Genomic DNA, 57,233 nt, shown 5'->3' on the forward strand with positions numbered 1-57,233 from the left:
TCATCATTGGGCACTTTGACGAATATGCAGAAGTGGCCCCCGACGTGGCCCCGGAGTCAGTCGCGTGGAGAGTCCGACCGCGCCGCTATGGGTGGCAGATCGACACTCAGCCGAGTTCCGGTGAACTTCTGCTGGGGCCCGGACCCTTGATCGTTGATGGGCGCACCGGCGACTATTGGAGGACCTCGTCCAGCCCAGTAGATATATTCGGCGAGCCGGGCGTGCTCGGGTGGTCACAGCTCACAAGCCGGCGCCTCTTCGAGCAGTGGAGGCGCGAACGCGGGCTGCCGGATGGAAACATCCTTCGTGGCGCTACTCACATCGAGTAAAGGGCTTCAGCGCAGGAACCCATTCGGTGTTGTCGGACGGTGTCGCTAACGTCTAGATCATGACCGAAGAGAATGCCGCCGAGTCCGCCTCCCCGGAGCGCGCGAGCATGGCCGCGGCCGCCCGCGACCTAGCCAGCGGCGATCTCGTGTCGGTGCGGGGAGGAATCTTGACCAAGGTTCACCGCGCCAACCTTTGCGTGGGCACCAACTGTTGGGTGCACAACCCAAGCGCACACCACATGGTTACTTGGCAGATTGACTGGCGAGAACGAAAACGAACTGCGGAACGGCTCTGCCCACACGGCATCGGGCACCCCGACCCGGACGATGTGGCCTTCAACGCCCGCTTGGGGCGAGACGTTTCCGACCATAGCTGTGACGGTTGCTGCGTGACTCCTCTCTGAGCCTTACCCGCGCTTGGGCCTGACATGAGCCTTTGATTGCAGGGCGTTGACCGCTAACTTTCTTCGCATTGACGGGACTGCCCGTCGGGCCAGGAAGATCAGTGGCAGACATGACGAGCTGTACCGTCGGGCGGCGCTGTCGGTGCCGTAGTGAATACTCGGGGCATGACAATCGATCTCTCGTGGATTCTCGCAGTGTTGCCGCCAGCGCTGGCCGCTGCTGCTGGCGCGTATTTCAGTGCACGGCTGGGGGTGGCCCATGCTGAGCGGGCAGAAGCGAGTCGATTTCGGCGGGATTCGGCAGAAGAATTGGTTTCCGCTTTCATGACGCTGAGAGATCTCTTACGTGGCGTGCAGCAAAATCGCGACGTCGAGCCCTGGAAAGCTGCGGTGGTCGTCGCCTACGACGCGATCGAAGACGCGAGGTACCGAACCCCGACGAGTTTTCGGCACCTCAAACAGAGTCTCCGTTCCGCGCTGGGAGAGGCGGTTGGCGGAGTGTCGTGGGCCGACCTGCGATCTCCTCGGGAGCAGGAGGAGCTTTCTGAGTACAACCATCGCTGGAATGAGTACGCGATCGAGTACGTGGGGATGGCGCTGGACGTCATCCGGGAGTGGCGCGACGCTCCGGTGAAAAACGCTCCAAAGATGCGCCTTCTCGCGTTCGACCGGTGGTTGGCTAAGACGGAACGTTACGTTTCTGGCCAAGACAGCGCTCCGGTGACATAACGGCTTTTATCGGCCGGTTTCAGATTCAGGCCCTTCGGGCAATGGCCTGTTTTCGTTTTAGGCGGGCCTATTCAAGGCAGCGTGAGCTGACTTGAAGGCGGCTTTAGCGGGCGGCGGCTTTTGTGGTCCGCGTTTTTTGCGTCCTACCTGTGACTTTGCCGCATTTGCGCAAGCTGTGCCCATCGCCGCGATTGATGCAATGTCGCGGCTCGCTGTGGCGTTGGGTTCGTCCAAGATCCATCGTCGCAACGCTGAGTCGACGTGTGGAGCGAGTACACGATCGAATGCAGGAATTACGGCGATTGTCGCACCAGGGGCTAGCGTTGCACGCACGTCCGCGACCGATCCTTGCCACGCTTTGGAAATGACCTCCGCGACGGTTTCGAAGTGTTCGTCCGGCAAGCACGCGAGTACTTCTGCCCAGACGTTTGTCTCTTCTTTAAGCTCGTGGTTTGTCACTTGTGACTGCAGGTGGACTTGTATGGCCTTCAGGTAAGCGCTCGGATTCGCCGCTTGCATGAGAACGGCCACAGTTTGGCCGTTCCCGGAAGCAAGGTTTTCGATTTCGCGCATCAGGGCGTTGAGCATCGATTCGATGAGTTCATCGCTAGCGTCGGTGAGGAGACCAATGAATGCACTTGACGCTTCCTTGCCGACGTGCACGGCGATTGCCACATCAATGGCAGTGGAAAGGTGTCCCAGGGCGCTCAGCGCATGCAGGCGTTCGCGTGACTCCGGTGACGCCAATAGCTCGCGAACGACGTTCTCCAGCGACGCCAAAAAGACTGCGGGCAGATTTCCAGGCACGACAACTTTGAGCCGAGCCAAGAGAGCCAAGCGATCATCACGAGTCAGCTCCGTCTCATAGGGCTCAATTGCCGATAAGGCGGCGAGCATGATTTCGGTAGACCAAGGCGCTTCCGCGAGGAAGCTGAGCGCGCTGGCGCGGGACTCGCCGCCGTGCGGGATCAAGTTGGCGTTACAAGCCGCGATTATCTGGTTTTCGGTTTCATTGGGGAGCGAGGCATTCGACATTACGACCAAAATAGCGTCAAGGCGCGGCCGGATGAGCTGGCGGCCAGCTAGGGAGGCAGTCAGGGAAGCAGCAAGCGCGGTCCCGTGGACATCTCCGTTTTCCGCGCGGAGCGCGCCTGGAAGAAGGCTCATCGCCGAAGCGCGGGGATTTTCATCATCTGACACTAGGCCGGTACCTATTGCTTCGATCAAGGAGGATGTCTGGTCGTCTGGCAATTGACCGAGGTTGCTCAGCAAAACACCCATGAGATCAGCATGAAATTCGGGGTGACTTAGCCAGCTTTCAACTACCTGTGCGGTTGCAGGTGCCAGCGTGTTGGGCGCGTGTGCTGCAAGCTCCACCAAAAGTTCTTGCGTGAACTGGTTAATCGTGCTGAATTGATCGATGGTGCTTGCAAGGAGCGACGCGATTCGCGAAGGAACAGTGACTCTCTCTGCTCCCTCCCCACTGCTGTAGGTGGTCGCCTTACTCACGGCGGCAATCAAGAGGGGTGCAGCTCGCGAAAATAGCTCTTCATCGACCCCGTCGCTGAAAACTCCGTCGATAAGTACAGTCGAACAGAATTTGGATGAGAACGTGGCAAGTGACTGCGCATCATTTAGGGAAAGGCTTGCTGCTGCCGTCACAGACGCCCTACTGGCCATCGACGCGGGGTTCGCTGCGACTAGCTTCGTCAGCGGTTTTATGATTTCCGGTAGTTCAAGCTGTGGGACTGCAGACTTCATCATGGAGATAAGAAATTCGCTGCTTGCGGCGCTGATGTCTTCTTCAGAAGAGGCCAGACGTTGAAGAGAAGCCAGAGCGCCAGCCCGAGCAAGATCGGCGTTGAAAGGGAGGCTAAGCGGGCCAGCCAGTGATTCGAAGCTAGCGGTGTCGCCGGCCTGGCGAAGTCGGTCGATCTCTTCTTGGAGAGCTGTTGTCAGTTTCGAAGCCAGGGGTGCCGAGAGCGCAAGCATTCCACGTCGTTCGAGCACGGACGCGTACCATTCAGCGGAATTGACGTCAGGACTTGGATGAGTGAGACGTTGCAGCAAGTTTTCGCGGTACAGGTCGATTGGGGAGTAAGAAAGCAGATCGATGAGCCCGTTCACATCGGCCGCTGCGTTGGGGCTCCGACGGATGTTGACGGCCACCGTTTCAGATATAACTTCACGCAGGATCTCTGGCAGCACCGTGGTGGATGCGACCAGAGTCCCAATAGCGTTGTCTAGCTCTATGCCGTTAAGCCCGGCCGCGATTCCCCTGGCCAGCGCACCGACGCCGAGGACCTTTTCATTGTCAGTCTCGTCTAGCTCGCTGAGGAACGCTTGGAAATCTGCCTGTAGCCCATTGCTCAAAAGTCGACGAATTTCCATTGCTTGACGACTGCCAACGGTGCGGTCAATTTCATCTTGACCTAGGTAGATGAACGAGAGGAGGTCGTCGGCCATCGGTACGGCTCCGGCGGTCCGAGCGATGTACGCTCGCGCATCCTGATGTCGAGGATGCTCTAGTCCTTGTTCTCCATAGCTGCTAGCGAGAAAGGCCAGCTCATTCCCGATATCTCTACCGACTGCTTCGCCCTCAAGAGCGCTTAGAGACGCGGTGTTGCGGGACAGCTCGCGATACACCTCAGGAAAGTCCACTTTCAGGACAGTGAGACGAGCGAGGACGAGTGGTTGGCCCGTAACTTCTCCCGACCGCATTGAGCGTGGGCCTAGTCTGTTTTCTCGTTGATCAGCGAGGCGTAGGTCGCCGAAGAATGCGTTAATGAGTCTGATGACGTGGCGCGGGTCTTTCACCTGTCCGTGGATGAGTACCTGTAGCAGCCGATTCAATTCTGTTCCGAAACGCTTGATGCCAATATGGTTCTCTCTGACCATGAGGGCTTGAGCGAAATCCTTCAGGTCACCCTGCGCGTGCGGGGGCATGTACTGCCGCTGGGTGAATAGCCTATCTAGGTAAGCGTGAACCGCAGATTCGGGGTCGTCAGTCGCGCCAGCAAGCGCAGGGCGTGAACTCTTGATCGCTTCCGCGATCACTACTTCGTCGACGGCCACAATAAATACGGGTTGATTCCGCCGACACGTCAGTTGAAAGCTTCGGATCGCGTTCAACGCTTCCAGAACATCGCCAGACGCCATCCTGTCGATGTCATCGATCGCGATAATCAGCTTTTCGTCCACGAGTTCCACAAGTCGAGCGAAGACGCGTTCATGTTCGTCCGCAGCCTCTACTCGCGGTTTTGTCCGATTTGAACTTCCAGGAGTGAACGCCTTGGATGAGGGCCCAGCGAGAGACTCCTGCAAAAGGCTCCAAATGATTGAGAATAGTGCCGCGCCACCAATAGTTGCTCCTAGGCTGAGAATCCAGGAAAATACGTGCTGGATCGGATCAAGGCCGATCAGCGCGAGCACTGCGAACAACACGACGACAACGGATGCTGCGATTGCCGTCCATATCAGCGCGCGCCTCGCGGTGTTGCCTGCAAATGATGCGAGAACCGTTCTGGTGATCCTGGCCGCGGGCGACATTGAGAAGTCGAGGTACGTGGACGACGAGGAATAGTGGAGGCTTTCCAACTCTGCTTCGATCTCCTTTCTAAGGCTTGGTTTCGAATCCTGTAGTGCCTCAGCGAAGGAAAAAACAAAGGACCGGTGGAAGCCGGGCTTCTCATGGCGCTCTGCGGAAAGCCGAAGAGTGCGGTACCTGCCAGTGAGGTCATGCCTCAGCAGCTCGATGACAGTGCTCTTGCCGACGCCGAAAGGGCCAAATAGCCCCACTAGTAGCCGGCCGCGACGGTTCGTCGTAATCATCGCGGCTAGGTTGCTTGCAACGTCTGCGTGGCCGAATGAATCTCCATCCGGATTCTTAACGGGGACATCGTCTAAGTACCAAGTTGTACTAGTGGTTGATTCTGTTGGGTTCGATTCACTCACCCAGCCATTGTGGCGTGACCAGGTGGGGGACGAGTCAATCCACGCCGCCGAGATTCGAAAATAGCGAGATTTCCCCGCGTTCCCCTTCTATCGCGTGGTGACACCGTCGATTCTCCTTAGCTGTCACGATATTGCCCTCATCGTGGCCGAGACAAAATCGACAGCGGAACAACGTACGAAAGCGCACACGGCTTGGGCCAACGCTCGCAATGCGTTCAAACTAACAGCGGTCTCTTGCTAGTTCAGGATCATCACATCGCTCCACTTCGAGTTCGCCGATGTTCACCACAAGAAATGTAGGTCTTAGCGCGACGTCAACGTCAGACATGGCCGCCTCACCCAGCATTCGGTCGGGAGGGTATGCGGAGATTAGCCAATGGTTCCTGTGACCGATAGACGGAAGGAGTATCTGACGGTGAGCTGCTGGACCCGCAGCATGCGTCTCACGCCACGATCACCACAGTGGATGCTTCGCCCATGCTCTAGAGGAACGGCGGTTGCTGGAATATTTCGGCGCTTAGCCTGGAATCAGTCGGATCGCCGTGCGATTAGACGATGTCTGATCAGGGCTTTTCCAATAGAATGAAACCCCCACAACAAAGAACGAGGCGCAACAGCCTGCACGTTCAGGGCTTCGATACGGCGTTTTACGCAGTGCCATCGAAATTGGTGCTGTTAGGTTTAGCGACAATGCGAAATACATTGGGCCACGTGGTCTCGCGGCCGCTCAACAACAACCGGGGTCGATAACCATGTTCGGCATCACACGCCCACGACTGCTGCGTGGGCCTTCGCTTCCCGTTCCCGTTGAAGCCCCCACCATCCACACCGAACGACTGACGTTGCGCCCATTTTCTCTGGCCGACAGCGAGCGCTGGTTCGAGATCCAATCCGACCCCCAAGTGCGCGCATTCACGTCCTGGCCTGAGCGCACTCGCGAAGAGTCCCGACGCCACCTCAAAAACCGCACCCACCATGTGTTGCTGAAGCAAGCCGACGATTTCTTGGCGCTCGCGATCGAACACGACGGCATCCTCATTGGTGACGTTTCTTTGCACCTCAGGTCTGTCGAAACAGTCACCCGATCTGCCGAAATTAGTTGGATTCTGCATCAAGACTCCCAAGGCCACGGCTTCGCGTTCGAGGCCGCCCAGGCGATGCTCGAGCTGGCCTTTACCCGCCTCGAAGCCCGCGTAATATATGCACTCGTTCACCCCACCAATACGGCATCGATGGCGCTCGCCACGAAGCTGGGCTTCACTCCCTTTGATGGTCGTGACGGCGAAATAATTTTCGTTTCAACAGGGCTTGCCGCGAAGTAGCAGCGACAGCCCTTGTCACCGTATGCGGCCTGATCGCCTACTCTGAAGGTAATGGACCACACTCTGCTCAAACAGTTCGTTGCCGCAGGGCACCTACTGCATTTCGCGCACGCCGCACGCTCACTTGGTGTGCCGCGCTCAAGCCTGATCACCGCCATCAGGTCTCTTGAAGCGCAATTGGGCTACCCGCTGTTCGATTCTTCCGCCAGCACAACCCAACTCACCCCCGAAGGGGAAGCGTTTCTGGTGGATGCGGAACGCCAACTCGACAAGTCAGCGAAGTCGGCTGCGGCGTCGGCCGCAAAACCGGGCGGCAAAGCCAAAGCATCAAAGGGTAAAGGTCGCGCGCCAGCCGTCAAGGGGCAGTCAAAGCCCGGTAAGAGACGCCAATCGCGCTAGTGAACCAGATAGTGGGGCGCACTGTGTCAGAATTCAGTCAGCACCGCGTTTTTCTTCTCTAGTTCATTGCACTCCCCATTGATCCGGTAGGTTCATGCCCGAAAGTGATGCTCGGTTTCGACTCCTGCGGGGGCCCTCCATCGGTGTGGCTGTTGACGCGCCCGTAATGCACACCCCGCGGCTACTACTCCGCCCCCACCGCCTGGCGGATGCCGAGAGCTGGTACGAGATGCACTCGGCACCCGGAGTGAGCAAATACACGGCGTGGCCCCAACGCACTCGTCGTGCATCGCTGCGCCACCTCAAGCGCCGAACGCGCAATACGCGACTCCGAAACATTGACGACTATCTTGCGATCGCTATCGAGCACAACGGCGAACTGATCGGAGATGTCGGAATGCAGCTGCGGTCAGTCTCGGCAGCCGCACGCTGCCTCGAAATTAGTTGGATCATTCATCCCGAACATCAAGGCAAAGGGTTCGCCTACGAAGCGCTGCGTTCAGTGCTCGACTATGTGAGTGCCAATATTGAGGCGCTCCTGCTCGTAGCGGTCGTGCATCCGTCGAACGCTGCGTCAATTGCGCTCGCGCACAAGCTAGACCTGCATCCGCTGCCTGGTGCCGCAGACCGCACCATTTTCGTCGGTACGAATGGGCCGCGAACTGCAGCCCTGTAGGGAGCCACTGGCTTTCTGTGGAATCGGTCTGGCCCAAGGTCACACGCCGACCGGGCGTTGATTGTGCCGTATGAATCTGGACCGCCATGCATAATGGTGACTGCGCTCAGTGGTTGAGCGCGGATGGCGGTCATGGAATCACTCAGCGGGATGAAGTCGGAAAAGCTTCGCGCTCCGAACATCCGTGACGTCGCTCGCCTGGCCGGCGTTTCATACCAGACCGTCTCGCGAGTGCTGAACGACAGCCCGAGCATCCGCGATTCAACACGGCAGCGTGTGCAAGAAGCCATCGACGAGTTGGGTTATCGACCCAACCAGGCCGCCCGAACCTTGGTCACGAGCCGCACCCGCACCATCGGGGTGTTGGCACAGCAGTCGCACCACTTTGGGCCAGCGACGACAATTCAAGCGATCGAAGTTGCAGCACGTGAGGCCGGTTATCGGCTGAGCATCACAAACATTACGTCTAACGATCGCCACGCAATCAAGGCAGGGCTCGACTATCTGATGAGTCAGTCAGTGGAAGCGATCGTCTTCGTCACGCCACAGTCGCGAGCACTCGATGCCGTGCGAGAGCTGTCGCTGACGGTGCCCTTCGTTGCACTGCATGCCAACCAGGTTGACGAGCACCGGCACAGCATGTCCGTCGACCAGCAAGCCGGCGCACGCCTCGCAACGCGACACCTGATCGACCTTGGGCACACCGAAATCATGCACCTCTCTGGCCCCCAAGACTGGCTCGAAGCCGAAGCGCGCATGCAGGGTTTCTTGGATGAAATCAATGCAGCAGGACTCCGAACCCGGGCGCCGATCCTGGGCGACTGGAGCGCACACTTTGGATACTATGCAGGTCTTGAGCTGCTGCGATCCCGCGATTTCACCGCGGTCTTTGCAAGCAACGACCAGATGGCGTTGGGATTCATGCACGCGTGTCGAGATGTCGGGCTGAGTATTCCCCATGACATTAGTGTTGTCGGTTTCGATGACATTCCCGAAGCTGCCCACTTCTTTCCGCCGCTCACGACCGTGCGGCAGAATTTTCCCGAGATTGGCCGGCGAGCGATTTCTTTGCTTTTGGCGGGATTGCGAGGCGAGACAGCGGTCGATGATGGCATCGTTCTGCCAGAACTGATCGTGCGAGAGTCCACCGCGCGGGTCTAGTTATCAGATGGTGACATTCATTACTTGACAAATGTGACCGTTTCACATGTAGCATGGCGATCACAATGTGAACGGTCACATTAAGATGTGCCATCTAGACAACGGAGTCCGAAGTGAGTATTTCCCTCAGCGACCGCTATGTGGTCGGAGTCGACTTCGGAACGCTGTCAGGCCGTGCCGTAGTCGTGAGGGTCTCCGATGGAGCCGAACTGGGCACCGGAGTTCACGCCTACTCGCACTCAGTCATGGATTCCACCCTCGCCAGTTCTGGCGCGGTTCTCCCACCAGAGTGGGCGCTTCAGGTTCCCTCCGATTACGTCGATGTGCTCAAGAACGCGATTCCCGCAGCGATTGCGGCAGCCGGCATCGATTCCGCGCAGGTGATCGGAATCGCCACCGACTTCACCGCCTGCACGATGATTCCCACGCTGGCCGACGGAACCCCGCTCAACGAGGTTGCCCAATTTGCCGACCGCCCCCACGCCTACGTGAAGCTGTGGAAGCATCACGCAGCTCAACCCCACGCCGACCGCATCAATGAGTTGGCCGCTGAACGAGGCGAGACGTGGCTTCCTCGCTATGGCGGTCTGATTTCAAGCGAGTGGGAATTTGCCAAGGGCCTCCAACTGCTCGAAGAAGATCCCGAGCTCTACGAACTCATGGACCACTGGGTCGAAGCAGCCGACTGGATCGTCTGGCAGCTCTCTGGTCGCTACGTTCGCAACACCTGCACTGCCGGTTACAAAGGCATTCTGCAGGACGGCGAATACCCGAGTCGCGAGTTCCTCGCCGCGCTCAACCCTGCGTTCGAAAGCTTTGCGGATGACAAAGTCCGTCACGAGCTTGGCCAGCTTGGCAAGGCGGCAGGCACCCTCACGGCAGAAGCTGCTGCGTGGACAGGATTGCCAGCGGGCATCGCCGTCGCCGTCGGCAACGTCGACGCTCATGTCACGGCCCCAGCAGCGGGTGCAACCCGCCCCGGCCAGATGGTCGCCATCATGGGCACCTCAACCTGTCATGTCATGAACTCCGACGTGCTTACTGAGGTTCCCGGAATGTGTGGAGTCGTCGATGGCGGAATCGTCTCCGGACTCTACGGCTACGAAGCCGGCCAGTCCGGTGTCGGCGATATTTTCGCCTGGTACGTCGACAATCAGGTGCCAGCGCGCTACTTCGATGACGCCAAGAGCGCAGGCGTGAGCATCCACGAACATCTCACCAACCTGATCGCCGACCAACCCGTCGGAGGGCACGGCCTCGTTGCCCTCGACTGGCACGGTGGCAACCGCTCAGTGCTCGTCGACACCGAACTCAGCGGCGTCGTCTTCGGTGCCACCCTCGCTACCCGAGCCGAAGAGATCTACCGAGCACTATTCGAAGCAACCGCATTCGGCACCCGAACAATCGTCGAAACGTTCAACGCCCACGGCGTTCCCGTAACCGAGTTCATCGTGGCCGGCGGACTACTGCGCAACCCGGTGCTCATGCAGATCTACAGTGACGTGCTGCGGATGCCCATCTCCACGATCGCGAGCGAACAAGGCCCGGCACTCGGCTCCGCGATTCACGCGGCCGTAGCTGCCGGAGCCTACGAGAACGTCGTAGTCGCTGGCGAAGCCATGGGCAAAGTGGAAACAGCGAAGTACACACCGAATGCGGCATCCGCTGATGCTTACGACGCTCTCTATGCCGAATACCGCACGCTGCACGACTACTTCGGGCGCGGAGGCAACGATGTGATGCGGCGCCTCAAAAGCATCCGTCGGGAGGCACTCGCATGATCACCTTTAGCCCAGAAGTTCAGGTCGCGATCGCGCGTATTCGCGATGAAGTGGCGGCCTTGCACTCCGAGCTCACGCGCTACGGTCTCGTCGTCTGGACGGGCGGCAACGTTTCGGCACGAGTGCCCGGCGCCGACCTTCTCGTCATTAAGCCGAGCGGTGTCTCCTATGACGAACTCTCGCCAGAGAACATGATCCTGTGCGACCTCGATGGCAACATCATCCCTGACACTCCCGGTTCGGATCGTGCACCGTCGAGCGACACTGCCGCGCACGCCTACATCTACCGCGAAATGCCCGAGGTTGGGGGAGTCGTGCACACTCACTCCACCTACGCGACAGCCTGGGCGGCGCGAGGCGAAGCGATCCCCTGCGTGATCACCGCAATGGCGGATGAGTTTGGTGGCGAGATTCCGATCGGCCCCTTCGCGGTGATCGGTGACGATTCCATAGGCCGGGGCGTTGTGGAGACCCTCACCGGACATCGCTCACGTGCCGTGCTCATGCAGAACCATGGACCATTCACGATTGGCTTGAGCGCCCGCGACGCTGTCAAAGCAGCCGTGATGGTGGAGGATGTCGCCCGCACCGTGCACATTGCACGCCAAGGTGGCGAGCTTGTTTCGATCGCCCCGAACGCGATCGACTCGCTCTTCGACCGCTACCAAAACGTTTACGGACAGGCCCCGCAGGGCGCCCTCGCCGCTACCCCCACCGACGGAAAGGCCGCCTCACTGTGAGCAACCGCAGCATTACCCCCAACCTCGCCAGCTATGAAGTGTGGTTTCTCACCGGAAGCCAAGAGCTATACGGCGAAGAGACTCTGGCGCAGGTCGCCGAGCAGAGTCGTGCTGTCGCTGACGCGCTGAGTGCCGCCGCGAATGTACCCGTCACGATTGTGTGGAAGCCGGTATTGAAGGGCTCGGACGCCATCCGCCGTACCGCTCTTGAGGTCAATGCTGCCGACAATGTCATCGGCGTAATCGCGTGGATGCACACCTTCAGCCCAGCCAAGATGTGGATCGCGGGCCTCGATGCCTTGCGCAAGCCCCTCCTGCACCTGCACACCCAGGCGAACGTTGAACTGCCATGGGCCGACATCGATTTCGACTTCATGAACCTCAATCAGGCGGCCCACGGTGATCGGGAGTTTGGCTACATTCAGTCGCGACTCGGCGTTGCTCGCAAGACCGTTGTTGGTCACGTCTCCAACCCTGTGGTGCTGTCGAGCATCGCAACCTGGTCGCGCGCCGCTGCCGGATGGGCCGCGAGTCGTTCCCTCAAGCTCGCGCGCTTCGGCGACAACATGCGCTACGTCGCTGTTACCGAAGGCGATAAAACAGAGGCCGAGCTGCGGTTCGGTGTTCAAGTGAATACGTGGGGCGTAAACGAGTTGGCCGATGCGGTCGCCGCCGTTTCTGACACAGACGTCGACGACCTCGTTGCCGAGTACTACGCCAGCTATAACGTGGCGCCAGAGTTGCGTGTTTCAGGAGACCGCCATCAGTCACTGCGCGACGGTGCTGCAATCGAGCTCGGGTTGCGCTCATTCCTTGAGGAAGGCGGATTCTCGGCCTTCACGACAAGCTTCGAAGACTTAGGCCAGCTCAAGCAACTGCCCGGTCTCGCAGTGCAGCGTCTCATGGCCGATGGCTATGGGTTCGGTGCCGAGGGTGACTGGAAGACCGCCATTCTGGTGCGCGTCGCCAACGTCATGGGCGCTGGGCTTCCCGGCGGTGCAAGCCTCATGGAGGACTACACCTACCACCTCACTCCCGGCGAAGAGAAAATCCTTGGCGCTCACATGCTTGAGGTGAGCCCGAGCCTCACGACCTCAAAGCCCAGCCTCGAGATCCACCCCTTGGGTATCGGTGGCAAGGATGACCCCGTTCGTTTAGTCTTCACCGCCGACAGCGGCCCCGCCGTGGTTGTCGCTCTCAGTGACATGCGTGACCGCTTCCGCCTCGTAGCCAATGTCGTCGAAAACGTACCGCTGGATGCCCCGATGCCCAACCTGCCCGTCGGTCGCGCCGTCTGGAAGCCGGCCCCCGACTTCGCAACATCGGCTGCCGCGTGGCTCATCGCCGGCGCAGCCCACCACACGGTGATGTCGACCGCCGTTGACATCGAGGTCTTTCGAGACTGGGCCGAAATGGCCGGAACTGAACTTCTCGTCATTGACGAGAGCACAACCCTCCGCGAGTTCCAGAAAGAGGTCCGCTGGAATGCGGCCTACTACCGGCTGGCTCAGGGAATGTAACTCAACTTGCCGAGACCCGTCTCGGAAAGGGTCTGCGCTTCGTCGCTGAAGCCGGATCGCGCGCAATAGAACAGACAACGGTGTCCCATTGAAAGGAAACACAGTGAAGAAGAGAAAAATCGGTACGCTGCTCGCCGCAGCGACTGTGCTTGTGCTTGGACTCTCAGCGTGCTCGGCGGCAGGCGACGGATCGACGGGCGGCGGTGACGCCGGACTAATCGGTGTTGCAATGCCAACCAAGTCATCCGAACGCTGGATCGCTGACGGCAACGCACTCAAGGAGACCCTCGAGGCTGAGGGCTTCACCGTCGACCTGCAGTACGCAGAAGACGACATCCCCACTCAGGTTTCACAGGTCGAAAACATGATCACCAAGGGAGCAACAGCTCTGATCATTGCTGCGATCGACGGCACCACGTTGACGAACGTTCTTCAGCAGGCCGCGGATAGTGAGATCCCGGTTATCGCTTATGACCGTTTGATTCGTGATTCTGAAAATGTGAACTACTACGCCACGTTCGACAACTTCCTTGTTGGGCAGCAGCAGGCAAACACCCTGCTCAATGGTCTCGGCCTTGCTGAACTCGATGGAACGCCCATCGATGGTGCACCGACCGGACCGTTCAACATCGAACTGTTCGCTGGTTCGCCTGATGACAACAACGCAACCTTCTTCTTCAACGGTGCAATGGATGTTCTCCAGCCGCTGATCGACGATGGAACCCTCGTTGTCAAGAGTGGCCAGGTTGACTTCAACTCCGTCGCAACACTGCGCTGGGATGGCGAAGTCGCTCAGAGCCGTTTGGAAGACATCCTGACGGCAAACTACTCCGATGGCAGCAAGGTTAACGCCCTGCTTTCACCGTATGACGGACTCTCACGCGGAATGATCTCTGCACTCACCGACGCTGGCTACACGGTCGGCGACGAATGGCCCATCATTTCGGGTCAGGATGCTGAAGTTGACTCCGTCAAGGCCATCCTCTCGGGCGAGCAGTACTCGACCATCTTCAAGGACACCCGCGAACTCGCGAAGGTTGCCGCCAAGATGGCGATCGCTGTTCTTGGGGGAGATGAGCCAGAGATCAACGACACCACCACGTACGACAACGGCAAGAAGGTTGTTCCGTCGTACCTCCTCCAGCCTCTCGAGGTTGTCAAGGAGAACGTTGAATCCACGCTCGTTGACTCGGGCTACTGGACCGCAGAGGAGCTCGGCCTCTAACGAGAGCCGAATTCCACAGTGATTCTGCTGGTGGCGAGGGTCGTGTCCTTCGCCACCAGCATCACTCGTACAACGCTCAATCAGAACCCTCGACAAGGAAGCCGAAGCCAGTGAGCACCAACATCTTGGAAATGCGTTCCATTACGAAGTCCTTTCCCGGCGTCAAAGCGCTGCAAGACGTCACCCTCGAAGTGGCGCGCGGCGAAGTGCACGCGATCTGCGGTGAGAATGGCGCAGGCAAGTCCACTCTGATGAAGGTCCTCTCCGGCGTGTACGGGCATGGAACCTATACCGGCGACATCGCTTTCGAGGATGAGGTTGTCGAGTTCAGAGACATCCGTGACTCCGAAGCCAAAGGCATCGTCATCATCCACCAGGAGTTGGCGCTGAGTCCGTATCTCTCGATAGCCGAAAACATCTTCCTCAACAATGAGGTTCGTGGTTTTGGTGGTCTCATCGACTGGAACAAGACCAACAGCGAAGCCGCAAAACTGCTCGCGCGGGTCGGACTCAGTGAGAGCCCCACTACCCGCGTGCTCGACATTGGTGTTGGTAAACAGCAACTCGTCGAGATCGCGAAAGCACTCTCCAAACGGGTAAAGCTCCTCATTCTCGACGAGCCAACCGCAGCACTCAACGACGAAGACTCCGCCCACTTGCTCGATCTGATCGTGCACCTCAAAGGCCAAGGCATTACGTCGATCATCATCAGCCACAAGCTCAACGAGATTAAGCAGATCGCCGACACCGTCACGATCATCCGCGATGGCAAAGCGATCGAGACCATCCCCAAACAGGATGTCAGCGAAGAACGCATCATCAAAGACATGGTGGGGCGTGACCTCGAGCACCGTTACCCCGATCACACTCCGCACATCGGAGAAGAAGTGTTGCGGGTCGAAAACTGGACTGCTCATCATCCGCAAGATTCGACTCGCGTCATCGTCGACAACATCAACCTGAACGTCAAGAAAGGCGAAATCGTTGGTATCGCCGGACTCATGGGCGCGGGGCGTACCGAGTTCGCGATGAGCCTCTTCGGGCGAACCTACGGGTCGCGCATCACGGGCAAAGTATTCAAATACGGCAAAGAGATTCAGACCCGCACTGTCGCCGAGGCAATTGAAAACGGCATTGCTTACGCCACTGAAGATCGCAAAACTTACGGCCTCAATCTCATCGAAGACATTAAGCGCAACATCTCGATGGCCTCGCTAGGCAAGCTTTCCCGCTTCGGACTCGTCGATGACAACGAAGAGTTCAAGATCGCCAATGAGTACAGAACATCCATGAACATCAAGTCGCCGACAGTGCTGGCGCACGCGGGAAAACTCTCCGGCGGTAACCAACAAAAAGTTGTGCTGTCGAAGTGGATTCAGGCCGACCCCGACGTTCTGATTCTGGATGAACCAACTCGAGGTATTGACGTCGGCGCAAAGTACGAGATCTACACGATTATTAACAAGCTCGCAGCGCAGGGCAAAGGCATCATCGTGATCTCGTCGGAGCTGCCCGAGTTGCTCGGCATCTGCGACCGCATCTACGCGATTTCCGAGGGGCGCATCACGGGCGAAGTGCCCATCGCCGAAGCGACCCCCGAGTCGGTTCTCAAGCTCATGACCATGGAGGCGCCCCACTAAGGGCGCCCGGCATCCACTCTTCCTTCACACTCACAAGGAGCACAGCGAAATGACTAACAACGACACTCACGCGGTGACGAAGCAAGGGACGCTGACGTCTCGGGCGGCCACTGCCTTCAGCCACGTGCTGGCCGACCTCGGCAAAAACGGTATCTTCATCGCGCTTGTTGCGGTGATTGTGCTCTTCGCCTTCCTCACGGATGGGATTTTGCTGCGACCGCAAAACATCTCCAACCTGATCGTGCAGAACGGTTACATTCTCATTCTTGCGATCGGTATGGTCATGGTGATCGTCGCCGGCCACATCGACCTCTCCGTCGGATCGGTAGCAGCCTTCGTCGGAGCGATCTCCGGTGTCTTCGCCGTCAATATGGCGCTGCCCTGGTACATCGCGATCTTCCTCTCGCTGCTCGTAGGTGCACTCGTAGGCGCCTGGCAGGGATTCTGGATTGCGTATGTCGGCATCCCGGCGTTCATCGTGACACTCGCGGGAATGCTGATCTTCCGCGGACTCGCGCTCGTGGTGCTCGGCAACGCCAACATTGGCTCATTCCCGGAGGAATATCGTGCCCTCGGAAACGGGTTCCTCACCGATGTCTTTGGTGAATTCCCCGTTGACCCGCTCACGATGGGGCTCGCCTTCATCGCCGTTGTTGCGTTTATCGTGCAGCAGTTTCGTACCCGCCACGGCCGCCAAAGCTACGGTCAAGAAGTTGAACCGCTCGTCTGGTTCATCGGCAAGATGGTGCTTGTCGCGGTTGGTGTTGGCTTCTTCGCCTACGCGCTAGCCACCTTCAAGGGTGTGCCAATCACGCTCATCGTGCTCGCCGTACTCGTCATGTTCTACGGCATCCTGACCAACCGCAGTGTCTTCGGCCGCCACATTTATGCAATCGGTGGCAACCGTCACGCCGCAGAACTCAGCGGTGTCAAGACGCGCAAGGTCGACTTCTACATCTTCGTTCACATGGGAGTTCTTGCGGCGCTTGCCGGACTCGTCTTCACTGCCCGACTCAACCTGGCAGGGCCGAAGGCCGGTGACGGTTTCGAGCTAGAAGCGATCTCGGCGGCCTTCATCGGTGGAGCCGCGGTGCGTGGTGGAGTCGGAACCATTGGTGGCGCGATCATCGGAGGACTGATCATCGGTGTCCTCAACAACGGAATGTCGATCCTCGGGATCGGCATCGAATGGCAGCAAGCCGTCAAGGGATTCGTGCTCTTGCTCGCCGTCGCCTTCGACGTCTTCAACAAGCGTCGCGCCAGCGGTCGCTCGGACTAGTAGGCGAGGATGCGCACAATTAGGCTGTGAGGGGAGGGGGTCGACCGCGCTGGTCGGCCCCTTCTCTGTGATGGTCGGTGCTAACGTGGCAGCCACCGTCGAAGGGAATTTCCCGTGTCAAAGAAGACCTATTCTCCGGAGCAGCAAGTCGACCGGCTGCGCGTCTATAACGTTGTGGCGGGCAGCCTGCACCTGCTGCAGGCGATCGGCTTCGCGATCGTTCTCACCATGCTCGGCAGTCAAGTTCTGTTCGCCGTTACGGCCGACTACTTAGCGGGCCCTCCCGGAGTGCCAATTCCTCCTGAGCGAGTGACCGTCTTTGAGGTAACTATCGGAATCGGCGTCGTGGTGTTCCTCGCATTGAGCGCGTTCTTCCACTTTCTGATTTCGAGTCCCTGGTTCTTCGCCCGTTACAAGAACGGCCTTTTGGAAAGCCGAAACTATTTCCGCTGGACGGAGTACTCGCTCACTCCTCGATCATGATCTGGCTGATTCTTGCGATCAACGGGGTAACCGATATCGCGGCACTATTCGCGGTCTTCGCGGTCAACGCCGCAATGATTCTCTTTGGAGCGCTTCAAGAGAAGTACGAGAAGCCTGGATCGGGTGGAATGCTGCCCTTTATCTTTGGGTCGATGGTTGGCATTGTGCCGTGGATTCTCATCCTCATCTACTTCCTGCGGCCGGGTAGCGCGAGCGAAGTGGCGGCCCCCAGCTTTGTCGTCGGCATCGTGATCTCCCTCTTCGTGTTCTTCAATACTTTTGCGATAAACCAGTGGCTGCAATACAAGCAAGTCGGTAATTGGAAGAGCTATTTGCAGGGCGAGCGAACCTACATCACTCTCAGCTTGGTCGCGAAGACAGCGCTGGCGTGGCAGGTCTTCTCTGGCGCCATCATTCCCGCGCTGACGGATTGATGAGCTGATCCTGATCAATAGGAAGGCCCCGCAGCTAATGCTGCGGGGCCTTCCTATTTCACGCTGGTGGGCGTGGTGTGCCGTTCGGGTCGGCAGTCGCGAAACGGTTAGAGGCGAACGATCGCCTTGCCGGTGTTTGCGCCATTCATCATGCCGTTGAAAGCGTCGAGCGCGTTGTCGATGCCATCGGTGATGGTCTCGTCGTAGGCGATCTTGCCTTCGGAGAGCCATCCCTGCATTGCCGCACCGAACTCGGGCGCGAGGTGGAAGTAGCTGCCCATGGTGAAGCCCTTGATGGTCAAACCACGGGTTACGATGTTTGCACTGTTCTTGATGCCCTCATCCTTGCCGTTGATCAAGGACATGACGCCGCAGACTGCCACGCGGCCGCCGTCCTTGAACGCGCCGAGTGCTGCCGAGAGGTGCTCGCCACCCACGTTGTCGAAGTAGACATCGATGCCGTCGGGTGCTGCAGCATCCAGCTGGCCAGCAACGTCGCCATTCTTGTAGTTGAAAGCGGCGTCGTAGCCGTACTTGCTCGTGAGGAGGGCAACCTTCTCGTCGGTGCCAGCTGAGCCGACAACGCGTGCTGCGCCGAGGAGGCGGGCGATCTGGCCAACCATGGTGCCGACTCCACCCGCTGCGCCAGAAACGAAGACGGTGTCGCCTTCCTTGATGTGCGCGATCTGGGTAAGGCCGGTCCAGGCGGTGATTCCCGTGATGCCGAGAACGCTGAGGAACAGTGAGGGCGAGATGCCGGGGACGTCGGGGAGCGCCGTGAACTGGCCAGCAGGGGCCTGCGCGATGTCGCGCCAGCCGAGCTGGTGCTGAACAAGAGTGCCAACAGGCAGCGATGCGTCGTTCGATTCGATGACTTCACCAACGGCTGCGCCGCCCATGGTCTCGCCGAGGTTGAAGGGAGCAACGTACGAGCGGCCTTCGTTCATGCGACCACGCATGTAGGGGTCGACGGAGAGGAAGGTGTTGCGTACGCGAACGTCGCCGTCAGCGAGCTCGGGGAGCTCAATCTCAACCTTGACGACGTTCTCGGTGGTGGGCTCACCGGTGGGGCGTGAAGCGAGCTGCCATTGGATGCTGGTGTTCGTGGTGCTGGACATACTCATGTAATGCTCCTTGAGTTTCTAAAGGGGAAAAGCACGAAAAGTGGGTGCGTCGCTAGGACTTGTCGGCGACGATGCGCTCGGCAACAGCGACGGATGATGCCGGGTTCTGGCCGGTGTAGAGCTCTCCGTCGACAACAACATAGGAAGCGAAAGGCTCTGGAGCCTTCGAGTAGTCAGCACCGAGCTCAACGAGACGAGTTTCGACGAGCCACTTTGCCTTATCGGCGAGGCCACCGATCTCTTCTTCAGTGTTGGCGAAGCCGGTCATCTTGCGCCCCTTGAGAACCCAGTCACCGGTCTTCTTGTCGGTGGCGGCGAGCAGAGCGGCGGGGGCGTGGCAGAGCACACCGAGAGTGGTGTTGGACTTCACTGCCTCCACGATGAGCTGACCGGAGTTGTCGTCGACGGCGAGGTCTTCCATGGGGCCGTGGCCACCTGGATAGAAGATGACGTCGTAGTCACCGGCATTGACGGCATCTAGGCGGAGGGGGTTATGCAAAACGTTCTGCAGGTCAGCGATGCGTGCTTCGAAGTCAGCGACGCGCTCGGCGGAACCTGCGCCACCCTCGCTGAGGCTGACGGCGTCAAAAGTGGGGGCCTTGCCTGCGGGGCTCGCAACCTGAACCTTCCAGCCGGCTTCGCTAAAGATGCGGTACGGCTCAAGGAATTCTTCGGCCCACACACCCGTGGGGTGTTCAGTGCCGTCGGCGAGGGTCCAGTGTGAGGCGGCCGAGAGAACCATTAGTACGTTTGTCATGACAACTCCTTACGAACTTATTGGCTGCTTACCAAACCAATTGGTTCGACACTATGTCGACGTGTAGGCTAAGTCAAACCAACCGGTTCGATTAGGAGGTGTTTGGTGGTTTCGACAGAAATGCCGCGTGATCAACTCCGTGGCCGCGAAACAAGACAACGCGTAATTGAGGCAGCAGCTGCCGAATTTGCGGAGTACGGTGTCGCTGGCGCGCGTATCAACCGCATCGCGGAGACAGCGAAAGCAAGCAAAGAACGAATCTATGCTTGGTTTGGCGACAAAGATGCACTGTTTGACCACGTCATGCAGACCGGTCTCGACCGGCTAGCCCATGCTGTGCCGATCGATGCTGACCTCATTGAATATGCAGTGCGACTGCACAACTATTTCGTCAATGAACCCGATGCTGAGCGCGTCGCAATGTGGGCGTGGTTACATGACGCAGCACACCTTGGGTCATTCTCGGAAGGCCGGGTCGAGGGCTACCGTCACAAACTGGAAGTCATTCGCGATGCCCAAGAGCGCGGCATCGTTGACCCATCTTGGAAACCAGAAGAGTTGCTTGCACTGCTGCTCGCGGTCGCGAGCAATTGGGAACGCTCGCCAGCCGAACTTCGCTCCCTTGGCTGCGCGGAGTTTGCAGAAAGCGAGAAAGCACGGTGCGATTCCGTTCGTGAAGCCGCCCGCCGTCTCATAGAGCCGCGGAGCTGACTATTCGGGTGGTCGCGCTGTGCTCGACCGAACGACGAGTTCATAGTCGATCGGAGTGTTCTCGGGAATTTCAGGATGCTTGCCTGGCGCCAAAAGGTTCATCAGAATCTCAACGGCATGTTCGCCCTGAGCTTGAGGGGATTGCGAGACCGTGGTGAGCCCAAAGAACTCTGAAAGTTCATGACCGTCGATTCCCATGATGGAAATATCTCGAGGCACGGTTAGGCCGAGATCCCTCGCGGCCAGGATGCACCCAATGGCCATCTCGTCGGAAGAGGCAAAGATCGCCGTTGGGCGGTGCAGCGGATTGCCGAGAAGCTGTTTTGCTGCGTGATAGCCGCCCTGAATGGTGAAATCGGCGGTCGCAAAGAACTCTGGCCGCGGTTCAATTCCGGCCTCACGCAAGGCTGTTTCGTAGCCGTGGCGACGATTTGTCGGAATGTGGAACTCGAGATCGTAGTCTTCGGAGCCACCGATGTGGGCGATTTTTGTATGGCCGAGCGCCAAGAGGTGGCCGGTGGCAAGAGCCGACACAGCGTCATCATCCAACGTCAGGGTGCGCACACCGTCAATGGGGCCACCCACACCAACGGCAGGCTTGCCGAACGCATGCAAGCGCTCCACTTCAGCTGGTGAAAGCTTCAGCGAAACAGTAATAATCCCGTCGATCCGTTTGCGTTGCAAAAACACATCGAACACTGTCTCGCGTTCGGCGACACTGCCGGAGAGGTTGTACAGGGTCACGTCATAACCGTGGCGCATCAGCGCTTGCTGAGCACCTTCCACCACAGAAGTGAAGAACCAGCGAGTCAGATACGGCACCATGAGGCCAACATTCTTGGTGCGACCTGAAGCCAAGCTCGACGCGGTTGACGAGACGACATAGTCGAGAGCGGCCGCGGCCTCCTCGACCTTCAGTCGAGCGGCTGCCGATACTGGACCATTCCCGCTGAGCGCTCGCGAGACTGTGGCTGTTGATACGCCGGCGCGCTGGGCAACGTCTTCGATGCTAGCCATCAGTTGCCCTTCGTTGGATTCTGACGAAAATGGATGCCGCTCCACCGCGGCCACGCCGTTGATGATTCTATCGACCGGCATCCATAAGCGGGAATTCGGCACCGTGCTGGTCTCGGCACCGTGCTGGTCTCGAGACCGTGCGGGTCTAGGCCCGCAACCACACCGTTGTATCTGCTGGCAGCTCCGAGTCACCAATGGGGCCGCTCGAAAGCAACACCTCGCCGGCTGGGAGTGTTACGGCGGAGTCTCCCGTGTTGGCATACACGAGCACGTCGCCATTGCGTAAACCAAGCACTGTTTCGGCGCCCGTCTCAAGCCATTCGAGTTCACCCGTTCCCAGCTCATGGGCGCGGCGGAGTGCGAGGGCGTGGCGATACAGAGAGAGCGTTGACGTGCTGTCATCGCCCTGCGCATCGCGGGCGAGAGGTGCCCAGTCGGCGGGTTGCGGCAACCACGCGGCATCCGAGGGTCCGAAGCCGAATGCGGGGGAGTCGGCTTCCCAGGGAATCGGAACCCGGCAGCCGTCACGGCCATAGCGTTCACCGTCGGTGCGGAACCAGGTGGGGTCTTCGCGGGCCTCATCGGGCAAGTCGATCACTTCGGGCAGCCCGAGTTCTTCGCCCTGATAAAGGTAGGCACTACCGGGAAGGGCAAGCATGAGCGCCGAGGCGGCGCGAGCGCGACGAAGGCCAAGCTCGGGGATGGGGAGACCTGCCGACTTGGGCCCAATACCGTGCCCCTGGGGGTTTTCGGCTGTTAAGGCGAGACGTGAAGCGTGACGCACAACGTCGTGGTTGGAGAGCACCCACGTGCTTGGTGCTTCGACTGCGCTGAACGCGCTAATCGAAGCGTCGATGACGGCGCGCAAGGGTGCGGCGGCCCATGGCGTCTCGAGGTAAGGAAAGTTGAAAGCCTGGTGCATTTCGTCTGGGCGCACCCACTTGGCCATGTCCGTCAACGGATCAACCCACGCTTCGGCGGCAAGAATTCGTTCGCCGTCGTAGCTGTTCAGGATTTCACGCCACTCGCGGTAAATCTCGTGAACGCCATCTTGAGCCCAGAAGGGTGATCGGGATGCGGCGAGTGCTTCAGCGGCACCGGTTTCCGTGTCGGAAGGGCTGGCGTCAATCGCGTTCGCGCCGCCCATACTTCCGCCGGCCACTGGAGGAGTCCAGTCGGGTAGGCCCTCGGCTTTGATCATGCCGTGGGCGACGTCGACCCGGAATCCGTCAACGCCACGGTCGAGCCAGAAACGAAGTATGTCTTCGAACTGGCGGCGAACCCAGGGGTTGCTCCAGTCAAAATCGGGCTGGGTGGTATCGAACAGGTGCAAGTACCACTGGCCGGGGGTTCCATCGGGGTTGGTGACGCGCGTCCAAGCACGACCGCCAAAGACGGACTCCCAGTTGTTCGGGGGTAGTTCGCCATTCTCGCCGCGACCGTCGCGGAACATATAACGGGCACGCTCGTCGCTGCCAGGCGCTGCGGCGAGTGCTTCTTGGAACCAGCGGTGGTCGCTAGAAGAGTGGTTCGGTACGAGGTCGACAATCACGCGTAGGCCGAGTTCGTGGGCCCGCGCCGTCATTGAGTCGAAGTCCTCAAGCGTGCCGAATAGCGGGTCGACATCGCAATAATCGGCAACGTCGTAACCGGCGTCCCTCTGGGGCGAGGTGTAAAACGGCGAAAGCCAGATGGCGTCCACGCCGAGTTCCGTGAGGGAGGTCAGGCGGTCGCGGATGCCAAGCAGGTCACCCATTCCGTCGCCGTTGGAGTCGGCGAACGAGCGTGGATAGATCTGATAAATCACTGCGGAACGCCACCACTCGGTGCCGGGAAGAACGGATGTCATAGCCGTCACACTACCGCTTTCCTCGGCCAAATCTAAGCGCTTCCACATCGTTGTGTCCTTATCTCCCTACGAAAACCGTGAAATTTTACGAAGAGGTGCTTGCTGAAAAGTGTCTATAAGAGGTATACATGGAAGCGCTTGCAGTTTGCAATGCTTTCACTGACGAAAGGCACCACCAATGAGGGTGAACAACAAAGGACTGTGGGCCGTAGGCGCGCTCACAGTTACTGCATCGCTGGCACTCACCGGATGCACAGCAGCATCCGATTCAGCAGATAACGGCTCTGGCAACGGTGGCTCGCTCACCGTGTGGGTCGACGCCGACCGCGCCGCCGTGCTCAAAGACGCCGCAGCAGACTTCACCGCCGAGACTGGCGTAGAGGTCAAGCTCGTCCAAAAAGAATTTGGTGACATTCGTGACCAGTTCATCGCCCAAGCCCCAACAGGTAAGGGCCCCGACATCGTGATCGGCGCCCACGACTGGCTGGGAACCTTCGTGACAAACGGTGTCGTTGCTCCCGTTGAACTCGGCGACAAAGCGGATGCCTTCCAAGACGTCGCCATCACCGCAATGAGCTACGAAGGCCAGGTCTACGGCGTTCCTTACTCGATCGAAAACATCGCTCTCGTGCGCAACACGGCCCTCGCGCCAAGCACCCCGGCGACCTTCGACGAGATGGTCACCATGGGCAATGCGGCGGGAACTGAGTACCCGTTCTTGGTCGGACTCGACCCCGAAGCGGCAGACCCGTACCACCTGTACCCGTTCCAGACCTCGTTCGGTGCGCCCGTATTCGGCACCGCCGGTGATGGAAGCTACGACGCCGACGCTCTCGAAATTGGCAACGCTGGTGGCGAGAAGTTCGCTGCGTGGCTCGCTGCTCAGGGTGCCGCAGGGGTTCTCAACACGAACATCACGGGCGACCTCGCCAAGGAGAAGTTCATCGCTGGAGAAGCACCCTTCTACCTGACCGGACCGTGGAACGTACCCGCAGCTGTCGAAGCAGGCATCGATGTTGCGATCGACCCGATCCCCTCAGCTGGTGGTGAAGCCGCACAGCCATTCGTGGGTGTGCAGGGCTTCTTCGTGAGCTCCAAGAGCGAGAATGCTCTCGCTGCCAACGAATTCATCGTGAACTACATGGGTAGCGAAGATGTGCAGACCGCCCTGTTCGAAGTTGGCGGCCGCGCACCAGCGCTCACAGCATCCTTCGAAGCAGCAAGCGCCGACCCGATCGTTGCCGGATTCGGTGCCGTTGGGGAGAACGCAGTGCCCATGCCCTCGATCCCCGCAATGGGAGCCGTCTGGGAGTTCTGGGGAGTGACCGAAGCCGCCATCATCAACGGTGGTGACGCAACTTCGCTCTGGCAGAAGATGTCGGGCGACATTCAGACAGCTATCGCCGGATAGCTCACGGTGGCCGTCCGCCTGCAAGCGGGCGGCCACTTCCTTCCCTGCACTTCCTTCCCCACGTTCTGAATGAACCGCACGCCTTCAATGGAGAATCCCCGTGACGACACCCCCTGAGACTGATCCCGGCCCCATCCGGCAGTCGGCCCGCGCTAAGCGCGCTACCAGAATTGCGGATGCCGCCTCCGGTGGCTGGAAAATTGTCGCCATCAAGATCCTGGGTCTCGGTGTCGTGGACGCGATCGCGATTTACGCGCTGTTTGTGCTCGTGCGCAGTGAATCATGGCTCGTGGCTGGACTCGTCGTTGCGGTCACGCTGCTCGTCAACTGGATCTACTTCTCCCGCGGCAAGCTCCCCGCCAAGTACCTCGCGCCGGGCCTGATCTTTCTCGCCATTTTTCAAATCTTTGTGCTGCTCTACTCGGGCTACATCGCTTTCACGAACTACGGAACCGGCCACAATTCTACGAAAGCGGATGCCGTCAATTCGCTACTGCTGTCATCGCAGAACCGCGTTGAGGATTCGCCAAACTACCGTCTGACGGTGCTCGAGCAGCTCGGGGAGATTTCCTTTCTTGTCACCGAGCCCGACGGCAGCGTAAGTATTGGTGGCGAAGAACGTCCGCTAAAAGAGGTGAACAACGCGCGGCTCGAGGGCGGGGTTGCCGTAGGCCTCGATGGCTACACGAGTCTCGGCTTTCACGACATCCTCGGCCGCCAAAGCGCCATCGCGGCCATCAGCGTTCCCCTCACTGACGACCCCAATGACGGCATGCTGCGCACCCCCGACGGCTCAAGCGCCTTCCTCTACACCTCGTCTCTCGACTATGACGAAGCCGCCGGCACGATGAGGGACAAAAACACGGGCATCACCTATTCCGATATCGGCACCGGTGCCTTCACCTCCGATTCCGGTCAAGAGCTGCTGCCGGGATGGAAAATCGAGGTGGGGCTCGACAACTTTGTTCGTGCGTTCACTGAGGAATCCATCCGTGGTCCGCTGATTAGTGTGACTGTATGGACCTTCGCGTTCGCGTTCCTCTCGGTGTTCACGACCTTCGCGCTCGGCCTGTTCTTGGCGATCGTGTTCAACGACAAGCGGATGAAGAGCCGCAAGTATTACCGGATCATCATGATCTTGCCCTACGCCTTCCCTGGCTTCTTGTCTGCACTGGTGTGGGCCGGAATGATGAATCAGGAGTTCGGCTTCATCAATACGGTGCTGTTGGGTGGGGCCGAAGTGCCGTGGCTCACGAACGAGTGGTTGGCCAAGGGCTCGGTGCTGTTTGTGAACCTATGGCTCGGCTTTCCCTACATGTTCTTAGTCACGACCGGTGCTCTGCAGGCAATCCCGGAAGAGCTCACCGAAGCCGCGACCGTTGACGGTGCAAAACCGTGGGCGATCTTCAGATTCGTGAAGTTGCCCCTGTTGCTGGTCTCGGTCGCCCCGCTGTTGATCTCGTCGTTCGCGTTCAACTTCAACAACTTCAACCTCATCTACATGCTCACCAACGGCGGGCCGCGCGATGTCTCCGCCGGGGTGAATGTTGGTGCAACCGACATCCTGATTTCGATGGTCTACAAGGTTGCCTTCGTGGGAGCCAACCGCGATTACGGCCTCGCGAGCGCGTTCGCAATCATCATTTTCATTCTGGTCGCGGGCATCGCAATCATCAGTTTCCGTCGCACGAAGTCGCTTGAGGAGTTGAACTGAGATGACTGCAACAACTCAGAAGCAGAACCCGGATGTCGCTGTCAGTCCGAATGTCGTCGTCGGCCACCCCCGACGCTCTTTCAAGCGGTGGGCCCGCGAAACCGGCTGGCGTCACATCATTGGCGTCATCATGTCGATCTTTGCGGCCTTCCCGCTGCTGTACGTGTTTAGTGCGTCGTTGAACCCCGGCGGCACCCTTGTCACCGCGAACTCGCTGTTCTCGAGTTTCAACTTTGGCAGCTACGTCGATCTTTTCAACCGGCCTCAGCAGCCTTACGCAGCGTGGTTCGGCAATACTCTGCTGATCGGCGGCATTTCCTCGCTGGGAACTGTGTTCCTTGGCGCCCTCGCGGCATATGCGTTTTCACGCATGCGCTTCATCGGCCGACGCGTCGGGTTGCTGACGCTGCTGCTCGTGCAGATGTTTCCCCAGCTGCTCGCGGTTGTGGCGATCTTCTTGCTGCTCTCGGGCATCTCAGAGATCTTCCCCGCGATTGGGCTCAACAGCCAGATCGGGCTCATCATGGTCTACCTCGGCGGCGCGCTCGGAGTGAACACCTACCTGATGTACGGGTTCTTCAACACTGTGCCGTCATCCATTGATGAAGCAGCGAAGATCGATGGCGCAGGTCACGCGCGCATCTTCTTCACGATCATCCTGCGTCTCGTTGCGCCGATCTTGGCGGTCGTCGGTCTGCTCTCGTTCGTAGGAACGACGAGCGAGTTCGTAATCGCCAGCATCGTGCTGATCGATCCAGACAAGCAGACCCTCGCGGTTGGCCTCTACCAATTCGTGTCTCAAGAGTTCTCGCGCAACTGGAGCATCTTCGCTGCCGGTGCCGTGCTCGCGGCCATCCCCGTGATGACCCTGTTCTTGTTCCTGCAGAAGTACATCGTCGGTGGGCTAACGGCAGGAAGCGTGAAGTAATGGATGCCCTTCTCCCGCACCACGATGGCTCGGCGCTGCACGTCTCTACGCAGACGCCCGCGCTCGGCGATACCGTCACTGTGCGCCTTCGCGTGCCGGTGGGTTACGGCCCGCTGAAGGCTGTGCGGGTGCGTGAAAATCCCGACCACGAACCGCGCTGGACGGATGCTCGCCTCACCGGAACCGCGGCGGGCTGGGACTGGTGGCAAGCTGACATCGTTGTCGACAACCTGCGTCACGGCTATCGCTGGTTGCTCGTGCATGATGCTGCGGATGATGTCGAGGCAAAGCCACGCCACAGCGCGTCGGATCTTGCCGCTTCCGCGCACGGCAATGCCGGCCGCATCGAATGGCTCAACCAGAGCGGGCTGCACTCGATCGAGACGCTCGACTCCGAAGACTTTGCGCTGCTTGCCACTCCGGCCGCCCCGGAGTGGTTGGCAGAGACGGTGATGTATCAGGTGTTCCCGGATCGGTTCGCCCGGTCATCCGCTGCTGACGCTCACGCGAAGCCTGAGTGGGCCATCGCTGCCCGCTGGGATGAACCGGTCGACCCGGTGTTGCCAGGGCGGTCGCAACAGTTCTATGGGGGTGACCTCGACGGCATCACCGAGCACCTCGAGCACCTGACCTCGCTCGGCGTGACGATGCTGTACCTCACGCCCATCTTTCCGGCTCGCTCGAACCATCGCTATGACGCGTCGAGTTTCGTGGATGTCGATGAACTGTTGGGCGGGCGCGAAGCGCTGCTCCGTTTGGTGGGGGAGGCCCACGCTCGCGGCCTCAAGGTCATCGGCGATCTGACGACGAACCACTCGGGCGACGCCCACGAGTGGTTTCAGGCAGCGATTGGAAAGCCGGACGCTGCCGAGGGTGACTTCTACTACTTCACGAATGACGAGCACACCGAGTACGTTGGCTGGCTGGGTACGCCAAGCCTGCCCAAGTTCAACTGGAACTCGACCGAGCTGCGCCGCCGCTTCATCGAGGGCGAAGATTCGGTGGTCGCGCACTGGTTGAAGGAGCCGTACAACTTTGACGGTTGGCGCGTGGATGTCGCGAACATGACCGGTCGAATGGGCGCTGAAGACCTCAACGAGGAGGTGCGGCAGATCATCCGTCGCACCATGGAAGACGTGAATCCTGACACGGTGCTGTTGGCGGAGTCGACGAACGATGCCGCGAGCGATCTGCAGGGTGATGCCTGGCACGGAGCGATGACCTATCCCTCGTTCACGCGGCCGGTGTGGGGTTGGCTCACTGAACCGGGGGACACCTCGCATGTGACGGCTGATGGTTCTATCGACCCCGAGGCGTGGTTCTTTGGGCAGCCGATCGGTGGCATCCCGAACTACAGCGCGCGAGACTTCGCTGAAATGACCGTACGGTTCACGGCCAGCATTCCGTGGCGCATCCGGCTCGGAAACATGAACGCGCTCGACACTCACGACACCGCGCGATTCCGCACCCATGCGCCCGCCGAGAATGTGCCACTCGCCCTCGCGCTCTCGGTCACGCTGCCAGGGGTGCCCGTCGTGTTCGCGGGTGACGAGTTCGGCCTCAGCGGTGACGATGGCGAAATGTCGCGCACACCGATGCCGTGGGGAACCGAAACTGACCCCGCTATTGCGCCGACTCTCGATGTTTATCGCCAGCTGATCGCGCTTCGCACCCAACTGCCCACACTCTCGCACGGTGGCCTGCGCTGGCTGCACGTTGCCGCTGACGCTCTCGTCTTTGTGCGCGAAGATGCCAACGCCACCGTGCTCGTGGTTGTCGCGCGCTCGCCGCTGACCGTGACGCTCCGGGCGGGGGCCATTGCCGCGACCGGGTTGGCACCGAACGACGACGCTTCGGAAGGCACCGCGACGAGCGGGGCGGATGTCACAGCACCCGCGTTCCTCACGGGTGACGCGACTCTGGCATCCTCTCCCGCCGGGCTCACGCTCTCGGCGGCCGCCCACACTTGCGCTATCTGGACTCTGCCCGGGGTCGAGTACCCCGCTTAGTCGCGCTCAGCACCGCGCCGCTGGCCGGATGCCTCAGGATTGCTGGCCGCGCAAGGGTTGCGCTGGTGTTAGATTCTGCATGGCACCTTGTGCCCTGCCGCCGTGTACCCGCGCGCCGACAAGTCCGCTGTCGAGAGAGTGGGTTGAATGCGTATCGCCGCAGTCACCGCAAACACCGATCGCGCTCTCGGGCGGGTTCTGCGCTCCCTGGCGATCGAGCTCTTGTGGCTGCTTGGCGCAGTGGGCCTCGCGTTGCTTGTGGTCACCTACTTGGCTGGAACATCTGGGCGTGGCGAGTTGATGTTCCTCGATGGCGATTCCATGATCGTGCCCCTATTCTCACGGTCACTCCTCGAGGGCACTGCGAGCAATTGGGCGATGTCTGCCGTGCTGTTCGTGCCCGAGATCGCCCTGTTCCTTCTGCTCTCGCTGGCTGGCCGGGGTATCCACGAAGCACAATTCCTTTCGGCGGTTGCGAACTTTGTTGCCCTGTACCTGGTGTTTCGAGTTGCCGCACTAACGGTGGTCAAGGGCAACCGGGCGGCGCTCGCAGCGACCGCAGGTTTCGCAACCGTATGCCTCCTCGCGATCACCGAGGGCAGCGGTGATGGCGATAGCCCAGAACTTGCCTCGCTTGTGGCGATGACCACCTATTACGCAGCGACGGTCTTGGGCGCCGTGCTCGCTGTGGGCTTTACGCGCCGCATCGTCGCTAGCCCATCGCCGCGACGCGGCCTCGTGATCGCACTCTTCGCCATTGTGGCGCTTTCGGTATTCTCCAACCCGCTCTACCTTGCGTGGGCCACTGCGCCCCTTGTCGTGATCGTGATTGTCGTTACCGCTGGTCCTCGCTGGGGGCGCCCGCCGCTGTGGACAATCGTCGCGCTTGTTGGCGGCTCCGCGCTCGGGTATCTGCTGCGGATTCCGCTCGCGCCGTGGATCGTCGCAGACCCGGATAACTACCTTCAGCCGAGTCGCTCCCGGGCATCCTTCGAGTATTACTGGTCCCTGCTCCTTGAACGACTGTCGAGTCCGGCCGGCGTTCTCGCGGTTGCCATCATCGTCGCGATGACACTGCTCGGCGTGTGGCTTACCGTGCACTCGCTTCGCCACGGTGCCACCGCCTCCGCTGTTGTCGCGGCGTATTCGTGGTTTGCTCCCTTAGCGACCACGGTTGGCTTCATCCTGATGGGCACCGAAGCGTCCCGTTACCTGCAGCCGTGGGCATTCGCTCCGGCTCTCGCCCTTGTCGTTCTGATCGCGGATGCGCGGCGCGCGGCACCCGCCGAAACACCGTGGCGGCGGCTCATAGCTTTCGCCGCAGTGCCCGCGTTGCTCGGCGGTGCCGTGTTTGTCGCGGCACTTCCGGCGGCCACCCAGCGAGCGACCGAGCAGGATGCATCACTCGCCTGTGCCGTCGACTGGGTGGACGCATCGGGCGCGGTTGGTGCCGGCCAGTTCTGGAGCGTTCGCGCCGTCAAGACTCACGCGGATGATCCGACCAAGCTCATCCAAACCGATTTCGCTCTTCGCGACTACGCGTGGCTGGTCGAGCGAGCAGACTTTACCGAGCGCGAGGTGTCATTTCTGATTGTTGACGATCAGAGCTCGCCCTTCACTCTTCCGCCCGCCGCTGAGGACCTGCCCTCGACCACGATCGACTGCGGCCGCTTTCAGATTCTCGACTTCAGCCCGGCGAGTATCACTCGGCCGTAACGTCGATGAGCACCTTGCCGACCGCTCCGCTCTCAACGAGAGCATGGGCATCCGCCGTGTGGGCAAGATCGAAACGGTGCAGCGGCAAACCAGTCTTGTCGCCGATGCCGAGGGCGCCGTCTTCTAGCGCCGCATTGATCGTTTCTCCCGCCGCGCGAATCGCGTCGATCCCGACGGTGTACAGCAGCACGAATTGGTAGCGCACGTTGAGCGCGAAGTGGCGGCGCACGTCGAGAGTCACGAGATCTCCGCCGTTGTTGGCGTAGACCGCGATTGACCCCCGATTGCGGATGACCGCGAGGTCGAGGTCCGCATTCTGGGCGGGGGCGACTTCAACAATCTGATCAACACCATCTGGAGCGATCGCGCGAATCTGGTCGACGATGTCGGAGTCGGTGTACGTGAGCACATGGTGGGCGCCAGCCGCGGTGGCGAGTGCAGCTTTCGCTGGGCCGCTCACGGTCGTGATGACGGTTGCTCCGGCCCACCGCGCCAGTTGAATGGCGGCATGACCGACAGCGCCGGCTCCACCGGCCACGAGCACAACTTTGTCAGCGAGAGCAGTTGGATGCAGTTGGTCGGGTCCGTCTTCGGCAACGGTGAGCGCGCGGTACGCGGTGATCGCGGGAACCCCGAGGCTTGCACCCTGGTCAAAACTCGCGCTGTCTGGCAGAACGAAAACCCGTTCGGCGGGAAGCACCGCCTGCTCTTGACTCGTGCCGCTGCTCGCGCGCTGGTACGCGGCAAGCGCCAGCCACACGCGATCACCCACGCCAACATTCTGAACGTCAGCGCCGATCGCCTCGACAATTCCGGAACCATCTTGGCCGGGCACGACGTCGTCGAAGGGCAATGCCTGACCGGATGCTGCGCCGCGGCGTGACTTCCAATCGGTAGGGTTTACCCCGCTCACGACGATGCGCACGCGCACCTCATCAGGACCGGGTTCGAGCACTGGCCGCTCCACAAGCTGAAGGACAGAAGGGTCGCCGGTCTCGCGGTAAACAATTGCTTTCATGCTGAGGACAACACGGTCGAGGGGCGGGAAATTTCTCCCATCACCAACGTCACCGAAGAATCCTGTCGCTACGACGTGATCGACTCCCGCGCCGCCACAAAGGCTTCAACGCAGCGCGTGATGTCCTCGCTCGAGTGCCCGGCAGACACCTGCACGCGAATGCGAGCTTTTCCGAGCGGCACGACGGGGAATGAGAAAGCGATCACGTACACGCCAAGCGTGAGCAGGGCATCCGCCATCGCGACAGCTTCATGCTCGTCGGCGAACATGACCGGAATGATCGGATGCTCGCCCGGCAGCAACGTGAACCCGGCCTCAGCCATCCCGCTGCGGAACTGTTCAGCATTCGCTTTGAGCTTGGCGCGGCTCTCGGCGCCTTCCGCTACAAGGTTGAGCGCTTCGATTGAGCCAGCAACCACGGATGGTGCAACGGCGTTGGAGAACAGGTACGGGCGGGCGCGCTGGCGCAGCAGTTCCACGATCTCGGCGTGGGCACTGATGTAACCACCGGATGCTCCGCCCAGCGCCTTGCCGAGCGTGCCCGAGATGATGTCGACGCGGTCAGAAACTCCGCAGTGTTCTGGAGTGCCAGCACCGCTCTCGCCGACGAAGCCGACGGCGTGCGAGTCATCGACCATGACCATCGCGTCATACTGCTCGGCAAGGTCGCAGATCGCTTCGAGCGGGGCGAGGTAGCCGTCCATCGAGAAGACGCCGTCGGTGACGATAAGGCGGCGACGGGCATCCTTCGCGGCAACCAACTGTGCTTCAAGGTCGGCCATGTCGCGGTTCTTGTAGCGGTAGCGGGCGGCCTTGGAAAGGCGGATGCCATCGATGATCGAAGCGTGGTTCAGCTCGTCCGAAATCACGGCATCTTCGGCGGTGAGCAGCACCTCAAAAATGCCGCCATTGGCGTCAAAGCAGGAGGGGAACAGGATGGTCGCCTCCATGCTCAGCAGCGCCGAAAGTCGGTTCTCGAGCTCAACGTGCTGGGTCTGGGTGCCGCAAATAAAGCGCACACTCGCCATGCCGAAGCCCCATTCGTCGAGGGCTTCCTTAGCGGCTTCGACAAGGCGCGGATGATTGGCAAGACCGAGGTAGTTGTTGGCGCAAAAGTTGAGCACCGGCTTGCCCGCTGACTCAACGTGGGCTGACTGGGCAGTATCGAGTTGGCGTTCGGTCTTGTAGAGACCGGCCGAGCGGATCTCGCCCAGAGTCTCGGTGAGTTGTTCGCGAACTGTTCCGTACATGATGTTCTCCTGAAAGTTGTGGGGTGGCCGCAGTAGCGCAGCCGAAGTGGGGTGGTCGGCTACGACCAGTCGATGATGACTTTGCCGCCGTTGCCGCGGCGGGCGGTGGCGAATGCCTCTTCCCACTGTTCGGCGGGGAAGCGGTCGGTGACGACGGCAGCGATATCTAAGCCGGTGTGCACCATCGCGTTCATGGCGTACCAGGTCTCGAACATTTCGCGGCCATAGATGCCTTTGATCGTGATCATGTGGGTCACGACGGTGGCCCAGTCGATGCTGATCGGCTCGGCGGGGAGGCCAAGCATCGCGATGCGGCCGCCCTGGTTCATATTGGTGATCATCTCGGGCAGGGCTGTTGCGTGCCCACTCATTTCGAGGCCAATGTCGAAGCCCTCTTTCATGCCGAGCTGCTCTTGGGCTTCGGAGATGCGCGTTGTGGACACGTTGATCGCAAGGCTCACGCCCATTTCTCGGGCGAGCTGGAGCCGTTCTTCGTTGACGTCGGTCATCACAATGTGGCGGGCACCAATGTGGCGCGCAACTTTCGCGGCCATGAGCCCGATGGGGCCGGCGCCAGTGATGAGCACATCTTCGCCAACCATGGGGAACGACAGCGCAGTGTGCACGGCGTTGCCGAGCGGATCGAAGATGGCAGCAAGCTCGGGGTCGATATCGAGCGGATGCTGCCACACATTCTGTTCGGGAATCACCACGAACTCGGCGAACGCCCCATCGCGGTTCACGCCAATGCTTGACGTGAACTTGCACAGGTGGCGTCGCCCGGCGCGACAGTTGCGGCAGTGGCCGCAGACCACATGGCCTTCACCGGAGACGAGAGCGCCAACGTCTACCGAGGTGACACCCTCGCCGAGCTCAACGACGTGGCCGGAGAATTCGTGGCCAGGAATCAGGGGAGCGTTGATCGCTCCGGCGGCCCAGGCATCCCACGATTCAATGTGCAGGTCGGTGCCACAAATGCCGGTGCGCGCGACACGAATCTTTACTTCGCCGCGACCCGGGGTCGGTTCTGGGCGTTCGGCCAAAATCAAGCCGGGTCCGGCTTTGTCCTTATAGAGGGCTTTCATCGTTGATTGCTCCTAGTTGTGAGGGGCGTCATCTCCGGTGGGCTTGTGGCGTGACGGTGATGCGATCTCTGCGGTTGTGTCTTAGTGGTGGTGCACGTGCTCCCGGTCGATGTTACTTTCGGGTTCGATCTGGAACGTCGAATGTTCGATGCTGAGCTCGAAATGTTCGGCGACACACTTTTGCAGTGCCGGCAGCATTTCACCAGCATGGCCGTCGCGGAAGCAGGAATCTTCGACAATGACGTGGGCGGTGAGCACTGGCAGGTCGGAGGAGATGCGCGTGATGTGCAGGTCGTGCACGTCGGTGACATGCTCCATCTCCATGATGTGGGCGCGAACATCTTCGGGATCGATGCCTTTGGGTGTGGATTCCAGCAGCACCCCCAAACTTGCGGTGAGCAGGATAATCGTGCGCGGCACAATCAGGATTGCGATCAGGATGCCGGCTACTGCATCCGCTTGATACCAACCGAGGGTGGCGATAAGAATTGCGCTCACGATGACAGCGACGGAGCCCAGAGCGTCATTGACGACTTCGAGGAACGCGGCCTTCATATTGAGGTTAGAGTTTCGGCCACCGGTGAGCACAATCATGGCGGCGATATTGGCGACGAGGCCGATAATTCCGAAGATGAGGAGGCTGCCAGCCTGAATCTCAGGCGGGTCGAACAGCCGTCGGATGCCTTCCACGAGAGCATAAATTCCGACAGCAAAAAGCAGCGATGACTGTGCCATCGCGCTGAGCACTTCGGTGCGTCTTAGACCCCAAGAATGTTTGTTGGTGGCGGGGCGCTGCATGAGGCCGGCAGCGAGAAGGGCCATGAGAAGCCCGGCGGAGTCGGTGAGCATGTGTGCGGTGTCGACGAGCAGTGCGAGGCTGCCAGTGACAATGGCACCGATCGCTTGAGCAATGACCACACCGACAGTGATGATGAAAGCGATCAACAATCGGCGGCGATTATTGTTTCCGGCCGCGTGGTTGTGTCCGGCGCCCACTAGCTCACCTCCAGTGCGCTGAGCGATTGTCTGCGCTGGCGCCCGAGATTGGCGTCGTTGAGCCAGTCGAGGGAGCGGGCGTCTGCGTGGCGCACGGTCGTGGTTCGGCTCATGGGGCGAGTCTAATTGCCCCAACGGCGCATCCCTATCGTGAGGCTTAAGGGATTGGCGCGCGATCTAAATCTTGGGCTGCCGCACCGAGGAACTCGGTCGAAACTGGCGTTGGTGGCGGGCCTTCGCAGCATCGAGCGTTGTGCAGGTACCGAGGGGGCATGCACGGTTGTCGCTGATGAAGTATTCGCCGCTGGAGTTTCGTTCGATCATGCCAGCGAATTCTCCGCCGGCGTTGCCCACCCAGAGACCCGCTTGGATGCTTGTCCACGCCACTGTCGGGCGTGCTTTGTCGGCGGGACCTTCGGTCGGCCGGGGCGAGGCAATCGTCATAGTTATCTACTCCTTCGAGTTCACACTATTCATGACGTCGGACACTCATCCGGGGGTGCACCGCTGCTGTGCGGTGTCGTGCACCTTTGATTCAACCCCTCTGGGAGCCGTCTGTCGACCCCTCATGTGAGCATTTCCTCAGTCGCTGACATTCGCTGCTCACGCTGATGCAAAAATACTCACGTTGTGAGAGTGGCTGGTGGTGATGACGCAACATAGCCCCCACTGGTGCGTCGCCGCGTTGCGTTCGGCGCAACAATGCTGCGCTAGTCCGCTGCCACGACCGCGCGACTATCCCGCACAGCCGCCGGGAGTTATCATCGACTAAGAGTGGCTTGGAGCAGTGCTGATCGTCGCCGGTCACTCGACAGTTTCGCTTTCTGCGGTGGCGCGATTGTCAACAGCAACCGGTGGCCCAAGGCCCGACGGTGCATCGATTGGCATCCCGTAATCTTCGTTACAGAAAGCTGCCATGACCTCGACCGACTCCATCCTGCGCGGCTATTTGAGTGACAACGCTGCCGGTGCTTCGCCGCAGATTTTGGATGCCATCGTTGCGGCATCCGCTGGCCCGGCAGCTCCCTATGGTAACGATGCGCTCACCGCCCAGATGCGCGCGAAGATGGCGGCAGCGTTCGAGTGCGATCTTGACGTCTTTGCCGTCGGAACGGGTTCAGCAGCGAACGGTATTGGCCTTGCCGCTCTGACCCGGCCGTGGGGGAGCATCCTCGCTCACGCTGATAGCCACATTCAGAATGATGAGGCCGGTGCGCCCGAGTTCTTCACCGACGGCTCCAAGATTGTGTTGCTCGGCGGCGAGCACTCCAAGATTGATCCCGACGGACTTCGGGCTGCCGTAAAAGTTGGGGTCGGCGACGTGCACAGTGTGCAAGCCTCCGTGCTCAGCATCACGCAGGTCACCGAGACTGGCAGCGTGTACACCATCGACGAATTGCGCGAATTGACGACGATTGCGCGCGACGCCGGGCTGCGCATCCACATGGATGGTGCCCGTTTCGCGAATGCTCTTGTTGCTCTCGATGTTTCGCCGGCGGAGATGACGTGGAAGCTTGGCGTCGACATGCTCTCCTTTGGCGCCACCAAGAATGGTGCGTTGACCTCGGATGCCATTGTCTGTTTTGATCCGAGCCTGGCGACCGAATTGTCGTTCCGTCACAAGCGCGGCGGACAACTCGCCTCCAAGATGCGTTTTCAGGCAGCTCAACTCGATGCCTACCTCACCGATGACCTCTGGCTCGATAACGCACGTCAAGCCAACGCGATGGCTGCGCGCCTTCGTGAGGGAATCGCGGATGTCGCCGGCGTGACTGTCACGAGTGAGCCCGGCAGCAACATCCTCTTCGCCATCTTCTCCGATGAGCTCACCGAAGCACTCCACGATCGCGGGTTCGGTTTTTACGCCAACCGGTGGGAGGCGGGGGTTGTGCGCATTGTGGTGTCGTATGTCCACCAGGCTGCCGATATTGATGACTTCGTGGCTGCCATTCGCGAACTGGCGTAGGCAGCCTGCGCACCCCGCAATGCGCGGATGGTGCGCTGACGGCTGGAGGAGTAGCGTCGAGACATGACCGCTTCTACAACAACGCGCCCTGCGACGGTTGATTCCGTGCTGGCGGAGTTGGCCGCGCTCGAGGATGCGAAAGTGCGGGCAGTAAACGAACGCCACGGCGATGACCACGGTGTGAATCTCAGCAAGCTGAGAGCTGTTGCCAAAGGGCTGAAGACGCAGCATCCGCTTGCCCTCGAATTGTGGGCTACTGACGACACCGCAGCCCAGCTCGTTGCGTTACTAATTTGCCGCCCGAAAGACTTCACCCGTGCTGAACTGGATGCCATGGTGCGCCAGGCGCGGGCATCGAAAGTTCGCGACTGGTTGATCAACTATGTCGTGAAGAAGAGCCCGCACTTTGAGGAGTTGCGCGTGGCGTGGTCGGCCGATCCAGATGCTTCGGTGAGGAGCGCGGGCTGGGCGCTCACGGCTGACCGGGTTCGCAAGAATGCTGACGGCCTCGACCTTCGCCGCTTGCTCGATGTTGTCGATGCCGAGATGAAAGATGCCCCGGATCGCCTGCAATGGGAAATGAATAACACACTCGCCTTCATCGGAATCGAGCACGCTGAACTGCGAGACCGTGCTCTCGAGATCGGCGAGCGGCTTGAGATACTGAAGGACTATCCGACGCCACCGGGCTGCACTTCGCCGTATGTGCCCCTGTGGATTGCAGAGATGGTGCGTCGCCAAGAGGAGCGGTAGCGTCGAAACATGAGCGAGTCGGCCTCGCCCCGTTAGGGGCTGCTGCTCAGCCGGGGGCCTCTGCTGTCGATTACGATCGAGGTGGATGCACTGAAGGGGGTGGTTGGCGTGACGGGGCAAGCGATAAACGTTATTCGAGCGTTGCGTGCTGCTCTCCTGCTGATCGCTGCGCTGCTGACAGTTCTTGCGCTAGTGATGATGCACGCGGTGGCTGCTGACGCCAACACGCAGCACGCATCCAGCACGCACGGAGTCAGTGAGCACGCAGTAATTCATACTGACGTCATCCCCCATAAGTCCGACTCCCCGAGTGTCGAACTGTGCCCGTGCCCTGTCGGTTCCGGTTCATCGATGACGATAGCTGACTGCACCCCTGTCGCAGCCCTTACCGGCCTGGTGGTCGTGGCGTCGTTGCGTGCAGAGTGCGCCGGTTTCGCGCCGATCGCTCCGGTGGCATCGCAGCATGCTGGCACTCTTGCGCACGCGCAGACACCGTCTCTTCACGCACTTTCTATTAGTCGCACCTGATCGGTCTGATGTCGGCTCCGCCGAGATCTCTACGGCATCCGTTGTGGTGCTGCCGATGTGTGTACGAAGAACGTGAAGGAACCCAGTGAAGAACAGAATCAAGAAGAATGTCGTTGCGCTCATTGGCGGCGCAACCGTTGCCGCCGTCGGCTTGGTGGGGTGTGCGCCAACGTCCCCTCTTGAGAGTGCGGAGATTGCGCCGTCAGCGCTCAGCGTTTTCGAGCACGTGCATGGTTTAGGCATCGACTCTGACGAGAACGTACTCGTGGCAAGCCATGAGGGCATCTATCGGGTGGATGCTGCCGGCGAGTTGAGCGGTCCGCTTGGTGGTGAGACGTTCGATGCGATGGGATTCGCGTCGGCTGGCGACCAGTATTTCGTGTCAGGGCATCCAAGTGCAGGGTCAACCACTTTCGAGGGCCCGAACCTGGGGCTCCTCTCTAGCGCGGATGCGGGGGAGTCGTGGACGAGCGTGTCGCTTGCTGGTGCGACTGACTTTCACGCACTTTCGGTGAATCAGAACGATCCGACCCGGCTCTATGGGCTGTCTTCAGATGGAGCGCCACTGCTGGCCAGTGCTGACGGCGGCGTCACGTGGACCGAGGGCGCGAGCATCCAGGCCTATGCAGTGGTGCCTGACCCGAACGTACCCGACCGGCTGTATGCGACGACTCCTGACGGAATGATGGTCAGTGATGACGCCGGGCAGTCCTTTAGCTCGCTCGCTGATACACCGCTTCTCTATCTGCTCGCAGCGCCGTCTGACGTTGAAGGCGCACTCGTTGGTGTGGATGTTGAGGGCGTCGTTTGGGTGCGTTCGGCTGAGGGCGAGGCGTGGTCTGATCGAGGCACGGTTGAGGGCACTGCCTATGCGCTGACGACCGGTACAGGCGGCGAGCGCATTGCGCTGATCGATGACCGTGGGCTTGTTGAGTCGTTCGACGGTGGCGAATCGTGGACGGTTCTCGCGGCGGGTTAGCCGCGCTAGGGCAAGGGGGCCGTCTCCGCGGCGCGTCGGCATCGGCTATTGACAATAGCCTGTAGGCTAACTATCTTAGCCACATGACGAAACGACCTTCAGGCGACGCAACCACCCAGTACCTCACGGTGCCCGGTGGCACCATCGCCTTCGATGAGCGTGGCACTGGCCCCCTTGTTCTCTTGGTCCCTGGCATGGGCGACCTCCGCTCGACCTACCGCTTTCTGGCTCCCGCGCTCGCGGCTGCTGGCTACCGCGTCGTGGCCACCGACCTCCGCGGCCACGGCGATAGCGACGCGAGCTTCCCCTCCTATGGCGACGTCGCGACGGCATCCGACATTTCGGCACTCCTGCGAAAGTTGGATGCTCCGGCCGTGGTCGTAGGCAACTCCATGGGTGCTGGCGCTGCAGTGATTGCCGCGGCAGAAACGCCCGACCTCGTCGCTGGTCTCGTGCTTGTTGGCCCATTCGTGCGGGAGCCAGCATCCGCGAATCCGTTCATGAAGCTCGTCATGCGGATCCTGATGGCGCGCCCCTGGGCTGCCGGGGTGTGGAAGGCGTATCTGCCAAAACTCTCTGCGGGCGCCAAGCCCGATGACTTCTCCCAGTATCGGGAAGGGGTGATTGCGGCGCTCAAGCGCCCCGGCTATGCGCGCGCCTTCAGTCTCACCACGCGCACCGATCACGTGACGGCGGGGGAGAGTTTGGCCGCCATCACGACCCCTACGCTTGTCATTATGGGCGACAAAGATCCCGACTTTCCCCACCCGAAAGCTGAAGCTGACTGGATCAGTTCCACTCTCGGCGGCACGACCGTGATGATCGAGGATGCCGGTCACTACCCGCAATCGCAGCAGCCTGAGCAGACGACCGCTGCGATTCTTGACTTTCTCAGTGCAACGGGTCGCGGCGTCGCAGACGACGGAAGCGAAGGCAACCGTGCCTAGGGCCGGGCTCAGCACCACCGCCGTCATCGAACGAGCCGCGCAACTTCTTGACGATCACGGCCCCGAGAGCCTCAGCTTGGCGAACGTCGCGGCGAGTTTTGGAGTGAGAATCCCCTCGCTTTATAAGCACGTTGACGGTGTGCGCGGTGTGCAGCGCGGCATTATGCTCAGCGCCAAAGCCAAGCTCACCACGGTCCTGGAGCAGGCCGCAGTCGGGCGGTCACGCGACGATGCCATTCGTGGCATTGCTGTTGCCTACCGCGACTGGGCGCTGCAACATCCAGGGCAGTATCCGCTCACCGTGCGCGCACCTGAACCCGATGATGCGGATGACGTGGCCGTGTCGGCTGCGAGCGTTGCCGTGATCTTCGCTGTTTTGGCGGGCTACAACCTGCGCAATGGTGACGCTGTGGATGCCACCCGTTTTCTCCGCTCAGCGCTGCACGGCTTTGTCTCGCTCGAAACGGGCGGAGCCTTCGAGCTTCCCGTCGACCGCGAACGTAGCTTCAGCAAGCTAGTCGAAAGCGTGGTGACGGCGCTCGCCGCGTGGGATGCAAACTAACGTCCCGTCGCGTCCTCTGCACGTGGCACTTCTCCGCGCCACTGGCCCGATTCGAAACCGTTGGATTCGATAAGTCGTTTGAATTCGGTGAGGTCTCTCGCGATCTGCATGTCATCAATCTGCAGAATCTCGCCAGCCTTCTCGACGAAACCTTCGGGCATCCAGTCCATCTGGAGGGTGACGCGGGTGGTGTCTTCGCTTAAGCGGTGGAACGTCACGACACCGGCGTGAACTTTGTCGCCGGTACTGTTCCAGGCGATGCGCTCGTCTGGAGTTTGCTCGACGATTTCGGCATCGAATTCGCGTTCAACTCCACCGACGGATACGTCCCAGTGCAGTCTGCGGTCATCGAGTTGCTTGATCGACGTCACACCAGACATGAATGCGGGGAAGTCTTCGAACTGTGTCCACTGGTTGTAGGCGACGCTAATTGGAACATCGACCTGAACGTCTTTCTTTACGGTTCCCATTACTAATCCTCCTATCGAGTGTGGATAATTACCTCCTTCACTCTAGAAAACTGAGCTCGACGAATACCTGATTTTGCAGCGATCGCGCAGGTGGCATTCGAGAGATTCCCAGAATTCTAGATTCCCGGATTCTCTGGGCGGCGCTAGGCTCGTGCCACTCACTCTCACTAGCGCACGTATGGGAAGGTGCTGATCGTGTCTGAGTCAACTGAACCGCTGGAGACCGCACCGTGGCTACCAGCTGAGTGGCAGCATCCGACTCACGTTGTCCTTCCGACGGGCCATCACCTTCGCCCCATCCGAGCATCCGACACCGAGCTTGATATGCCTGCAGTGATGGGCTCACGTGAACGGTTGTGGTCGCTTTATGGCGAAGCCTGGGGTTGGCCACCGGCGACCATGACGGCGGAACAGGATCGGGAAGACCTCCAACGCCATGCTGACGAAATGGAAATGCACGAGTCATTCAACTTCGCCCTCTTTGACGCGAACGAGACCGAGCTCATTGGGTGCGTCTACATCGACCCTGCGGAAGAACCAGGGGCGGATGCCGATATTTCGTGGTGGGTGCGCGACGAGTATGTCGGCTCTGCTGTGGAAGCAGCGTTGGGCGAGTTCGTTCCGGCGTGGATTGCCCGTGACTGGCCGCTCACTGCGCCGAACTATTACTAGGTCCTAGGAGAAGTCGGTCGCGACGGCGTTGCGGTGGTACTCGAAAATCATGCTGGTATTGGTGGAGGCAACGCTGTGCCGGGCTGAGAGATGGTCGACGACGAAGAGCCTGACCTCAGACGAATTCGAGACCGCAATGTGCACCAAGAAGTCATCGCTCCCGCCGACAAAGAACAACTGAATGACTTCGGGCAGCTGGCGAACTTCGTCAGTGAACGCCTGAATGCTTTCTTGGCGGGCGCCCGAGCGCAGTGATACTCCGATGATCGCTTGAAGACCCCGACCGAGCTTCGCCTGATTGAGAGCGGCGTGATATCCGGTGATGAGACCGCGGTCGAAGAGGGACTTGATGCGGGTGTGGGCGGTGGATGCGGCAATGCCCACTATGGTAGCGATTGCCGCATTGCTGATGCGGGCATCTCGGGAGAGAAGCGTGAGGATCTTCGTGTCGATCGGGTCAAGGTCATCGATCATGCGAATATCCTTCGGCTGGGCGGGGCGGTGAGTAGGGTTTTAACTCCAATTCTCACCATTATAGATAATTTTTCCGAATAGAATTCGGACTTTCTCACTAAAGGCAGAATTTCTGACAGGCTTACACCACTCAACTGCGAAAGGTAAGTCGATGCAAATTTCTGTGCCCACTGAAATCAAGAACAACGAGAATCGCGTTGCGATCACTCCAGCCGGCGTCGACACCTTGGTCGCAGGCGGGCACACCGTCACTCTGCAGTCCGGAGCCGGCCTTGGAAGTGGCTTCTCCGACGAGGATTACGCGGCTGCGGGCGCGCGCATCGTCGTCGCGGCTGACGAGGTATGGGCCTCTGGCGATCTCGTCGTGAAGGTCAAAGAGCCGATCGCGTCGGAGTACGGCTACTTTCGCAAAGACCTCACCCTGTTCACGTACTTGCACCTCGCGGCCGACCGCGCCCTGACCGAGGCCCTTGTTGCTTCCGGCACCACCGCGATTGCCTACGAGACCGTTCAGGGCGACGACCGTTCGCTTCCCCTTCTCGCGCCCATGAGTGAGGTCGCGGGTCGCTTGTCGATCGTCGCTGGCGCCCACGCTCTGCTCAAGGCTGAGGGCGGCGGTGGACAACTGCTCGGCGGAGTCGCCGGAACGCCGAAAGCCAAGGTCGTCATTATCGGCGGCGGTGTGGCTGGTGAGCATGCTGCGGCCAACGCTCTCGGATTGGGCGCCAGCGTCACGATCATCGACATCTCTCTGCCCCGACTCCGGGTGCTCGAAGAGCGCTTCAACGGTGAAATCCAGACTCGTGTTTCGACTCGCTACGAAATCGCTGAGCAGCTTCTTGAGGCCGACCTTGTCATCGGTTCAGTCCTGATTCCTGGTGCCGCAGCTCCCAAGCTGGTCACTGACGAAATGGTTGCCTCGATGAAGCCCGGTTCGGTGCTTGTCGACATCGCCATCGATCAGGGCGGATGCTTCGAAGGCTCCCACGCCACGACCTACGACGACCCCACGTTCGCCGTTCACAACTCGCTCTACTACTGCGTAGCCAACATGCCCGGCGCTGTTCCTCGCACGTCCACTCGCGCGCTCAGCAATGCCACGCTTCCTTACGTTGTCGCTATCGCGAATCTGGGCTGGGATGCTGCCGCTGCCGCATCGCCGGCTCTTGCTCGCGGGCTGAACGTCGCCGGTGGCGAAATCGTCAACGCGGGTGTTCGCGCCGCAATGGCGGTTCGGTAGTCGCGGAGTGCGAGTTGCGGGCTTACCCGAACCCAGCCCGGTTGGAGTTGTTTGTTGAACCCGGGCGGGAGAAAGTGGGCGCCGCCGCTATGACCGCCGCCGCCAACCGTGAGCATCGCTCCTTCCTTCGCGAAAATGACGGGAGGCACGCAGCTAGTGGACGCGCTCCCGTCATCACCGTTGCCGGTTGACGATGGCGCAAGGATAGCGATGACGCACCGATTGCCGTCTTCGTCTCGGCTCGCATAGACGGTCATTCCGTCATCCTCGCCGAGAAACACTAGGTCGGATGACGGGAGGTCGAGACTGTCGCCTAGCCACTCCGGTATTTCCGCATCCCCAACAACGGTGTCTGCCTGTTGTTCCGGTGGAGTGACGCATCCCGCGAGAGTGAGGGCCGCGCCGATCGCAACAATCGTCGCGACCTGTTTCCTCATGCGGGAAGCCTGCCAGTCACGGTAGCCGTTCACAAGATTGAGTGACTCGTGCGGCCGTCGAGGTCCGACACTAAACCGCAATTTCACTGTGGCGGGAGTGAAACTCACGCGCCTGCGCCGTTAGCCACCCAAAGAGCAGTTCACGGTCGTGTTCGCTCGACTTGTCGTCTTCGGGATGCCACTGCACGGCAATAAGCGGAGAGGTCGGGTCGGTGCTTTCCACCGCTTCGACAACGCCGTCAGCCGCGCGACCAGTGGCGGTGAGTCCGGCGCCGACGACATCCACATCGGCGTCGGTAAAACCGTCAACGCTGATGACGCGAGCACCGGTCGCTTCGATCGCCGATTTCATGGATGCTTCGAGCCCATGAATCAGCGCCGTGAGCTCCGGCTTTTCGTGGGCGCCACCGGCCGAAGCCTTCGACAACACGATGGTGGGAACGTACTCAGGGGTGCTGGTCATGCGCGGAATCCTCTTGCCTGCATCCGGTCGCTCGGACCGCTGAGGTCAGCCTAAATGAAGCGGGATCGTCCGCCGGGGCAGGAACGAGAAGTTGATTTGCGCTTCAGCCTAAGGGTGCAACACAATTTTGCCCACGTGCGCCCGGCGAGCGAGCTCTTCTTGCGCCTTAGCCGCCTGCTCGAGCGGGAAGGTCGCCGCGACGAGAGGTGTGATCTCGCCCCGTCGCGCCATTCCCATAAGCAGCTCGAAGTGCTCGGGGGTGTGCATGGTGGAGCCGATGAGTTGCCGGTTGTGCAGGTAGAGGTCCCGAATGTCGAAGCCGATCGTGTGGCCTCCGAGCGCTCCAGCGACGACCCAGCGCCCGCCTTTGCGCAGCAGGGGTAGTCCGTCGTGAACGAGGTCTCCGGCGACAACATCGAGGGCAACGTCAATGCCACTGGGGGCGGCGGCGCGCACCTGCTCGACGATGTCGTTCGCGCGGTCGACAACAACGTGAGCGCCAGCATCCAGCACCGCCTGAATTTTGGAGCCACTGCTGATCGCGATCACGCGGGCACCGCGCGCCCGTGCCAGCTGCACAAGCGCAACACCGACACCACCGGATGCCCCGGAGACCAGCACGGTTTCACCCGACTGCAACCGGCCGCGTTCGATCATGCCGAGGGCGGTGCCGTAGGAGATGGGGAGGGCAGCGAGCTGATCGTCGCTGAGTTTCGACTCCGTCACATCATGGATGCGGTTCACCGGTGCGGTCACATATTCGGCATAACCGCCGTCGCGTTCGCTGCCCATCAGTCCCGTGATGTTGGCATCCGGCTCGTCGGCATCGTAGACGGCGGGGTCGATCACGACGCGCGAACCGAGAGCGCTTCCAGCGACGCTCTCGCCCAGTGCGACCACATAGCCAGCAACGTCAGCACCCTGGATGAGTGGGAAGTCGAGCGGACCACGCCACCCGGCGCGAGGGCCCGGCAGACCATATTCGCCTTCGCGCGTCCACAGATCCGTGTTGTTCAGAGCGGCGGCGCTCACCTTGACGAGAACTTCGCCGGCCCGCGGAACAGGAGTGGCCACCTCGGTCACGCGCAGAACCTCCGGCCCTCCGTGCTGGGTGAGCTGTACGGCACGCATGGTGGGGGCAACGTCCATTGGGGGGAGACTCCTCGTAGGTATACTGATCTGTGAACTTGTTCCACAGTACACCGATCGGTAAAGGAGTGTCGAATGTCGGAGACGAAACCGATGACAGCCGCAGGGCAGCGCATTCTGGATGCCGCCGGCGACCTCTTCTACAGCCGCGGCATTACCGCGGTCGGTGTCGACCTCATCGCCGAGCACTCGGGCGTGACCAAGCGCACCCTCTACAACCAGTTCGGATCAAAAGACCAGCTTGTGGTTGCGTATCTCGAGGAACGCGAACAGCGTTGGCAGTCGCTGGTTCTCGCAACCATCGCCGCCGCCGTTTCACCGGTTGAGGCAGTCTTCGCCCCACTCGAAGCCCTTCGCGCCTGGAACCAAACGAACCCGCGCGGCTGCGCCTTCATCAACGCGCTCGCCGAACTGCCCGACCCTGCGCATCCCGCGCACCTCATCGCCACAGCGCAGAAGCAGTGGTTGGTTGATCTGTTTAGCGAGCTGGCTACGGTCGCCGGATGCTCAACTCCCGACGCGCTCGCGACCCAACTTTTGGTGCTGCACGAGGGCGCTCTCGTCACGCAACAGCTCCCGCTCGACACCCTCTCGGTGAGCATTGATCTGGCGCGGCAACTCGTGTGGGCTGCTGCGCCAGCGCAACCGTAGCCGAGCCGGCTCGATAGACTGAGTGAGAAAATTTCAGTCTGATGGGGGCGTCATGGCAGCGGCACAAGAGACAGCGGAACCGGCGGCGACGAAGCCAATCGCGGCAAAGCCGATCGCGGTAATCGCCGGGGCGAGCGGGTTTGTCGGGCCAGCTATCGCCGACGCCTTCCGCGATGACGGCTACGCCGTTCGCCTGATCGGCCGCACCGGCGAAGTCACGTGGGATAACCCGGCCGCGATTGCCTGGCTCATCGATGGCTCGGCAATCGTCGTGAACCTCGCCGGCAAATCCGTGAACTGCCGCTACAACGTCAAGAACCGCAACGAGATTCTGCGCTCGCGGGTGGAGACAACTCGGGCATTACGCGAGGCGATTGCCGCGGCATCCGCCCCGCCCGCTATCTGGATGAACGCCTCAACGGCGACGATCTACCGCCACTCGACCGACCGCCCCAACAGCGACGACAACGGCGAACTCGGCAAGGGGTTTTCGGTGGATGTTGCCCGCAACTGGGAGAACGAATTCCTCGAAGGCGAGCTGCCGAACACGCGCCGCATTGCCCTCCGTATGGCGATCGTGCTTAGCGATGGCCCGGCCACGAACCTGCTGCTGCGGCTTGCGCGCATCGGCCTCGGCGGCCCTCAGATCGACGGTTGGTGGTTCGGTCACAATCGGTACCGCGGCATCGGCCCGACGCCAACCGGCAGCGGGCGCGCCGAAGGTCACAAGACGGGCGGCCGCCAAAAGTTCAGCTGGGTTCACCTCGACGATGTGGTGCGCGCGATCCGTTTCATCCGCGACACCGACACCATCTCGGGCCCTGTGAACGTCGCGAGCCCCAACCCCTCAGATAACCGCACCCTGATGAGTATCCTCCGTCGCGCGGCCGGTATGCCGTTCGGATTGCCTGCCTGGCGCTGGATGCTCGAGCCCGCAATGTGGGTGCTACGAACCGAACCCGAACTCATCCTCAAGAGCCGCTGGGTTGTGCCCGGCACGCTCACCGAGGCAGGCTTCACGTTTGAGCATCCTGACCTCGCGGATGCGATCGAGGAGATTACGGCGCACTAGGAAACTGAGGCCGTCAACGTGGCTCAGAAGTAGCGTTAGTTTTGTCCGAGTGCCGGTCGCGCATGCTGCACCTGGTGTCGCCGTACACCTGGTGGTCTAGTCGACGATTTCTGTCTGAGTTTTGATGAAGGCACGTTCGTCATCGTTAAGGCGCAGGGGCACCTTAGGGAGGGTGCTCGCCGACAGAGTCTCGATTTCGTTCAACACTGACTCGCTGATCTCGCCGTGGAGATCCTTCTGCAGCTCGTGCTTTGCTGAAATGGTGAGCTCAGGCCACCAGCGCTCGATAGCAGGCAGCTGTGTATTCGAATCCATGGTTGAGTCTCCGTCCTCGGTAAATCTATTGTGCACCAGATTCTATGAACGCTGACAGGTTCGGGATGGAGTGAGAAGTATCTCCGTCGTTTGCTCGCGAGCGAGGAGTAGCGTTGCTGATATAGCGGTGCATTGATGGACTGTGAAGAGCACAGCCCAGAGGTCTCCGCAGAAGGCACGGCATCCCATGAAGTTGGTCGTTGTTGGAGGAGTTGCTGGAGGCGCATCGGTCGCAGCCCGCGCGCGCAGGCTCGACGAGAGTGCAGAGATTGTCGTGCTGGAGCGCGGTCATCATGTCTCATTCGCAAACTGCGGGTTGCCGTACCACATCGGTGAAGTCATCACCGAGAGAGATCGGCTGCTTCTGCAGACGCCCGAAAGCTTGCGCGAGTCTCTCAACATCGAAGTGCGTATCGCTCACGAGGTCGTCTCGATCGACCGGCAAGCGAAGACTGTCTCGGTGCGCGAGGTCGACACCGGGCGCGAGTATGTCGAAAGCTACGACAACCTAGCCCTGTGTACGGGAGCGGAAGCAATTCGCCCGCCGCTGCCCGGCATCGACCTACCCGAGGTGCACGTTCTGCGTCGCATTGGCGACATGGATGCCATCAAGACCGAACTCGATAGTGCCCTTCAGCAGGCGGCGAGTGGCGCTCGCGGCCCCGTGCGTTGTGTAGTGATCGGCGCTGGGTACATCGGGCTTGAGATGGCCGAGAACCTCAAACATCGTGGCGCAATCGTGGATGTCGTGGAGCTGAGCGACCAGATTCTTCCCCCTCTCGACCATGAGATGTCGGTTCCCGTAGAGCACCACCTCCGCAGCCGGGGCATCACCCTTCACCTCTCTATCGGCGCTGCCGCTTTCACGCCCCGCACCGGCGGCGGTGTGAAGGTGGAACTCACGAACTCGACCACTCTTGAAGCGGATGTCATCATCCTCTCTGTCGGAGTGCGCCCGAGCGTTGGGCTTGCGAAGGATGCTGGCCTTGAGCTCGGTGAACATGGCGGGCTGGCGGTTGACACCCACATGCGCACCTCTGACCCATTCATTTGGGCGGCGGGCGACTCGGTTGAAACTCCGAATACGGTGTTGCCGGGTTCCTGGCTCGCGCCGCTTGCCGGTCCTGCCAACCGAGAAGCGCGGGTTGCTGCCGAAAATATTTGTGGGCGCGACACCGAATACAAGTCAACTCAAGGCACCTCCATTGTGAAGGTGTTCGAGATGCTGGCGGGTGGCACCGGCGCGACGGAACGTCAGTTGCGTGCTGCAGGAGTGACGTATCGCGCCGTGCACGTGCATCCGTCTGGTCATGCCGGGTACTACCCGGGCACCGCGATGATGCACATCAAGTTGCTGTTCACTCCGGACACCGGAAAGGTGCTTGGCGCTCAGGTCACCGGTTTCGATGGTGTCGATAAGCGACTCGACATTTTTGCCACTGCTCTCCGAGCCGGGCTCACCGTCTGGGATCTCGAAGAACTTGAGCTCGCCTACGCTCCACCCTTCGGTTCAGCCAAGGATCCCGTGAATATGGCGGGCTTTGTCGCCAGCAACGTACTACTCGGTGACCTCAACCTCTGGTACGCGCAGGACTACCCCAAGGTCACAGACGGGGCGCGCATCATTGACGTGCGTACACCAGAAGAATTCTCCATCTTTCACCTGCCCGGTGCCGAGAATGTGCCACTCGCGACCCTCCGCACCGACACCGGTGACTGGGACCGGTCAACAGGCCTTCGCCTCTACTGTTCCGTCGGGTTCCGCAGCTATCTCGCGTACCGCATCCTCGTCCAATTGGGATTTACGGATGTCGCCACGCTGTCGGGCGGATCGGAAACATTCCGGGCGTGGCATGAGGTTGAGCCCCTCGATGTCGGCCCCATCGAGCCCGAGACTTCATATGCGGAAGCCGCGGCAACACTCGATGCTGCTCGTGTGGCCGCCCATGTAGCGAACGGCACTGGAGTATCCGTAAACCTCGATTGCACCGGGCTTGCGTGTCCCGGTCCAATCATGAAGCTCGCCACAGAGATGAAAAATCTCAATCCCGGTGACGAGGTTGTCGTGCACGTCTCTGACCCTGGTTTCGCGAGCGACGCGCCCGCGTGGGTGCGCCGTAATGGGCACGAGCTTCTCGCCATCGAGCCCGAAGGCCCCGGCTATGTTGCCACCATTCGCAAGGCCGGGCCGGACGCGCTCATGCGTGCTGGAGGGGGAGGAATTGTTGCCGCACCGGCCACTCCCAAGGTGTCCTTCGTTGTCTTCTCCGGCGATCTCGACAAGGTAATCGCCGCTTTCATCATCGCCAACGGTGCCATCTCAATGGGCGAAGAAGTCTCTATGTTCTTCACCTTCTGGGGACTCAATGCGCTTCGCCAACAGAAGCCACCGAAGCGGGAACGTAAAGTCATGGACAAACTATTCGCCGGGATGATGCCTGCGGGTGCCGACAAGCTCACGCTCTCCCAGATGCACATGATGGGGGCAGGCACGGCGATGATCAAAAAGACTATGAAGAAGAACGGCGTTCACTCACTGCCCGAACTCATGGAATTGGCAATGGCTGGCGGCGCCCGCGTTATCGGCTGCACCATGACAATGGACCTTCTCGGCATCGCCGAATCTGACCTCATTGATGGCGTCGAGCTCGGCGGAGTCGCCACGTTCTTGGGCGAGGCGGCCGAGTCGACAACGACCCTCTTTATCTAGCGGCTAGGAGAAAACAACCGCACGCACCGGTGCACCGTCGGCGTCGATGCGCAGCGGGAAGAACCCGACGCGCACGTGCTTGGAGAGTCCAGCGAGCCCCGTGATGTTCTCGATGATGAGCCCATCGCTTCCCAAGACGACCTCGTGCACGGGAAAGTCGGTCGAGCCCTCGCCAGTGGGGTCGGGGCTGAGAGTGTCGACGGCCAATAAACGCATGCCGCGGCGCATGAGTTCTGCTGCGGCATCCGGATGAATCGCAGGATGGTTGAGCGCTTCGTCTGAACCGAAGTGCTTAGCCCATCCCGTGTTCATGATGACGATGGCGGGCACCGTCAGCGGCAGGTCACCCAGAGCGGCGGTGATCTCGTCGAGGCCGTACGTGGCACGGGCTGCTTGCGGCGCGAGGTGCACAACAAGTGCGTCGCCAACGAGTTCGTCGAGCGCGATCGCTGCCGTGGTCCGGCCCCCAGAAACGGTGTGCGAAGGAGCATCGAGGTGGGTGCCGGTGTGTGATCCCAGGTGGAGCAGGCTGACGTCAACGCCATCCTGCTCCACGCTGAGCGCGCTTTCGATTGAGACCGCAGGGTCACCGGGGTAAACCTGCATTCCACTGGTGATGGGGTGGCTCAGTTCGCGCATGGGGTACCTGATTCCTGGTGTGGCTTTGCTGTGGGTTAGGCGACGGGGCTGGCAGTGGTGTCCGCGTCGGCATCCGCAGTCTCGGCGAGGTGCTGGCTGCGCACGGCCTGATGACGGCCCCGTTCGCGAAGCATGACTGCAAGGTAAAGCACGAAGGTGAGAATGAACGCCGGGATGGTTGCGCCGATCGGCAGTGGCCAGACGTAGGCCCAGACATACGACATGGTGGCGCCGATGACCCAGATGGCGACCGCGAACCAGTTGACCCCGGCCGTGTACCAGTAGCGACCGCCGCGGGCCTCAAGGATGTCCTTCGTGTAGGCGCCGCGCTTCACGATGTAATAGTCGACGATCATGATCGCGAGGACCGGCACGAAGAAAGCACCGATCACGACAAGGAAATCGGTGAACTGGTTGAGCAACTGCAACCAAGTCGATCCGAGAATCGAGATACCGCCGAGAATGAGCGCGGTTGGCAAGAACTTCAGCTTGCTTCCGACCTTGGCATTGACCACTGACGTGACCATTCCGTAAACAACCATCGTGTTGGTTGCCATCACTGAAAGGAAGATGATGATTGCCAGTGGTGCACCAAACGCGGCGACGATTGTTGTCGGGTCGAATGCAGCTGCTTCATCTCCGGAGAGCAAGACGTAGACGAAGGCGGTGAGGCCGAGCGTCATCGCGGTAACAGTGGAGACCGTGTAACCGATACCGGAGCCGATTACGCCAGCCTTGGTGGTGCGCGCAAAACGGTTGAAGTCTGCTGAGAGCACGGTCCACGAGATCGCGGTGGCGATCACAATGTCGAGCACGATGATCGGGGTGAACCCGAGGCTGGGGTCAGGAGCAACAGCCTGGAAATCGCCAAGGTCGAAGGCGGTGAACGCGGTAACGAAGACCCACGCGATGATGACGAGGATGAGCACCGCGAGCCACGGCTCGATCTTCGAGATGCCCTCATGGCCAAGAATCGCGAGAATCACGACGATGCTTTGGCAGATGACGGAGAACAGGATCGGGTTCGAGTACCCGGTCGCGCTCTGAACGAGGAAGTTCACGGTGACACCGGCGAGCATCGCTTGCACCCAGCTCCACCCCATGAGCACGATGACGTTGGCGGCAACCGGAAGCAGGCTGCCGCGAGTTCCGAAAGCGCCGCGCGTGATTGCCATGGTTGGCAGCCCCGTGCGCGTACCGATTGCGCCGATTGACGTGAGCACGACGGCACCGGCAAGAGTTCCGACGACAATCATGAGGAAGGCGGTGGCGAAGTCCACTCCAGGAACAAACAGTGTTCCCGTGAGGAGTGTCGTGACCACAAGGTTGGCTGCGAGCCAGATCATGCCGATTCGCAGCAGAGAATACGTTCCTTTGACGGGTTTTCCGCCATCCGATTGATCTTGAGTGTGCTTGCTTAGACGGGAATAGAGCGACATTGCTTCTGTCTCCTGGGTAGGGGTCGGTAGGGGGTGAGTAGTTACGGGGCAGGGTCGGGAACTGGCGAAAGGTGTTCGTGTACGGCTAGCAGCTGGTCGTTCTCGGCGCGGAACACGATGGTTTCGCGCTCGCGGTAGGAGTCCTCGCCGTCACCAGTGTCGACGCGAGTGAAAACGTTGTGGCTAAACACCGCGCCTCCGGGGAACGACTGCACTGAGGCATCCGATGATTCGCAGTCGAGAACTTTCCAGCCGCCCTCAACCCAGCTCGCCCAGAGACGTTCGTATTCGGCGCGGTCATTGAGGCGAGCGGGTTCGGTGTGAAAGATGAAAGTTGCTTCTGGCGCAAAGCCGCGAAAGTAGCGGTCGCCGTCGGTGGCCGTGAAAGCGTCAACGATGGCGGATGCTGCGCTGAGCACGTCATCCTCGTGCGGTGTTGTCGTGCTCATGGTGAGCTCCTCTAGCTCTCGGGTGTTGCGGTTGGCTGATGGGTGTCGCGGGGAGCCATGGCGCTGATCAGTTCGTAGGCGACGTGACTGGCGGCGACGGCGGTGAGTTGGGCGTGGTCGTAGGCGGGGGCGACCTCGACAACATCGGCTCCGACGATGTTTTTGTCGGAGAGTGCGCGCAGCATCCGCAAAAGCTCACGGCTGGTGAGGCCACCAGCCTCTGGGGTTCCGGTGCCTGGCGCGTGCGCGGGGTCGAGCACGTCGATGTCGATGGAGATGTAGAGCGGCTTGTCGCCGATGCGGTCGCGGATGCGTTCGATTGCTACCGCGACGCCGTGGTCTTCAACGTCTTCGCTTGTCACTACGGCGAATCCGAGGCGGCTGTCGTCGGTGAGGTCTTCTGCGCTGTAGAGCGGCCCGCGGGTGCCGACGTGCATGCTCGCGGTGAGGTCGATGAGTCCTTCTTCGGATGCGCGGCGGAAGGGCGTTCCGTGCGTGACGGGGGCGCCGAAGTAGGTGTCCCAGGTGTCGAGGTGGGCGTCGAAGTGGAGAACGGCTACTGGCCCGTGCTTCTTGGCGATAGCACGCAGGAGGGGGAGCGCGATGGTGTGGTCGCCGCCGATGGTGACAATCCGGTCGGCGCGCGTGGCGAGTTCGAGGGCCGCGGCTTCGATCTCAAGAATCGCTTCGTCAATGCTGAAGGGGTTTGCGGCGATGTCTCCGGCGTCGGCAACTTGCTGAACGGCAAACGGGGACACGTCTTGCGCCGGGTTGTAGGGGCGAAGTAGGCGTGACGCCTCACGAACGTGTGCCGGGCCGAAGCGAGCCCCTGGTCGGTAGCTCACGCCACTATCGAAGGGAATGCCCACGATTGCTATGTCGGCGTGCTCGACGTCTTCGAGGCGTGGGAGACGAGCGAATGTGGCAATACCGGCAAAGCGAGGCACAATACTTGCATCGACCGGGCCAACAATAGGTTTCGTCATAGTAAACTTTCGATAATCAGCAGTAAACGTGAACTCACAGTAAACCCCGAGGTGCGCCTCGTCAACCCCGGTTAGTGATGGAGTAGAGCTATGAGACCGTTGTCGCCCTCGCCCAGTGCCGAAGCCCTTGCCATTGGAGCGCGCATTCGCAGTGCCCGCAAAGCTCAAGGTTTTACGCTCGAGCAGATCGCGACCTCTGCCGGGCTAACCAAAGGTTTCTTAAGTCGGCTCGAGCGCGATGAGACATCGCCGAGCGTTGCCACCCTTGTGCAGTTGTGTCAGGTTCTTTCGCTCGAAATCGGGTCGCTGTTCGCCGAGCCCGAGGCTGTCAAGATCTCATTGGCCGACGCGCCCCACATCAACCTTGGTGGTCAGGGGGTGGATGAACGGCTCATCTCTCCGCGCAACGAATCCCGGGTTCAAGTCATCCGCACCCACATGCAGCCCGGCGCCAACGGTGGGGATGCGTTCTACACGATCAGTTGCGAAGTGGAAGTGCTGCACGTCATCTCTGGTGCGGTCACCGCACGCTTCGTGGATCGTGAGATCCCTCTCGCCGCGGGTGACTCGCTCACGTTCCCCGGCCGGGAACCCCACAACTGGGACGCCGATGCTGAACTCGGTGCCGAAGTCATCTGGACAATCGTGCCTGCTACCTGGCGCGGAGAATAGAGCGTTTTTCACACGCCCATGACCCGACGTCTGCGCAGCGATCATGTGTCGTGGATTCTGAGCTCTCAAACGAAACCTCGCTTTTTCCTTTCGGATTTGTCAGATTTGTCGGATTCTGGTGTTGGTCATTCGTTGCTTGAGTAGATGACGTTCCACGAACGAAGGAGTTTCGATGAAGTTCATGATGTTTGTCTGCACGGATGCCGAGCCGGATACCGCAACGGATGAAGGCGAAACGCCGATCGATGAATGGGCGGCGAAAAACGATGCCTCCGGTGTGCGGGTCGACGGTAACCGACTACGGCCACCGCAGGACGCGACGGTCGTCCGCAAACGCGGAGGCAAAGTGTTGGTGACCGACGGTCCATTCGCTGAGACTCACGAGTGGATTGCAGGGTTCGACATTCTCGAGTGCGCCGATCTCGATGAGGCCATTGCGGTGGCTGCTGATCACGAGATGGCTCGCCACGGACGCATCGAGTTGCGGCCTTTCTGGCCATTTGGCGAGTGAGCGAACCGGCGGCTGCGCTGGCCAAGGTGATGGAGAGCGAGAGGTTGCGGATCATCGCCACCTTGATACGCACGACCCGTGACTTTGGCCTAGCGGAGGACGCCCTTGCCGACGCTGTGGAGCGTGCGCTGCGGAAGTGGCCAGAGGATGGAATCCCCGCAAATCCGGCGGCGTGGCTGACCACCGTTTCCACCCGCCGTGCGCTTGATCTGCTGCGCCGAAGCTCGCTGGAGCGACGCAAGCTCAGTGAGCTTCACTACAGCGATGCCGCGCGCGATTCGGATTCCCCTGACGACGACAGAATGCGTTTGATCTTTGTGTGCTGTCACCCCGCACTCTCGATGGAAGCCCGCGTCGCGCTGACGCTCAAGGTGATTGCCGGTCTGCCAACCGAGGCCATCGCGCGCGCATTCTTCATAAGCGAGGCGACGATGTCGCAACGCCTTCTGCGCGCTAAACAGAAGATATCCAACGCTGGCATTGCCTATCGGGAACCGAGCTCAGGCGACCTCGCGGACCGTCTCGACGCGGTGTTGAGTGTGGTTTATCTCATCTTCACTCATGGCTATTCCTCTCACTCGACCAGACTTGCCGAGGAAGCTCTTCGGTTAGCTAACCTTCTGGTGGAACTAGTGCCGAAGTCGGATGAAGTTCGCTGCCTGCTGGCGCTACTTCTCTTTCAGCATTCGCGCCGTGACTCTCGCGCACACAACGGTCAGCCAGTGACGCTCGAACTCCAAGACCGTTCTTCTTGGGACGCCAGGATGGTCACGGATGCCAGCAAAATACTGGCACGTCAGCCCGAGCGGGCTCGTGGTCCATACCGAATCCAGGCGGAACTTGCCGCAGTGCATGCCACCGCCCCCACCGCAGGCGCAACGAATTGGCCTGTGATCGTCGCGCTCTACGATGAATTGTTGGGGATTAGTCCCTCGCCCGTGGTGGAACTTAATCGGGCAGTCGCACTGGGGATGTGCCACGGACCGAATGCGGGCCTTGCCGCACTCGAGAACATCACGAGTCTCTCTCGATTGGCCGGTAACCACTTGGTCCCCGCCGTGAGGGGAGATTTGTTGGCACGCGCAGGCCAGGTCGCCGAGGCGGTCGCAGCCCTACGGGAGGCCGCCGAGCTGGCTCCCACCGACCACGAGCGGCGTGCGCTGCTACTACGAGCACTCGAATTACAGGAGACGCGATGACGCAACAGATCGATTCAATAGGCGACCGGATCAGTGAGTTCACCCTTTCCCTTTCTGACGGTGGAGTGTTGCACGTCTACGACGCTGGCTCCGCCGACGATGGTGCACTGGCGTTGCTGTGGCATCACGGCACGCCAAATACTGGGGCTCCACCCGCCCCACTCCTCGATGCAGCTGCCGCTATGGGGCTGCGTTGGATAGGCTACGACCGGCCCGGTTATGGAGGCTCGTCTCCCGCTCCCGATCGCCCCGTCTATTCCGCCGCGGGGTACGCGGAGGCCGTGGTCGA

The 57,233-nt window shown here is 60.4% G+C and carries 53 protein-coding genes and 1 pseudogene (2 of these 54 only partly in view); 35 read left to right on the top strand and 19 right to left on the bottom strand.

Annotated features, from left to right (window positions below; translation table 11 throughout):
* The 3 genes from AC1ENN_RS02225 to AC1ENN_RS02235 all read left to right on the top strand — a co-directional run.
* Positions 1-329: the final stretch of a GIY-YIG nuclease family protein gene (locus AC1ENN_RS02225; protein ID WP_480406586.1), read on the top strand. 619 nt of this gene lie to the left of the window's left edge; the window shows 329 of its 948 coding nt (coding positions 620-948); its start codon lies beyond the left edge, outside the window; the stop codon is at positions 327-329.
* Positions 330-388: 59 nt separating this feature from the next.
* Positions 389-733, top strand: coding sequence for a hypothetical protein (locus AC1ENN_RS02230; RefSeq protein ID WP_480406587.1), 345 nt, complete (start codon positions 389-391; stop codon positions 731-733).
* Positions 734-898: 165 nt separating this feature from the next.
* A complete protein-coding gene (locus tag AC1ENN_RS02235; RefSeq protein ID WP_480406588.1) occupies positions 899-1,462 on the top strand; it encodes a hypothetical protein in 564 nt (187 codons plus the stop codon).
* Positions 1,463-1,519: 57 nt separating this feature from the next.
* On the opposite strand, the gene AC1ENN_RS02240 is transcribed toward AC1ENN_RS02235, so the two are convergent.
* Positions 1,520-5,416 carry a P-loop NTPase fold protein gene (locus tag AC1ENN_RS02240; RefSeq protein ID WP_480406589.1) on the bottom strand — a complete coding sequence of 1,299 codons (3,897 nt, stop codon included), beginning with the start codon at positions 5,414-5,416 and terminating at the stop codon, positions 1,520-1,522.
* Between the two features lie 752 nt (positions 5,417-6,168).
* On the opposite strand from AC1ENN_RS02240, the gene AC1ENN_RS02245 reads away from it, so the two are divergent.
* The 11 genes and pseudogenes from AC1ENN_RS02245 (at position 6,169) to heR (ending at position 18,076) form a co-directional block, all read left to right on the top strand.
* On the top strand, positions 6,169-6,738 hold the full coding sequence (locus AC1ENN_RS02245) for a GNAT family N-acetyltransferase (RefSeq protein ID WP_480406590.1): 570 nt from the start codon (positions 6,169-6,171) through the stop codon (positions 6,736-6,738).
* Positions 6,739-6,789: 51 nt separating this feature from the next.
* Positions 6,790-7,137 carry a LysR family transcriptional regulator gene (locus AC1ENN_RS02250; protein ID WP_449648431.1) on the top strand — a complete coding sequence of 116 codons (348 nt, stop codon included), beginning with the start codon at positions 6,790-6,792 and terminating at the stop codon, positions 7,135-7,137.
* 94 nt (positions 7,138-7,231) lie between these two features.
* Positions 7,232-7,813: a GNAT family N-acetyltransferase gene (locus tag AC1ENN_RS02255; protein ID WP_449648430.1), complete on the top strand. Its 582-nt coding sequence runs from the start codon at positions 7,232-7,234 to the stop codon at positions 7,811-7,813.
* Positions 7,814-7,945: 132 nt separating this feature from the next.
* Positions 7,946-8,974, top strand: coding sequence for a LacI family DNA-binding transcriptional regulator (locus AC1ENN_RS02260; RefSeq protein WP_480406591.1), 1,029 nt, complete (start codon positions 7,946-7,948; stop codon positions 8,972-8,974).
* A 113-nt stretch (positions 8,975-9,087) separates the two neighbouring features.
* Entirely contained in the window at positions 9,088-10,755 is a 1,668-nt protein-coding gene (gene araB / locus AC1ENN_RS02265; RefSeq protein ID WP_480406592.1) for a ribulokinase, read from the top strand.
* The gene (locus AC1ENN_RS02270; RefSeq protein WP_480406593.1) at positions 10,752-11,495 is read left to right on the top strand and encodes an L-ribulose-5-phosphate 4-epimerase; all 744 of its coding nucleotides are present in this window, start codon (positions 10,752-10,754) and stop codon (positions 11,493-11,495) included. The genes araB and AC1ENN_RS02270 overlap by 4 nt, the downstream gene beginning before the upstream one ends.
* The gene (gene araA / locus AC1ENN_RS02275; protein ID WP_480406594.1) at positions 11,492-13,015 is read left to right on the top strand and encodes an L-arabinose isomerase; all 1,524 of its coding nucleotides are present in this window, start codon (positions 11,492-11,494) and stop codon (positions 13,013-13,015) included. The genes AC1ENN_RS02270 and araA overlap by 4 nt, the downstream gene beginning before the upstream one ends.
* 103 nt (positions 13,016-13,118) lie before the next feature.
* The gene (gene chvE, locus AC1ENN_RS02280; RefSeq protein ID WP_480406595.1) at positions 13,119-14,240 is read left to right on the top strand and encodes a multiple monosaccharide ABC transporter substrate-binding protein; all 1,122 of its coding nucleotides are present in this window, start codon (positions 13,119-13,121) and stop codon (positions 14,238-14,240) included.
* 110 nt (positions 14,241-14,350) lie between these two features.
* Entirely contained in the window at positions 14,351-15,880 is a 1,530-nt protein-coding gene (mmsA, locus tag AC1ENN_RS02285; protein ID WP_480406596.1) for a multiple monosaccharide ABC transporter ATP-binding protein, read from the top strand.
* A 49-nt stretch (positions 15,881-15,929) separates the two neighbouring features.
* Positions 15,930-17,159: a multiple monosaccharide ABC transporter permease gene (mmsB, locus tag AC1ENN_RS02290; RefSeq protein WP_449648424.1), complete on the top strand. Its 1,230-nt coding sequence runs from the start codon at positions 15,930-15,932 to the stop codon at positions 17,157-17,159.
* A 174-nt stretch (positions 17,160-17,333) separates the two neighbouring features.
* Positions 17,334-18,076 (top strand): annotated as a pseudogene (heR, locus tag AC1ENN_RS02295) (heliorhodopsin HeR).
* Between the two features lie 107 nt (positions 18,077-18,183).
* Here the strand turns inward: heR and AC1ENN_RS02300 are convergent.
* A complete protein-coding gene (locus AC1ENN_RS02300; protein WP_480406923.1) occupies positions 18,184-19,194 on the bottom strand; it encodes an NADP-dependent oxidoreductase in 1,011 nt (336 codons plus the stop codon).
* A gap of 58 nt (positions 19,195-19,252) precedes the next feature.
* On the bottom strand, positions 19,253-19,957 hold the full coding sequence (locus AC1ENN_RS02305; protein WP_449648421.1) for a type 1 glutamine amidotransferase domain-containing protein: 705 nt from the start codon (positions 19,955-19,957) through the stop codon (positions 19,253-19,255).
* A 105-nt stretch (positions 19,958-20,062) separates the two neighbouring features.
* On the opposite strand from AC1ENN_RS02305, the gene AC1ENN_RS02310 reads away from it, so the two are divergent.
* Positions 20,063-20,668 (top strand): TetR/AcrR family transcriptional regulator, encoded by a 606-nt coding sequence (locus AC1ENN_RS02310; protein ID WP_480406597.1) that lies wholly within the window; start codon positions 20,063-20,065, stop codon positions 20,666-20,668.
* Here the strand turns inward: AC1ENN_RS02310 and AC1ENN_RS02315 are convergent, their stop codons facing one another.
* Together AC1ENN_RS02315 and AC1ENN_RS02320 are read right to left on the bottom strand one after the other, a co-directional pair.
* Positions 20,669-21,685, bottom strand: a complete 1,017-nt coding sequence (locus AC1ENN_RS02315) for a LacI family DNA-binding transcriptional regulator (RefSeq protein ID WP_480406598.1) — start codon at positions 21,683-21,685, stop codon at positions 20,669-20,671.
* A 145-nt stretch (positions 21,686-21,830) separates the two neighbouring features.
* Entirely contained in the window at positions 21,831-23,534 is a 1,704-nt protein-coding gene (locus AC1ENN_RS02320) for a glycoside hydrolase family 13 protein (RefSeq protein WP_480391659.1), read from the bottom strand.
* A gap of 178 nt (positions 23,535-23,712) precedes the next feature.
* Between AC1ENN_RS02320 and AC1ENN_RS02325 the strand changes: the two genes are divergently transcribed.
* From AC1ENN_RS02325 to AC1ENN_RS02345, 5 genes are all read left to right on the top strand, one after another.
* A complete protein-coding gene (locus AC1ENN_RS02325) occupies positions 23,713-24,945 on the top strand; it encodes a sugar ABC transporter substrate-binding protein (protein WP_449648417.1) in 1,233 nt (410 codons plus the stop codon).
* A 100-nt stretch (positions 24,946-25,045) separates the two neighbouring features.
* The gene (locus AC1ENN_RS02330; RefSeq protein ID WP_480391660.1) at positions 25,046-26,659 is read left to right on the top strand and encodes an ABC transporter permease subunit; all 1,614 of its coding nucleotides are present in this window, start codon (positions 25,046-25,048) and stop codon (positions 26,657-26,659) included.
* A gap of 1 nt (position 26,660) precedes the next feature.
* Entirely contained in the window at positions 26,661-27,587 is a 927-nt protein-coding gene (locus AC1ENN_RS02335) for a sugar ABC transporter permease (RefSeq protein WP_480391661.1), read from the top strand.
* Positions 27,587-29,596 carry a glycoside hydrolase family 13 protein gene (locus AC1ENN_RS02340; RefSeq protein WP_480406599.1) on the top strand — a complete coding sequence of 670 codons (2,010 nt, stop codon included), beginning with the start codon at positions 27,587-27,589 and terminating at the stop codon, positions 29,594-29,596. The genes AC1ENN_RS02335 and AC1ENN_RS02340 overlap by 1 nt, the downstream gene beginning before the upstream one ends.
* Positions 29,597-29,743: 147 nt before the next feature.
* Entirely contained in the window at positions 29,744-31,312 is a 1,569-nt protein-coding gene (locus AC1ENN_RS02345) for a hypothetical protein (RefSeq protein ID WP_480406600.1), read from the top strand.
* On the opposite strand, the gene AC1ENN_RS02350 is transcribed toward AC1ENN_RS02345, so the two are convergent.
* From AC1ENN_RS02350 to AC1ENN_RS02370, 5 genes are all read right to left on the bottom strand, one after another.
* A complete protein-coding gene (locus tag AC1ENN_RS02350) occupies positions 31,299-32,330 on the bottom strand; it encodes an NADPH:quinone reductase (protein ID WP_480406601.1) in 1,032 nt (343 codons plus the stop codon). The two genes, AC1ENN_RS02345 and AC1ENN_RS02350, sit on opposite strands and share 14 nt — an antisense overlap.
* A gap of 68 nt (positions 32,331-32,398) precedes the next feature.
* A complete protein-coding gene (locus tag AC1ENN_RS02355; RefSeq protein ID WP_480406602.1) occupies positions 32,399-33,580 on the bottom strand; it encodes a glycine C-acetyltransferase in 1,182 nt (393 codons plus the stop codon).
* 59 nt (positions 33,581-33,639) lie between these two features.
* On the bottom strand, positions 33,640-34,665 hold the full coding sequence (gene tdh / locus AC1ENN_RS02360) for an L-threonine 3-dehydrogenase (protein ID WP_480406603.1): 1,026 nt from the start codon (positions 34,663-34,665) through the stop codon (positions 33,640-33,642).
* Positions 34,666-34,746: 81 nt separating this feature from the next.
* Positions 34,747-35,661, bottom strand: a complete 915-nt coding sequence (locus tag AC1ENN_RS02365; protein WP_449648409.1) for a cation diffusion facilitator family transporter — start codon at positions 35,659-35,661, stop codon at positions 34,747-34,749.
* Between the two features lie 177 nt (positions 35,662-35,838).
* Positions 35,839-36,105 carry a hypothetical protein gene (locus AC1ENN_RS02370; RefSeq protein WP_480391667.1) on the bottom strand — a complete coding sequence of 89 codons (267 nt, stop codon included), beginning with the start codon at positions 36,103-36,105 and terminating at the stop codon, positions 35,839-35,841.
* Between the two features lie 472 nt (positions 36,106-36,577).
* Between AC1ENN_RS02370 and AC1ENN_RS02375 the strand changes: the two genes are divergently transcribed.
* The 6 genes from AC1ENN_RS02375 to AC1ENN_RS02400 all read left to right on the top strand — a co-directional run bounded on the left by AC1ENN_RS02375 (position 36,578) and on the right by AC1ENN_RS02400 (position 41,396).
* The gene (locus AC1ENN_RS02375) at positions 36,578-37,627 is read left to right on the top strand and encodes a threonine aldolase family protein (protein ID WP_480391668.1); all 1,050 of its coding nucleotides are present in this window, start codon (positions 36,578-36,580) and stop codon (positions 37,625-37,627) included.
* 63 nt (positions 37,628-37,690) lie between these two features.
* Positions 37,691-38,380 carry a DNA alkylation repair protein gene (locus tag AC1ENN_RS02380; protein WP_480391669.1) on the top strand — a complete coding sequence of 230 codons (690 nt, stop codon included), beginning with the start codon at positions 37,691-37,693 and terminating at the stop codon, positions 38,378-38,380.
* 81 nt (positions 38,381-38,461) lie between these two features.
* Complete coding sequence (locus tag AC1ENN_RS02385) at positions 38,462-38,908, top strand: hypothetical protein (RefSeq protein ID WP_449648404.1); 447 nt, start codon at positions 38,462-38,464, stop codon at positions 38,906-38,908.
* A gap of 85 nt (positions 38,909-38,993) precedes the next feature.
* A complete protein-coding gene (locus tag AC1ENN_RS02390; protein ID WP_449648403.1) occupies positions 38,994-39,887 on the top strand; it encodes a F510_1955 family glycosylhydrolase in 894 nt (297 codons plus the stop codon).
* Between the two features lie 83 nt (positions 39,888-39,970).
* Positions 39,971-40,834 (top strand): alpha/beta fold hydrolase, encoded by an 864-nt coding sequence (locus AC1ENN_RS02395; protein WP_449648402.1) that lies wholly within the window; start codon positions 39,971-39,973, stop codon positions 40,832-40,834.
* Positions 40,827-41,396, top strand: coding sequence for a TetR/AcrR family transcriptional regulator (locus AC1ENN_RS02400; RefSeq protein WP_480406604.1), 570 nt, complete (start codon positions 40,827-40,829; stop codon positions 41,394-41,396). Before AC1ENN_RS02395 ends, AC1ENN_RS02400 begins: the two co-directional genes overlap by 8 nt.
* On the opposite strand, the gene AC1ENN_RS02405 is transcribed toward AC1ENN_RS02400, so the two are convergent.
* Positions 41,393-41,866: an SRPBCC family protein gene (locus tag AC1ENN_RS02405; protein WP_449648400.1), complete on the bottom strand. Its 474-nt coding sequence runs from the start codon at positions 41,864-41,866 to the stop codon at positions 41,393-41,395. The genes AC1ENN_RS02400 and AC1ENN_RS02405 overlap by 4 nt on opposite strands.
* A gap of 195 nt (positions 41,867-42,061) precedes the next feature.
* Here AC1ENN_RS02405 and AC1ENN_RS02410 point away from each other — a divergent pair, with 195 nt between their 5' ends.
* On the top strand, positions 42,062-42,538 hold the full coding sequence (locus AC1ENN_RS02410) for a GNAT family N-acetyltransferase (protein WP_449648399.1): 477 nt from the start codon (positions 42,062-42,064) through the stop codon (positions 42,536-42,538).
* Positions 42,539-42,541: 3 nt separating this feature from the next.
* Here AC1ENN_RS02410 and AC1ENN_RS02415 read toward each other — a convergent pair whose 3' ends face one another.
* On the bottom strand, positions 42,542-43,012 hold the full coding sequence (locus AC1ENN_RS02415; RefSeq protein ID WP_449648398.1) for an Lrp/AsnC family transcriptional regulator: 471 nt from the start codon (positions 43,010-43,012) through the stop codon (positions 42,542-42,544).
* A gap of 151 nt (positions 43,013-43,163) precedes the next feature.
* On the opposite strand from AC1ENN_RS02415, the gene ald reads away from it, so the two are divergent.
* Complete coding sequence (ald, locus tag AC1ENN_RS02420; protein ID WP_449648397.1) at positions 43,164-44,252, top strand: alanine dehydrogenase; 1,089 nt, start codon at positions 43,164-43,166, stop codon at positions 44,250-44,252.
* 507 nt (positions 44,253-44,759) lie between these two features.
* Here ald and AC1ENN_RS02425 read toward each other — a convergent pair.
* Together AC1ENN_RS02425 and AC1ENN_RS02430 are read right to left on the bottom strand one after the other, a co-directional pair.
* A complete protein-coding gene (locus AC1ENN_RS02425; protein WP_449648395.1) occupies positions 44,760-45,152 on the bottom strand; it encodes a gamma-glutamyl-gamma-aminobutyrate hydrolase family protein in 393 nt (130 codons plus the stop codon).
* A gap of 108 nt (positions 45,153-45,260) precedes the next feature.
* Entirely contained in the window at positions 45,261-46,301 is a 1,041-nt protein-coding gene (locus AC1ENN_RS02430; protein ID WP_480406605.1) for a zinc-binding dehydrogenase, read from the bottom strand.
* Positions 46,302-46,376: 75 nt separating this feature from the next.
* Here AC1ENN_RS02430 and AC1ENN_RS02435 point away from each other — a divergent pair, with 75 nt between their 5' ends.
* Both AC1ENN_RS02435 and AC1ENN_RS02440 read left to right on the top strand, forming a co-directional pair.
* Positions 46,377-46,952 carry a TetR/AcrR family transcriptional regulator gene (locus AC1ENN_RS02435; protein ID WP_480406606.1) on the top strand — a complete coding sequence of 192 codons (576 nt, stop codon included), beginning with the start codon at positions 46,377-46,379 and terminating at the stop codon, positions 46,950-46,952.
* Between the two features lie 52 nt (positions 46,953-47,004).
* Entirely contained in the window at positions 47,005-48,024 is a 1,020-nt protein-coding gene (locus tag AC1ENN_RS02440; RefSeq protein WP_480406607.1) for an epimerase, read from the top strand.
* Positions 48,025-48,120: 96 nt separating this feature from the next.
* Here the strand turns inward: AC1ENN_RS02440 and AC1ENN_RS02445 are convergent, their stop codons facing one another.
* Complete coding sequence (locus AC1ENN_RS02445; RefSeq protein ID WP_480391673.1) at positions 48,121-48,339, bottom strand: hypothetical protein; 219 nt, start codon at positions 48,337-48,339, stop codon at positions 48,121-48,123.
* Between the two features lie 187 nt (positions 48,340-48,526).
* Between AC1ENN_RS02445 and AC1ENN_RS02450 the strand changes: the two genes are divergently transcribed.
* On the top strand, positions 48,527-51,049 hold the full coding sequence (locus AC1ENN_RS02450; RefSeq protein ID WP_480406608.1) for an FAD-dependent oxidoreductase: 2,523 nt from the start codon (positions 48,527-48,529) through the stop codon (positions 51,047-51,049).
* A gap of 3 nt (positions 51,050-51,052) precedes the next feature.
* On the opposite strand, the gene AC1ENN_RS02455 is transcribed toward AC1ENN_RS02450, so the two are convergent.
* Genes AC1ENN_RS02455 through speB form a run of 4 tightly spaced genes read right to left on the bottom strand, consistent with a single transcriptional unit; the run spans position 51,053 to position 54,562 of the window.
* Entirely contained in the window at positions 51,053-51,688 is a 636-nt protein-coding gene (locus tag AC1ENN_RS02455; protein WP_449648389.1) for a cyclase family protein, read from the bottom strand.
* Positions 51,689-51,723: 35 nt separating this feature from the next.
* Positions 51,724-53,127, bottom strand: coding sequence for a purine-cytosine permease family protein (locus tag AC1ENN_RS02460; protein WP_480406609.1), 1,404 nt, complete (start codon positions 53,125-53,127; stop codon positions 51,724-51,726).
* 41 nt (positions 53,128-53,168) lie between these two features.
* Positions 53,169-53,576 (bottom strand): YybH family protein, encoded by a 408-nt coding sequence (locus tag AC1ENN_RS02465; protein ID WP_449648387.1) that lies wholly within the window; start codon positions 53,574-53,576, stop codon positions 53,169-53,171.
* A gap of 11 nt (positions 53,577-53,587) precedes the next feature.
* Positions 53,588-54,562, bottom strand: coding sequence for an agmatinase (gene speB, locus AC1ENN_RS02470; protein WP_449648386.1), 975 nt, complete (start codon positions 54,560-54,562; stop codon positions 53,588-53,590).
* Positions 54,563-54,652: 90 nt separating this feature from the next.
* Between speB and AC1ENN_RS02475 the strand changes: the two genes are divergently transcribed.
* From AC1ENN_RS02475 to AC1ENN_RS02490, 4 genes are all read left to right on the top strand, one after another.
* Complete coding sequence (locus tag AC1ENN_RS02475; protein ID WP_480391676.1) at positions 54,653-55,234, top strand: helix-turn-helix domain-containing protein; 582 nt, start codon at positions 54,653-54,655, stop codon at positions 55,232-55,234.
* Between the two features lie 172 nt (positions 55,235-55,406).
* A complete protein-coding gene (locus tag AC1ENN_RS02480) occupies positions 55,407-55,745 on the top strand; it encodes a YciI family protein (protein WP_449648384.1) in 339 nt (112 codons plus the stop codon).
* Positions 55,742-56,944, top strand: coding sequence for an RNA polymerase sigma factor (locus tag AC1ENN_RS02485; protein ID WP_449648383.1), 1,203 nt, complete (start codon positions 55,742-55,744; stop codon positions 56,942-56,944). The genes AC1ENN_RS02480 and AC1ENN_RS02485 overlap by 4 nt, the downstream gene beginning before the upstream one ends.
* On the top strand, positions 56,941-57,233 hold the 5' end (the start) of the coding sequence (locus AC1ENN_RS02490) for an alpha/beta fold hydrolase (protein WP_449648382.1). Its footprint extends 592 nt past the window's final position; 293 of the gene's 885 nt are visible here — the first part of the coding sequence; it begins with the start codon at positions 56,941-56,943; its stop codon lies off the right edge, out of view. The genes AC1ENN_RS02485 and AC1ENN_RS02490 overlap by 4 nt, the downstream gene beginning before the upstream one ends.

The organism is Rhodoglobus sp. G.S.23, from assembly GCF_056675935.1.

What these genes read in the sequence shown, in the direction of transcription:
- AC1ENN_RS02230 (WP_480406587.1), top strand. Translation starts at nt 389, where the DNA reads ATGACCGAAGAGAATGCCGCCGAGTCCGCCTCCCCGGAGCGCGCGAGC.
- AC1ENN_RS02235 (WP_480406588.1), top strand. Translation starts at nt 899, where the DNA reads ATGACAATCGATCTCTCGTGGATTCTCGCAGTGTTGCCGCCAGCGCTG.
- AC1ENN_RS02245 (WP_480406590.1), top strand. Translation starts at nt 6,169, where the DNA reads ATGTTCGGCATCACACGCCCACGACTGCTGCGTGGGCCTTCGCTTCCC.
- AC1ENN_RS02250 (WP_449648431.1), top strand. Translation starts at nt 6,790, where the DNA reads ATGGACCACACTCTGCTCAAACAGTTCGTTGCCGCAGGGCACCTACTG.
- AC1ENN_RS02255 (WP_449648430.1), top strand. Translation starts at nt 7,232, where the DNA reads ATGCCCGAAAGTGATGCTCGGTTTCGACTCCTGCGGGGGCCCTCCATC.
- AC1ENN_RS02260 (WP_480406591.1), top strand. Translation starts at nt 7,946, where the DNA reads ATGGAATCACTCAGCGGGATGAAGTCGGAAAAGCTTCGCGCTCCGAAC.
- AC1ENN_RS02270 (WP_480406593.1), top strand. Translation starts at nt 10,752, where the DNA reads ATGATCACCTTTAGCCCAGAAGTTCAGGTCGCGATCGCGCGTATTCGC.
- mmsB (WP_449648424.1), top strand. Translation starts at nt 15,930, where the DNA reads ATGACTAACAACGACACTCACGCGGTGACGAAGCAAGGGACGCTGACG.
- AC1ENN_RS02300 (WP_480406923.1), bottom strand. Translation starts at nt 19,194, where the DNA reads ATGTCCAGCACCACGAACACCAGCATCCAATGGCAGCTCGCTTCACGC.
- AC1ENN_RS02305 (WP_449648421.1), bottom strand. Translation starts at nt 19,957, where the DNA reads ATGACAAACGTACTAATGGTTCTCTCGGCCGCCTCACACTGGACCCTC.
- AC1ENN_RS02315 (WP_480406598.1), bottom strand. Translation starts at nt 21,685, where the DNA reads ATGGCTAGCATCGAAGACGTTGCCCAGCGCGCCGGCGTATCAACAGCC.
- AC1ENN_RS02320 (WP_480391659.1), bottom strand. Translation starts at nt 23,534, where the DNA reads ATGACATCCGTTCTTCCCGGCACCGAGTGGTGGCGTTCCGCAGTGATT.
- AC1ENN_RS02325 (WP_449648417.1), top strand. Translation starts at nt 23,713, where the DNA reads ATGAGGGTGAACAACAAAGGACTGTGGGCCGTAGGCGCGCTCACAGTT.
- AC1ENN_RS02335 (WP_480391661.1), top strand. Translation starts at nt 26,661, where the DNA reads ATGACTGCAACAACTCAGAAGCAGAACCCGGATGTCGCTGTCAGTCCG.
- AC1ENN_RS02340 (WP_480406599.1), top strand. Translation starts at nt 27,587, where the DNA reads ATGGATGCCCTTCTCCCGCACCACGATGGCTCGGCGCTGCACGTCTCT.
- AC1ENN_RS02345 (WP_480406600.1), top strand. Translation starts at nt 29,744, where the DNA reads ATGCGTATCGCCGCAGTCACCGCAAACACCGATCGCGCTCTCGGGCGG.
- AC1ENN_RS02350 (WP_480406601.1), bottom strand. Translation starts at nt 32,330, where the DNA reads ATGAAAGCAATTGTTTACCGCGAGACCGGCGACCCTTCTGTCCTTCAG.
- AC1ENN_RS02355 (WP_480406602.1), bottom strand. Translation starts at nt 33,580, where the DNA reads ATGTACGGAACAGTTCGCGAACAACTCACCGAGACTCTGGGCGAGATC.
- tdh (WP_480406603.1), bottom strand. Translation starts at nt 34,665, where the DNA reads ATGAAAGCCCTCTATAAGGACAAAGCCGGACCCGGCTTGATTTTGGCC.
- AC1ENN_RS02370 (WP_480391667.1), bottom strand. Translation starts at nt 36,105, where the DNA reads ATGACGATTGCCTCGCCCCGGCCGACCGAAGGTCCCGCCGACAAAGCA.
- AC1ENN_RS02375 (WP_480391668.1), top strand. Translation starts at nt 36,578, where the DNA reads ATGACCTCGACCGACTCCATCCTGCGCGGCTATTTGAGTGACAACGCT.
- AC1ENN_RS02380 (WP_480391669.1), top strand. Translation starts at nt 37,691, where the DNA reads ATGACCGCTTCTACAACAACGCGCCCTGCGACGGTTGATTCCGTGCTG.
- AC1ENN_RS02395 (WP_449648402.1), top strand. Translation starts at nt 39,971, where the DNA reads ATGACGAAACGACCTTCAGGCGACGCAACCACCCAGTACCTCACGGTG.
- AC1ENN_RS02405 (WP_449648400.1), bottom strand. Translation starts at nt 41,866, where the DNA reads ATGGGAACCGTAAAGAAAGACGTTCAGGTCGATGTTCCAATTAGCGTC.
- AC1ENN_RS02415 (WP_449648398.1), bottom strand. Translation starts at nt 43,012, where the DNA reads ATGATCGATGACCTTGACCCGATCGACACGAAGATCCTCACGCTTCTC.
- ald (WP_449648397.1), top strand. Translation starts at nt 43,164, where the DNA reads ATGCAAATTTCTGTGCCCACTGAAATCAAGAACAACGAGAATCGCGTT.
- AC1ENN_RS02425 (WP_449648395.1), bottom strand. Translation starts at nt 45,152, where the DNA reads ATGACCAGCACCCCTGAGTACGTTCCCACCATCGTGTTGTCGAAGGCT.
- AC1ENN_RS02430 (WP_480406605.1), bottom strand. Translation starts at nt 46,301, where the DNA reads ATGGACGTTGCCCCCACCATGCGTGCCGTACAGCTCACCCAGCACGGA.
- AC1ENN_RS02435 (WP_480406606.1), top strand. Translation starts at nt 46,377, where the DNA reads ATGTCGGAGACGAAACCGATGACAGCCGCAGGGCAGCGCATTCTGGAT.
- AC1ENN_RS02440 (WP_480406607.1), top strand. Translation starts at nt 47,005, where the DNA reads ATGGCAGCGGCACAAGAGACAGCGGAACCGGCGGCGACGAAGCCAATC.
- AC1ENN_RS02445 (WP_480391673.1), bottom strand. Translation starts at nt 48,339, where the DNA reads ATGGATTCGAATACACAGCTGCCTGCTATCGAGCGCTGGTGGCCTGAG.
- AC1ENN_RS02450 (WP_480406608.1), top strand. Translation starts at nt 48,527, where the DNA reads ATGAAGTTGGTCGTTGTTGGAGGAGTTGCTGGAGGCGCATCGGTCGCA.
- AC1ENN_RS02455 (WP_449648389.1), bottom strand. Translation starts at nt 51,688, where the DNA reads ATGCGCGAACTGAGCCACCCCATCACCAGTGGAATGCAGGTTTACCCC.
- AC1ENN_RS02460 (WP_480406609.1), bottom strand. Translation starts at nt 53,127, where the DNA reads ATGTCGCTCTATTCCCGTCTAAGCAAGCACACTCAAGATCAATCGGAT.
- AC1ENN_RS02465 (WP_449648387.1), bottom strand. Translation starts at nt 53,576, where the DNA reads ATGAGCACGACAACACCGCACGAGGATGACGTGCTCAGCGCAGCATCC.
- speB (WP_449648386.1), bottom strand. Translation starts at nt 54,562, where the DNA reads ATGACGAAACCTATTGTTGGCCCGGTCGATGCAAGTATTGTGCCTCGC.
- AC1ENN_RS02475 (WP_480391676.1), top strand. Translation starts at nt 54,653, where the DNA reads ATGAGACCGTTGTCGCCCTCGCCCAGTGCCGAAGCCCTTGCCATTGGA.
- AC1ENN_RS02480 (WP_449648384.1), top strand. Translation starts at nt 55,407, where the DNA reads ATGAAGTTCATGATGTTTGTCTGCACGGATGCCGAGCCGGATACCGCA.